We start from the raw sequence: 57671 nt of genomic DNA, 5'->3' as shown, positions 1-57671 counted from the left end.
GAAGGCGAGGGCCGACCCGGGGAGTGGTCGCGGAAGCAGGTACGGGCAAGGCAATCACTGCGTCCCCTCGGTCGCCGGAAGCCGGCGGCGATGCGCGTAGGATGTTGGCAGATCTTCGAGATCGGCGCGATGGGAGTGGAAAGCGCCTGTCCGGCTGATTGGCCTGGATGGTCCGCATTGACGGCGCGCGGCGGAGCGCGAAACTGCTCAAAGGGCGGCATGGAGGGAGCCATGGCGCAGTTCGATTACATCCTGAATTGGAGCCTCAAGGCCGGATCACACCGGTTCCCAGGACCGGACGGCGGCACCTGCATCAATGAAGCCGCGATCGTCGCGGCCGGGTTTCCCTACCAGCCGGTGTGGCGGGTCGGCAGCATGCCGCGCTGCTTCTCGCGACCCATCTGCCGCTTGGCAATGCTGCTCAACGACCAAGCGGATGACGTGCAACGCCAGCGGCTGCTGCCGTTTGTCACCCGGCTGGCCTGTGCAGACACGCCCGAGGTGGAGCGCTTGCGCCAAAAGTACATTGACGCCCACGCATTCGAGGCAGCGCTGAGCTTCGAGGACGGGCTGACGGTGCTCGAAGGGGCCCTGGCCATCGGCCGTCAGGCCAGCCTCCTGGGTGAGGACGAGGTGAGCGAACGGCTGACCCGGGCCAAGCGTGCGCCCGAACAAATGACGCCGGATCGGACCATGATGGGCAAGATCAAGGAATGGCTCGGGATCGAAGCTGAAGTCGCCTGACCGAGCGCAGAGATGCCGTGCCAGTGGCCACACCTGTGCCCAATCCTGATCCTCGGCCCAACCTTATTGTGAGCGAGCGTGCCGCGGGTTAGGACGGCCGCGCCAGCAGGATTGCGGTTCGGACAGCGACCCGCCGCGCAACGGTGACGTCCTTGCGCCGCATCGCCTCTGCCGCTTGGCGAAAATCCGCTACGGCCGCCGCAATGTCGAGGGTCAAGCCCTCGGCGATCCGGCGGGGGCCAGGACAGGGGTCGGCGAGGTAGGCCATTACCGCAGCATCGAGCTGCTCGTCTGTGAGGCGCTTGGTGGTGCGGAGGTCTGCGACAGTTGGCATGGGCGATCACCTACGGCTCCTAGCTAGTGCCGAGCTGTCGCTGGGCAGACACTGCTTTGGTCTCGCGCGTCCCATCGATGCCAGACGCGGCAGGTTGGGACGCAGAGAGACGAGATGCAGGCTCACGGCGTGTGCTCCCGCTCTTCGCCAATCGTACCAACCCGGCGACGGCGCAGGCCGACAGGGACGTCGTTGCGGAAGTCGCGATCGTCGCACACCTCGACAAGGCGGCTGCTCGGCGCGTTGCCCTCCCGCTCCGGCCAGCGGGCGCGCCACGGCCCGGCATCGAGCTCAAGCCGGAGCTTTGGGTTCGCGCTCTCCGCCGCGACCAACATCGCAGCGCCGAGGTTGAGCGCCTTGAGGAGGGTTTCGGCCCGCATCCGCTCTGGCCAGACTATGGACCGCGACGGCAGGCAGGGTTTGCGGCCGAGGAACAGCGGGCGCTCGGGCCACTCCAGGGTGTGGGCGATGGCGTCGAGATCGGGTTTTTCGTCTTCCGGGTCGAGGCGGAGCGCGACAAGGGCGAGCGTGTCGGCATGGTAGTCGCGGAAGCGGCGATGAGGGCTTTTGTACGCCTCCGCTCCCCCGCCTCTCCCCTCGGGGCGGCCGCGCGTCGTCCAGCCGACATCCCCTTTTTCAAGCTTGGCGTTCTGGTTGTCTGTGATCGTAGAACCGCGGCGCAGCACGGCCGCCCCCACCACGAGCCGCTCCTGGAGAGCCTCCAGGCGCTGCCAGTCAGCGCGATCGTAGCCCAAGGCGTTGGCGACGAGACCGCCGACGAGGGTTGCGGCCGGAAACTCATCCACTGGGCCATAGGCATCGACCAGGACGCCGCCCCAGGCCTGAAGCGGTGCCTCGAGCAGGAGGAGCAGGTGCTCGCGCATCACACCTGCCCGGCGGTGATCGCGGTGTTCACGCGGCGTGCGATCTCGGGCAGGGCGATCGTTTCCACCCCATCGAGGCGTCCCTCGCGCCGGGCGGCCAGGAGCCGGGTCTCGTGAGGGCCGTACATCTCGTCCATGTCATCCAGGAACGCCGCGATGGAGCGGCTGGAGACAGAGAGGAGCGAGTTCGCGCCCTTCAGCGGCACCGCGGTACGGAAGGCGTTGGCCAGCGTCCGCGGCTGGCGCTGCCCCATCTCCACCAGCACGAACTCCGCGTGGGCGTAGGGCGCGGTGGAGCCGCGCTTGGCGCCCGGCGAGACCTTGGCGATCAGGTGGATCAGGTTCTCCACCACCCGCCCGGCGAGCCCGCGGTCTGTTCCCGCGGCGAGCCACGCCGTCCGGTCGACCCCCTCTAGGTTCATGACGAGCTGCGGCACGTCCACGACCACGTGGCCGTAGTAGAGGCCGGAAGTGAGCTCGGTATTGAAGACGCCGGCGGCCCCCGCATCCTCGTCCTCGTCGAGCTGCTTGAGGTCGTCGACGACGGTGAAATAATCCTGCTCCAGCTCCTCGTCGTGGACGGTGAAGGCGTGCGCCACATGGATTGCCGCATCCTTGTTCGCGGCAGGGTCGGACGTGACCATGCGGCCGAAGAGGGCCACCTCCAGGCCGAAGGGCACCCGCCCCTGATCACGCAGCGCCGTCAGGTTGGCCTTGCCGTCGCCCTTCGCAAAGAATTCCTTGGCGGCTGCGTCCGCGGCTTTGGCATCGGAGGCGGACCCCGCAACCCGCTCCGCGGCGTCCGCCAGATAGCGCACCTCCGGCCAGCCGAGGACCAAGGCCTGACGCTTCTTCGGGTCGACAGCGTTTTTGCCGTAGAGCGCCTTGGCGAACTCGTCCGCGACGGCCTTGACCACCTCAGGCGCAATGCCCTTCGCCGCGAGACGCTCGCCGATCTCGCGGTCGACGATCTCCTTCGAGCGCACGGCATTGGGCACGCCGAGGGTCGAGAGCGCATGCTCGTCGTCCGCGATGCGCCAGTGGCGCTTGAGACACTGCGACGAGTGGTTGGTCAGTTGCCGTTGCGGCGGTTGGGGGCGGGACCAGATGAGGGAGAAGCCCTTGCCGTCCTCGTCGTGGATGAGGAAGGCGCCTACAGCCCGATCTGGTCGCGGCCTACGGGCAAGTGCGACTGACCGAGGCTCCCGCCGCGCATTGCGGGAGACGCTTCATGGAGTTCCGCTATCGCGGCAGCAGCCGCGGTCATTCCCACGGATCTGGTCGAACGTCCGACAGTGGCGCATCCCTCCCGTATCCGGCGCGCCGAGCCTGCGGCGTCCAGATCGCCGGGTCTACTCAGACAGAGCAGCCATGGCTTTGCGGAACAAGCCAAGCTCAATCTGGCTGAGGCGCTCGACACTGGCCTTCTGCGCCTCCTCCCAGCGAGGCAGCGCCTGCGTCAGCAAGGCCCGGCCCTCGTCCGTGAGCGTGACCCGCCGGGCGCGCCTGTCAGCGTCGTCGACCTGCACCGCAACCAGACCGCGGCGCTCCAGCAGCTTGATGTTTGTCGTCACCGTCGATGCGTCGAGCGCGAGGGCCTCTGCCAGCTCATTGACGGTTGGCGGCGTGGGACGGGCGAGGTTCATCATCAGCGAGAACTGCCAACCCGTGAGACCCAGAGGACGAAACGCGGCGTCGTAGAGTCGGCCCAGGCTGCGCGCGGCGCGCTGGACACTCGTTCCGATGCACGTCTCGCCGATGACCTTGGCGACAGCGGGGGTGAGTTCAAGGGGCTCGGGCATGGCGGTACGGGCAGGGCTACTTCTTGATATCAAACCTCAACCGTCGCGCTGCTTCAGGGTTGCAAACAGCACCTGGCTATGGGCCGGGGCAAGCTCGGCACCCTAACTTGCCTTGATATCAAGCCATGTGCGCAAGCGCACATCGGGTTGGCATTTAGCTTGATATCAAGTCATTGCGGAAGCGCGGAGCCCCTGGATCCCCCAGCCGGTACGCGACCGCCCCTGAACCACGGAGACCAACCATGCGCGTCACCTCCCTCGCCCTGATCCCTCTGACCATCGCCTTCCTCGGCGCCCCGGCTTACGCCCAAGAGACCTTCAAAGCCTGGGGCCATGAGTTCCTCGTTCCCGGGCGGGCCGCCCCTGTCAGCGCTACGGCGGCCCCGCGCCGGTTCGACACCCTGACAACCGGCGGGATTGGCTCGCCGCGCTCGTTCACCTCAAGCGAGCGTGCTGAACCCAAGATCCCGGCTCCGGCTTCGCAGGAAAAGCGGACCCTGAACGTCTGGGGTGCTCGCATCGACGTCCCGTCGCGGTGATCTCTCCAAACGCTGTCCTTCTGCAACGGTGGGGGCGCTTGATCGCCTCTTCGGATGAGGAGGCGCCAGACGGAGGTTCCCATGCTTGACTTGATCGGTGCCATCGTGTTGACCGCTGGCGCAGCCATCACGATTGCGACCCTTACCTTTGCTGTCGCCGCAGCCCCCCGCGCCCGCCTGCAGGTGGCGGCGGGCCTGGGTGCCTGGTTCCTGCTGGTTGTCGTGCTTGGGGCGACCTACGCCCTGCACTATGAGCGCGGCTATGGCACCCCGGCCCTGGGCGCGGCCGTGATCGTGCCGGTCATCGGCTTGGCTCTGGTTTTTCTCACTGTCCCACGCCTGAGGGAGGTCCTGGATCGTATCCCGTTGCCGGCCCTCATCGGCGTCAATGTGCTCCGCGTCATCGGCGTGGTCTTTGTCCTGCTCTACGCCGCCGGGCGTCTGCCGGCTCCCTTTGCCCCCACCGCCGGGTGGGGGGACATCATCGTCGGCCTGACCGCCGTGCCCGTGGCCTGGGCCGCCCGCAAGGGCGAGAACCGCGGGCTGGTTCTGGCCTGGAACACGCTCGGGCTGGCCGATCTGGTGATTGCCGTCGTCCTCGGCGTTGTCTCGTCGCCCGGCCCATTGCAGGTCTTCATGGGGGAGCCGAACGGCTCGATCATGTCGACCCTGCCGTGGATGCTGATCCCGTGCTTCCTGGTGCCCCTGCTCATCCTCACCCACTTGGCCGTGTTCTACCGCCTGGTCTGGAAGCACGATCAGACCCACCATGAGGCTCCGGCGATGGCCTGAGCGGGCAGGTGCGCAACGCTGAGGTATGGCCTAGAATCGGCCCCATGACCCCAGGTGGCAGGACCGCAGCTTCAAGCGATTGGACACGCGAGGCGGAAGAACTCGCAGCGTGGTTGATCGGTCCGGCGCGCCTCTCCGGCGATGCGATCGCGGTGACCTCGGGGCTCGCGCAGCGGTTGACCGCATTGGGTGTCCCGCTGCACCGCCTGCGCATCGCCATGCGCGTCAACAACCCGCTGCTGAGCGCCTGGGGCACCAACTGGACGCCGGAGACCGCGGCCGAGATCTACACCTTCAGCCGAACCCTTCTCGATACCTCCACCTATCTCGGCAGCCCGGTCCAGCATGTCATCGGGACCGGGACCTGGTTCCGGCGGCGGCTCGACCGGCTTGGGCCTGAGGATCACACTATTCTCCATGAGTTGGCGAGTGCCGGATTTACCGACTATCTGGCGGTGCCGGTTGCCTTCGGCGACGGGATTGTCCAAGCGGCGACATTCGCCACGCGCCATGACAGCGGGTTTGCCGAGAGCCACATCGCTCTGATCAAAGGTCTCGCGGTCCCCCTCTCGGCTGCCCTTGAAGCCATCGCCATGCGCCGCTCGACCGCAAGCCTATTGGCCGCCTTCCTGGGCGAGGAGCCAGCAGCGCGCGTGCAAGCCGGCGCGATCCACCGCGGCGACATTGTCGAGACCGAAGCGGCCGTCCTGCTCACCGACCTGCGCGGGTTCACACCCCTGTCGCTCACATCGCCGCCATCCCAACTCCTGACCACCCTGGGGCACTATTTCGAGGGTGTGGTGGATGCCGTGCGGGCGGAGGGAGGCGACGTTCTCAAGTTCCTGGGCGACGGCGTCCTGTCGATCTTCCGGGTGGGGGAGGGGGGCCGTATGGCGGCCTGTGCGGCGGCCGTGCGCGCCGTGTCGCGCGCCGTCGCGACGTCCCGGGCCAATGATCTGCCCCCCTTCGTCGCGGCTTTGCACATGGGACCCGTGATGTACGGCAATATCGGCAGCCTCGACCGCCTGGACTTCACCGTGGTCGGGCCGACGGTCAACATGGTCAGCCGTCTGGAGGGGATCGCCAAGGCGAGCGGCGAGACGGTGGTTTGCTCCGGAACCTTCGCCTCAACCCTGCCACACGCGGTCACCCGCACCATCGGCTGGTTCGAGCTCAAAGGGCTGGAGGGGAAGCACGAGGTCTTCGCTGTTGTTGCAGAACGGGCCTGAGAAACGTGAATGCCCAAACCATGTCCGCCGCGAAGTCAGACTTCAGGCCGGACCACTCCGCCGCCGGGGGTGGATCAACTGTGGCCTTGTTACTGTCGCCTCGATCTGCTCCGAGCGCCCGCGAAGAAGATCCTGCTACTAGACTGGAAGCACGACATTATTCCCCAGACGGACCTTCGCCAACGGCAGATCCGGAGACTGTCCCTGAGGGCTGCACCACTCCCGAAGGCGCCCCTCCGCGATCGCTTCGCAGGTGTGGCGGTAGCCGAGTTCAGAGGCCGTCTCAAGGCTCGACCACGCTCGCAGGTCGATACCGGCCAGCGGCGGCTTCAGCACCACGGTGGCCCGGCTGGCCGCCATCATCGTCTGCGCATCGCCGGAGACCGTCGCCGCGCGCAGAAGCAGAGGGACGATGGCCGGCATCGCCTCGGGCACCCCGAGCCACTGCCGCATCAGGTGGCCGCGCCAGCTCCGCTTCTGGACGCCGTCGAACGCAAGGTCGCTGCCGACATCGGCCGCCAGGACCGTCCCGCGCTCCAGATCCGCCATCACGTTGGCCGGAAGGTTGTTCATCATCCCGCCGTCGACCAGGATGCCCGCATCCGTGCAAACGGGCGGCAACAGGCCGGGGATGGCGATGCTGGCGCGCAAGGCTTCCACCAAAGAACCGTTGCTGTGAACCATGACCTGCCCGGTTGTGAGATTCGACGACACGCAAAAGAAGGGCAGCCACAGATCCTCAATGCGGACGTCTCCGAAGCTGCGGGAGAGCCCGGCATCAACCTTGGTGCCTCGAGCCAGTGCGACGTAGGGCAGCGTGTAATCGTTGAGCGGGTTCCGACCTGCAAAATTCTCCACGGCCCAGGCATGGATCTGGTCGAGCGGTGAGCCGGTCGCGAGGCTCGCCGCAATGATCGCCCCCATGCTGGTGCCGCCGACCAAGTCGATCGGGAAGCCCGCTTCATCCAGCGCCCGCAGCACACCAAGATGGGCAAGCCCCCGGGCGCCGCCGCCACCGAGCACCAAGCCATGTGCGGAGCCGCTCGCGAGTCGTGCGAGCCGGCAATGATCGCGGCTGTCTCCTTCACGAACTTGGATCCGCATGGAGACGGGCAACGCGGCGACCGTGGGATGCACTTGGCACGGCAGCGCTGCGCCGGCTTCCTGCCGGATCACGAGATCCATGCGGATCCACTCGGACGGAACCCGGGCGAGGTGCGCCGCTGCTCCCGGCAGCAGCGCCTCGCCGGGGTCAGCCAGCAGAAGCACGTGGTCGGCGTGATGCAGGCTGAGTCGGCACCAAGGGCAATCCAATTGGTGCGCGACGAAGATGGTTCGGGCGTGGGCCATCTCAAAGGTGTGGAACCAGACCTCGTCCGCCCCTTCCGGCCATTCCGTCAGGCAGCCCGTGGTGCCGGGCAGGATCTCGTCAAACGCTTGGGCGAGGCGACGCCCGAACGCGGCCACGGGCTGCCCCATCGTCACGCCGAGCACGGCAAAGCTCCGCGGCGCGTGGGAGAGCGGGCGCCCCTCGAAGGCCCTCCGCAGACGTTCGGCCAGCAGACCGGCGAAGTAGAGCAGCATCCTGGGGTGGCGCTCAATCACCTCCTTGAAGGCCTGCCGCGTCAACCGGAGCAGGTGGGTGTCGCGCAAGGCGGTGGCCGTGGCCGAGCGCGGGGCCGGAGAGAGGAGAGCCATCTCGCCGACTGTGTCGGGCGGACGCAGGCGCGCGATCCGCCGCAACGCGCCCGTGCGAGGGTCCCGGGTCGAGATGCCGATGCTTCCGGTCACGAGGGTGTAGAGCGCATCGCCCAACTCACCCTCTTCGAACAGGGTCCGCCCGCCGGGGAGGGCCACGGGGATCATGCGCTCGCGGATCGCCGCGGCTGCCTTGGCATCAACTCCGACCAGGAACGGGATGTCGGGCACGCTCATCGCTGACCGCGCAAGGCTGATGGGACGCGGCGAGCATACCTCCCCGCGGTGGCGCCCACCAAGCAACTCTGCCTCGGGACATGCGGGATGCGCTGCAGGGCGTGCACAGCATGGCAGGATAGAGGAGCTTGACGGTCGCGCTTCTGCCGCTTCTTCCGCCGGCGACCGCGACGGGCACGCGCGTCTTTACGCTTAGAGCGCTCCCCGCCGAAGTGGACGCCGGTTCGGCGTCAGGGAGCGCGTCAAATCAACAGCTGAGAGCCGTGATCCGACCCAACGAAGTCGGGCCCGGCTCTCGCTGCCAGCAGGCCGCGCGTCCGGTTCAGCCGACCATGGGCGGCCATGATGGCCGCCGGATCGATCGTCATCTTCGCGCGAACGGGCCTCGAGGCGGCGCGGGAGCGATCGTCGCCTGCGCCACGATCCTCTCTCTTCGGTTGCTCGGGTCGTGCCTATCCGTCCGGCTGTCGAACCGATGGCAGCCAGACCGTGAAGGCCGAGCCGCGGCCTACCTCGCTGTCGACTGTGATCGCGCCACCATAGCGCGCCATCAGCGTGTAGCTGATCGAGAGACCCAGCCCCGTGCCGCCATGGGTGCGGGTGGTGAAGAAGGGGTCGAATATCTTTCGCAGCTGGTCGGTCGGGATGCCGACGCCGGTGTCCACCACCTTGATCGCAACGCCGTCAGTGCCAGAGCGGTCCTCATCCTTCGTCTCGAGGCGGAGCACACCGCCCTCCGGCATGGCGTGGATGGCGTTGACCATGAGGTTGATCACGACCTGCTGCAATTCCGTCCGGCTGACCTCGACCGTGCGGGTTGCCTCGTCTGCGATCTCGACCGTGACGTCTGCGCGTTCGAGGAGATGACGGACGAGCACGAGACAGTCGGCGACGACGCCTGCGGGCGCGACCGCCTCGACATATCCCGCATATTCTTCCGGCCGCGCGAATTGCAGCAGGCGTGTGACGATCATGTTCACCCGGTGGACCTGCTGATCGATCAGGTCGAACTCGGTCTTGACCTCGTTCGCCGCCGATCCGAGCGCCTCGCGGGCAACCTCGAGATTGCCCTGGATGACGGCGATCGGATTGTTGATCTCGTGGGCGACGCCGGCCGTGATCTCGCCGATCGAGGCGAGCTTCTCCGACATGACCAGTTGCCGGCGGGTGTCTTCGAGCTGGCGCGTGCGCTCCTCGACGCGCGCATCGAGTTCGCGCGCAAAGGCGCGCAGCTCCGCGTCGCGCGCTTCAAGGCGGTCGAGCAACTCGTCGAAGCGACGCGCCACGAGCCCGATCTCGTCATGGCAGGGAACGGTTCCCGTGCGCGCACCAAGATCGCCGGCGTCGACGGCTGCGATGGTGCGGTTCATGCGCTCAAGCGGCTGGAAGATCGCGCGGGCGAGCCTGAGCAGGAATGGCACCGTCACGGCGGCCGCGACCGCGAAGGTGGCCAGCACCGCCGCCACCATCGCCCACCGCGCCAGGCGGAACGGGCGTTCGAGGAAGCCGACATAGAGCATGCCGACTCGCCGGCTTGCGCTGTCGACGATCGGCTCATAGGCCGAGATGTAGCGGTCGTTCACCACGAAGGCGCTGTCGAGCCAGGTGCGGCCCTCGCCGAGCACGGCATCGCGCACCTCCCGGGAGACCCGCGTGCCGAGCGCGCGGCGGTCGCCGAACAGGCGCACGTTGGTCGCGATACGCACGTCATCGAGAAACAACGTCGCCGTGCCCTGGCCGCCGGCGGGCAGGTCGGCGTGGGCGTAGATCAGGTCGTTGATGGTGTCGACGAACCCAAGATTGCCATTCAGCAGCGAGCCGCCGACGAGCGCGCCGGCGCGACCATCGGGCAGCGTCGCGGGGCTCGCCGAGTGGATGATGAGGCCCCGCGTCTCGACCTTGCGGTCGGTCTCGGCGGCGGCCGGCGTCGGCACGAGATCGAGGCGCGCCCGCGCTGCCATGTCGGGCGAGAGTGATGCCATCTCGCCGGCGTCGAAGACGTCGATCGCCGTTTCCGGCCTGCCGCCGAGCGCGGCGCCGACGACGCGCCACTCAGCCGAAGGCTTCGCACTGGAAGGCGCCGCGGCCGTAATCTCCCCATCGGGGGTCGTCAGATAGAGAAAGTCGAGGCCGAGCTCATTCCGGCGCGTTTCGAGGAGAGCATTGAGGCCGCCCGCGCGGCCCGCATCGGCGAAAGCCGCCGATTGCCCAAGCGCCGCAATCCGTTCGCCGCTGCGCTCCATGATGCGGCGCAGATACTGGCGGGCGATGATCAGCTCGTCATGGGCCTTCGAGACGAGCAGCGCGTCGAACTGGGCGAGCCACCAGAACAGGGCGAAGCCGAGGACGACCGGAAGCACCGCCACCATCGGCAGCAGCGCGATGGCAAGCAGGCGTGCGCGGACCGAGCGCAGCCGCCAGCCGCGCGGGGGCCGCTCAAGCATTCCATTCCGCGCATTTGCGGTCGAGCGTCTTGCGTGAGACGCCAAGCCGCCGCGCGGCCTCCGCCCGATTGCCGTCGGACGCAGCGAGCACCCGCAGGATATGGCGCTTCTCGACCTCGGCGAGGTCATCGGTCCGGGCTTCGGCCGGCGCGCCGGGGTCGGGCTCGTCGAAGGCGCCGAGGATCAGCGCACGCTCGATCCGGTTGCGGAGCTCGCGGGCGTTGCCCGGCCACGGATAGGCTTCGAAGCGCTGCAGCACGCTCGGGCGGATCGGCAGCGGCGGCAGGCCGAGCTGCGACGAGATCTGCTCCATGAACATCCGCGCGAGGGGCTCGATGTCCTCGACCCGTTCGCGCAACGGCGGCAGATGGATGCGGAACACGTCGAGCCGGTAGTAGAGGTCGGCGCGGAACCGCCCGGCCGCGACCTGCTCGGCGAGGTCGGTGTTGGTGGCGGCGACCAGACGAAGGTCGATCGGGATTTCACGGTCCGAGCCCACCGGGCGCACCTTGCGATCCTCGATCACCCGCAGGAGCTTCGCCTGCAGTGCAAGCGGAAGCTCGGCGATCTCGTCGAGAAACAATGTGCCGCCCTGGGCGTAGAAGAACAACCCCTCCCGAGAGGAGGCGGCGCCCGTGAATGCACCCTTCACATGGCCGAACAGCTCGCTCTCGATGATCTCTGCGGCGATCGCTCCGCAGTTCACCGGCACGAATGGCCTGTCGGCGAAAGGCGATTGCTCGTGGAGCGCGCGCGCCGTGATCTCCTTCGCTGTCCCCGATTCGCCGGTGATCAGCACGGTGCTCGGCGTCGCGGCGGCGCGCGCGACCAGCTCGCGGATTCGCGCCATCTGCGGAGAGGTGCCGACGATGCGGCTGACCGCCTCCGACCTCGGAGCCGTCCCGAGCTGACGGCGCAGCACGAAATTCTCCCGCCGCAGCGCCGCGCGGTCGAGGCAGCGCGCAACGGCGTTGAGGATCTGCTTTGTGCGGAACGGCTTCAGCACGAAATCGGCCGCCCCCGCCCTCAGCGCCTCGATCGCAGTCTCGAGATCCGCGAAAGCGGTGATCAGGATGACTTCCGTGAACAATCCGTCGCGGCGCAACTCCGCGAGCCATGCGAGCCCTGTGCGGCCGCCCAAGATGTTGTCGAGAATGATGAGGTCGAAATGGTTCGAGTCGAGCAGCCGGCCGGCGTCGGCGACGTCGCCCACCGCCTCGACCCTGGCGCAGCGCGGCGCGAGCGTGCGGACCAGAAAGTTTCGCATGCCCGGCTCGTCGTCGACGACGAGGATATGCGCCTGAGCGAGCCACGGGTCGGCGGGAGCAAGGGAGCCGTCTGTCGCGTCTAGGCCGCTGGTCATGGAACCGCCATCGGTCAAGCGGGAAGGTCTGCCGCAAGCATGCTCGGGGCGAAACGTGCTTAGAGGATTACCGCGCCAATGGCGATGCAATGGCCCGCCGGCTTCATGCGCCGGCGGGCCGAACTCGGTTGTCATAGCAACGGCCCGCTGCGTCAGCAGCCTGGGCCGTTGATATCAATGCAACAGGATCGCCACCTTCTGAAGCGTGATCAGCACACCAGCCGCGAGCGGCAGGCCAACCGCCGCCCACGCGAGCGCGACGAGGACCGGTGATGTCGTCGGTTCGGCCGTCGGCGTGTCCGCCAGGGACGCGTGGGCCTCGGGACGCGCCGCCACGAGCGATTCCTTCTCCTCTGCCATATGATGGCGCGACGCGACCGGACGGACCAGAAGGTTGCAGATCATGCCCAGGACCAGCAGTCCGGCCAGGATGTACATGGTCTGGTTGTAGGCTTGCGCATTGGGCAGGCCCGAGGCGAGCTGGTGCTCGCGCAGATAGTTCACCAGCACCGGGCCGAGGATGCCGGCCGTCGCCCAGGCGGTCAGCAGCCGGCCGTGGATCGCACCGACCATCCTGGTCCCGAACATGTCGGCGAGATAGGCAGGCACCGTCGCAAAGCCGCCGCCATACATCGAGATGATGACGCCGATTGCGAGCACGAAGAACAGCGTCGTGCCGTATCCCGCGAGCGTCGGAACCGCGGCGTAGAGCGCGAAGCCGAGCGTGAAGAAGATCGCGAAGGTGAGCTTGCGGCCGAGCCTATCGGATGAGGTTGCCCACAGGAAGCGGCCGCCGATGTTGCAGAGACTGAGCAGTCCCGTGAAGCCCGCTGCGATGGCTGCGATCTGGGCCTTTTGGGTCGCGTCGAGCGATCCGAAGGGAATGTCGAGCCCGATCAGCTTGCCGCCGAACATCTCCTGCAGCATCGGCGAGGCCATGCCGATGACGCCGATGCCGGCGGATACGTTGAGGCAAAGCGCCGCCCAGATCAGCCAGAACTGCGGCGTGCGGCACGCGACGTCGAGATCGACGTTCTTGGACGAGACCATCGCGCTCCTGCTCATCACCGGCGGAGTCCAGCCGGCCGGCTTCCAGCCGTCTCGGGGAACACGGTAGCCGAGCGCACCAGCTACCATGAACACGGAGTAGATGGCAGCCATCGCCACGAAAGTCTGCCAGACCCCGACTGAGGTCGCGGTGGCGAACTGGCGCATCAACCAGTCGGCGAGAGGCGCGCCGATCATCGCGCCGCCGCCGAAGCCCATGATCGCCATGCCGGTTGCCATACCGCGCCGGTCGGGAAACCACTTGATCAGCGTCGAGACCGGCGAGATGTAGCCAAGGCCAAGCCCGATGCCGCCGATGACACCGGAGCCGAGCCACAGCATCCAGAGCTGGTGCAGGTAGACGCCGAGCGCAGAGATCAGCAGGCCGCCGCACCAGCAGAAGGCCGAGACCAAGCCGGCCTTGCGCGGCCCGGCGCGTTCGAGCCAGCCGCCCCAGATCGCCGCGGAACAGCCGAGCAACACGAAGAACAGCGTGTACATCCAGCCGAGCTGGCTGATCTTCCAGTCGCAGCCCGTCGCGACCAGCGAGGCGAGGAAGCCCATATCGGCCGGACAAGTGATCGGCTGCGTGATTCCGATGGCGCGCGAGAGCGGCAGCCAGAACACGCTGAAGCCATAGGCCATACCAATGCAGAGATGAATCGCAAGCGCCGCTGGTGGCACCAGCCAGCGGTTGAAGCTCGGCGCGGCGATCGTGCGCTCGCGACTGAAGAAGCCTGGTTCGGCTGCGATGCTGACGGACATGAATCCTCCTGGTGCGGTTCCTTGAGGCGCGGTCTCCGCCGCGCTTCGACATGTCCGTCAGCAAGGTCCGAGCCAGCCGCCCTTTCGTCTGATTTTTCCTGATTTTCCAATGCGTTGATCGATCGCTGAGGCAGGCCGCAAGTGGACAGAATGTCCACTTGCGGCCTGCCTCAGGGGAACGGAGGTGGACAAGATGACCTTGGCCGCTCAGTACGCAACGTGATTGCTGTCTCCGGACTGAGGTCGCTTGGGCGTCAATCCGAGATAGGCTCCGATCGAGCGCGAGCGCCTCCACCGCAGCCGCGAAGCTTGCCGCAACGACCACCCCCACCCCTGGACAGGTCATCAGGAGCCGGAAGGTTGCATCGCCCTTGGCGGTCTCGATCAGCGTGCGGTCAAGCACGGCGATCGGGTCGCGCCTTGCCCGCCACGCCGTCAGCAACAACTCGGCCACCTCGGGCCTGTCGGCGACCTGCTCCCGCACGCGGGCCTCGAAGGTGCATCAGGGCGCGGTCTTCACGGCTGTCGAAGACCGGTGCCGCGAGGCTGACGGTGCAAACTCCCCCAATCGTGCAGATGTTCAGTGATCTGACCAGCCACCAATCATCGACGTTGGCGGAGTGGATGGCGCCGGATGACGCTCGTGCGGTCGCCCCGCATTCCTTCGCGCCCATGGAGGCGATTCCGGAGGGGCGATTTCGCGTTGCATAAATCGCCTTACGCGCCCGCAAGCCTCGGGTGCGATGGCAAACAGATCAAACAGTTCGGACGGGGCATGTTGTGATTTGTAATCGCGGCGCTTACCTCCGCCAGGAGCCCCGGATGATTCTACCTCGGACCCCTCGATCTCGCATGTTGCTGGCCGCAGGTGTTGCGGGCGGAACGGGCCCGCTCATCCGCATCGCGCTCAACCGGTATCTTGACCCCGGAGTCGAATGGGGGATGGGAACCCAGCTCACCGTGCAGGCCGCGGCCACTGCCGCTGTCATGGCCCTGCTCCTCTGGCTCATCCACCGCATGGCCTCGTGAGGCGCGTCCCTCATTCCGTACCGGCGCTGATGCGAATGGGTCGGCCTCGCGCGCGAGGGACGATCCGGTAGCCCAGGTTAAGGCGTCGCGTCGGCAGCTATGGTCGTCTAGGACCCCTCCCAATGGTGCCTTTCTCAGCTCGCCCGGTCCTGCCGTGGCGAGCTACTCCTTGTCTGGTGCCGCAATTAATACCAATACCGGAGCGAGATAATTCTTGATGGCATCCTTTTCCAAGCCGTGCGAGCCTATGCGTTATGTCTCGGCTGCCTGTGGCGTGACCAGAGTCACCCCCCGATTGCCTTCCGCCACCGCTCAAGAGCAGCTTCGAGTGCCGATTCTGGCTCCGGCCGATTCCGTTCGCCCATAATCAACCCGCTTTCCGGGAAGCATTGCTTATGGGCAAGCTAGTCGGCGCGCCCGCGTGAAGGGTTCAGGATGTCCTTGACGATCGGCGCGTGTAATTCCGTCATCGTGACGGACCTACGTGGAGCCGGCCCGCTTCAGGCGCGCGGCACTACGCACCAGGGCGTGGTTGCGCTCGTCCCAGACCATCAGCATGGATTTACAGTGACTACCAAGAATGCATGATGCAAGCAAAGTCGGTCGTTACTGAAAAGCCGCGCGGCGGGCGAACGGCCTACGGCGCTGCGCTTCGCGTGATGACGCTGAGCCGGGCGGAGCGCGTCCAGCGACAGCGAGCCAACATCCGGCCGGAGAGCCCGCATGTGCCGGTGCGACGACGGGAGCGGACGCAGCAGGGTTTCAAGTCGCCGTGCTCAGCAAAACGGTTCTTGTCGATGCACGCGGCCGCCTACGACACCCTCACGGTCCCCGTCACCTCGTCTCGGCTCGCACGCACCGGCTCCTCCGAGCCGAGGCGTTCGAGACATGGCGCCGCGCGGCTGGCGTGGCGGCCCGATACTGGCGAGCGTTGGTTGTCTTGCGGCTACGTCCGACAACGTGACCAGCCCCTCGTGAAAGCCGGTGAAGGTCGGCGTCAACCATTTCGCGTACCATCTCCTCCAGACTCACCGTCGGCTCCCAGCCCAGCACCCGCCGCGCCTTCGATGCATCGCCGATGAGGACGTCGACTTCGGCAGGTCGGAACAGATCGGGATCGACTACCAGATGATTCGTCAGCGACAGACCCACGTGGTCGAAAGCGATCTCGCACATCTCCCGGACAGTCACCGAGCGCCCCGTTGCCACGATGTAATCATCCGGCACTTCTTGCTGCAGCATCAGCCACATCGCCCGAACGTAATCCCGAGCATGGCCCCAGTCGCGTTTGGCGTCGATATTGCCCAATCTCAGTTCACGCGCCAATCCGAGCTTGATCCGTGCCACACCGTCAGTGACCTTGCGGGTGACGAACTCGATCCCCCGCAGAGGGCTTTCGTGATTAAACAGGATTCCGCTGGAGGCATGAAGGCCGAAGCTCTCACGGTAGTTGATGGTCATCCAGTGGGCATAGAGCTTGGCAACACCATACGGGGAGCGTGGATAGAACGGGGTCGTCTCGCTCTGCACCGGCTGTTGGATTCGACCGAACATCTCAGATGACGACGCTTGGTAGAAGCGAGCGTTCGGCGCCACGAGGCGGACAGCTTCAAGGACATTCGTGCAGCCAAGACCGGTCGTCAAACCGGTCAGCGCGGGCTGCATCCACGAGGTCTGGACGAAGGACTGGGCCGCGAGGTTGTAGACCTCGGTCGGCTGGGTGTCGCGCACGACACGGATCAGACTCGACAGGTCGGAGACGTCGCCGTCAATGCAATGAACACGGTCCGCAATGCCGAGCCATGCAAGGCGCTGGGCGCCCCGATCCTGTGTGCTCGAACGTCGGATCATTCCGTGGACGATATAGCCCTTGCTCAGTAGAAATTGAGCCAAATAGGCGCCGTCCTGGCCGGTGATCCCAGTGATGAGGGCCGATTTCATGGTGGAATTCCTTCTGGCCTTCTGGCCGGTGAGCATGGTCCTTAGGTTTCGGCCCCGCGTCGTGGCGTCACCGGCGCGACGTGATCCAGAAGCCGCATCGCGCGGGGCCGGAGTTCGCATCTGCGTCATGCGCGGGTGCGCAGCGTCGCTGCGAGCGCATCGCTCCCTGCCCTGTGTCCGTCTACCGGCGGCCTACAGTTTAAGAACATTCAATAGAACGATGCTATGCGGTGATCTGTGCGCGAAAATACTCTATGGTGCGAACGAGGCCCTCGCGAAGATCGATGGCTGGTCGCCAGCCGAGGATCCTCGTCGCGCGATCGATGTCCGGCTTCCGCTGGCGCGGGTCGTCCTGCGGGAGTGGCTTGTAGACGATCTCAGAGCGCGATCCTGTCAATTCAACAACGAGCTCGGCAAGTTCCCGAATCGTAAACTCACCCGGATTTCCGAGATTAATTGGCCCTGTCACCCTCGAGTCCGTCTCCATCATCGCGATCAGGCCTTGAACGAGATCGTCAACATAGCAGAAGGATCGGGTTTGCCGGCCGTCACCATACACAGTGATGTCTCTGTTGCTGAGTGCCTGGACAACAAAGTTGGAGACGACACGCCCGTCGTCCGGGTGCATGCGCGGACCATAAGTGTTGAAGATGCGAGCGACCTTGATCTGGAGCGCGTGTTGACGATGATAATCGAAGAATAAGGTCTCAGCGCAGCGCTTCCCCTCATCGTAACAGGAACGGGGACCGATGGGATTGACCCGCCCCCAGTACTCCTCAGCTTGCGGATGCATCTCGGGATCGCCATACACCTCGGAGGTCGAGGCCTGCAGCACCTTCGCTTTCACACGCTTCGCGAGCCCCAGGACATTGATTGTTCCATGCACGCTTGTCTTGGTGGTCTGGACGGGGTCGAACTGATAATGAATTGGAGAGGCTGGACATGCAAGATTGTAGATCTCGTCTACTTCCACATAGAGCGGAAATGTGACATCGTGACGTAGCAGCTCGAAGCTTGGGTTCTTAAGCAGATGTTCGACGTTCCTCCGGGTTCCTGTGAAAAAATTGTCGACACATAGAACCTCATGGCCTTGCCCGAGGAGCTGCTCACAGAGATGAGATCCAAGGAATCCGGCGCCTCCGGTTACCAGGATTCTCTTTGTGCGTCGGCGAGATGTCATTATGTGGATACCCTATTCATTGCACGATCCCGCAGATCCAGTTTCGGGGCGGCTCACGCTGCCACCGACTGATACGGCCTTGATCAATCAAGATGCCGACATCAGGGTGCGATTCATCCGAAGCCAACAGGCATTGTGTCTGCCAGCACGTGCCGGGCGGAGTGCTTTTCAAGCCCCCGTGACCGGTTCGCTGCATCCTCGATTGTCGAGCGACGGAAGCCCCCGTTACTGGCCCTTCCGACTGCTTATGACCGCCTCAAGTTATATGGCTTCCCTGGCTATCTGCAGTGTAGACGATATTAACCACGGCAGACGAAACCGGCTCCACAAACTTTTTTGCACCGGCCGCGCGATCATGCGGTTTTCCAGATGCTCCCAGCGGCCGTAGACGACCACAAGCCCGGCGCGCGGCGATCGCGGCTGCCGAAGGCAGCCGGAATTCAAGTTCGGCGAAGAGCTGAATGGCAGGTGAGATGCCGAGAACAAGCCCGATCGGCGGTTTGCTCGGCCGCGCGCCGTCCAGGGTTCTCATCTGCCGGCGATCGGCAGCCGGTCCTCATGCGCGAGCGCCCTGTGGGAACGTCCTGTTCCCCGCGGTCGGGTCAGGGCCGCCCCCGTCTCAGCCTCGCGGCGCGGGCCGTCAGCGTCGCGCCCGTTCTGCCGGTGTGACCGAACACGAGGTCTGCATCGTCCTGCAGAGTCCGGGGACAGCGACCGCCTTGAGCGTGAGCGAGTTGCGGTCGTCGACCGCCCCGCATTCCGGATGGCCGTCCGGCAGTCCCGGATGAGGCGCCGGTCGTCCGGGCGGCACGCAGCGGAAGGTTCGGCGGGCAACAGGCGCGCGATGCGGCCCCTTCCGAGACCGGCGCCGTCCCGGATCGGGGCCCGGCAGGCGCCGTCCGCGCAGGCACCCGAAGCCGAACCCCGCTCGCTGCCTCACCCTTATTTTAACCCTGCTGGCTGGAGGGCTGCTGATGAGCTGCCCTTGCCGGTCGCGCTCACGCCCAAGGGCGACGGTGATTTCGGGGCCGGCACGGCGGATGCGCGTAGGGGCGCGGCTTCCGGGTTGCCGGAGTACATCTCGGCAACACGACCGAGATCCCCGCTCGGCGCCGGCTCGACAACGACCTGCACGAGATCACGGGGCATCAGTCGCGTATCCGCCTCCGCATGCAGGACCTGCACCGTCCCGCCCAGCTCGCGACGGATCGTGAAGACCGGGACTCGCGCGCGCGCGCTGCGCGAGTCCGAGGCGCCGACAGCCGTGCGCCCCACCTCCGCGCGGCGGCGGACCGGGAGGAGGCTTTCACGCAGGCTGACGAGTTCACGCTCGACCTCGGCAAGCTGGCCGGAGGCCTCAATGACGCGGGAGTTCTGGAGGTTCGCCGAGGTCTGCTCGGTGATCGCGCCTTGGAGCCTCGTTTCCGAGATGCGGCGCTCAATCTCCCGCTGATCGTTCTCGACCTCGACGATCGAACGCTTGAGCGCGAGCAGCCGCGTGACCGGAACGAGGCGGGCATTCTCGGAGTCGCCGCCGATGGCCGTCAGCTCCTGCTGAAGGAGGGCGAGCTGCTGGCTCTTCTTGCCGAGACTCGCTTTGAGAGCGATCTCCTGCTCGCTCAGGATCTGAGACTGTCGTTTCAGGTTCTTGACTTCGCCGGTTATGGCCTCGCGGCGCTTGACGAACAGGTGTTGCTCGCGCGTGAGAAGCTCCTCCGCCTGCGCCGGCTTGAGGCCTTCGGCCCAGCCGTCCGGGACGTCGAAGCTCGGTGCGGCAGCGGCTTCGGCGCTGAGCCGTGCGCGCCGAAGAATCGCCGCGGCCAAGCGGGTCTGCGTCTGCTCCTCCTGCTCAACCGCCCGGTAGGCCTCGAAGACCAGGAGCGGACCGGTACCCTCGAACAGGCGCGGGGCGCCGCCGGCGAGGGCATAGGCCTTGGCCGCCGTCAGGTCGCTCGCCCAAGCGTAGCGGCCCGGATTCTGAACAGCGCCACCGACGAAGATCGGAGCCGTCTCCAGAACCGTAACGGTTACGCGCGGCTCGAGGATGCCGGCCCGCTCGCGGCAGGCCGCGACGAGGCGGGCCTCCACCTCGTCAATCGTCTGGCCGGCCGCGCCGACGCTGCCAACCAGGGGAAGGCGCAGGTTTCCATCGCCATCCACTTTGAGCGCCACGGACATATCCGGCCTGGCGAAGACCCGCACGTCGACCCGGTCCTCCGGGCCGAGCCGGAACGGATCCGCGGTGGCCGGCATGATCAGGAGAGCGGCGAGCGAGAGACCTGCGAGAAGACGCATCATGCTGATATCCGTTGTACGTGTTGCACGCCGTCGAGGACGGAGTCGATCGTTTCGACGAAGCGCGGCCAGGTGAAGGTGGCTGCGCGCGCCGGTCCTTGCGCGCCCAATTGCCGGGCCAAGACCTCGTCCTGCGCGATGCGGCGCAGGCCGGCCGCGAAGGCGGCGGGCTCGGGCTCGACCAGCAGACCAGTCACGCCGTCCAGCACGGTCTCGCGCAAGCCCCCGCGGTTGCAGGCCAGCACGGGCCGCCCATGGGCCATGGCCTCGATCGGCGTGAGCCCGAAATCCTCGTTGAAGGCCGGGGCGAGAACCGCCCAGGCCTGGGCGTAGAGGGCGCGCATGCGGTCGTCCGAGACCATCGTCTCGAATGAGATCCGCTCCTCGCCACCAGCAAGATGCTGCAGCCGTGCGAGGTATGGACGGCTTTTGGCATCGACCATGCCGGCGATGTGCAGGCGAAATCGTTGCAGCGCGGGCGGCGCATGTTTGAGAAACAAGCGGAATCCGCTGATGGCGAGCTCGATGTTCTTCGTCCACATGATGCGACCGGGGAGCAGGAACATCGGCTCTGACAGGTCCCCGGGAGCGGCGTGCCCCGGCTCGACGCCCGGATAGGCGAGGTGGATCTTGGATTCCGGAAAGAGGCGATTGTCTGCGACGCGTCGCCGGACGGTCTCGGCGATACAGATAACCGCGTCGAAGTTGCGCCACGCCATGCGATCGACGAGGCGGAATGCCGTCTCCGCCGCTCGTTTCACAGGACGGGCCGGGCCGCCGTGCGCAAGCAGGCGATCGCGGTAGGCGTCATCATAGGTCGCGCGCAGCGGCGTGAAGCAGAGATTGACCACGGGCTTGCGGCGGTTTGCGAAGGTCAGGAGCGGGCCGAGACCGTCGCAGCAGACGAGAACAGCATCGTGCTCCGCCGAATCGAGGCGGGTGCGGAGGATGGACATGGCCGCGGCCGTAACGGCGGAGTAAGTGCGCTCGACCGAGACCCGAGACAGCTCCGTGACGTTCATCCCCGCGAGTTCCGGGTAGGTTCCCCCCGGATCGAAGTGGTTGGTGTAGATGCGGATATCATGGCGGCTCCGGCGCTTGATCTCGATGAGCGCCCGCTCGATCCCGCTGCGCAGGTAGACCCAGGGATAGTAGACTGCAACTCTCATGGCCGTGCATCCAGGGGCGACTGCTTGTGTGCAAGAAGAGTCCGGTAAAGGCCGAGGACCGCGTCGCCGCTGCGATCCCAATCGTAGTCGCGGGCACGCTCGCGGTTGCGGGCGCCGAGGGCGAGACACAGATCGCGGTCGCCCCAGAGACGCTGCACGGCCGCGACCATGCCGGCCACGTCCCCCGCCTGGACCCGAACGCCTTCCGCGCCCTGCCCGGTGGTCCCGATGACGGCGCAGCCGCTCGCCATCGCTTCGGCGACGACAATCCCGAAGGTCTCCGCATAAGAGGGAAAGAAGAAGATCCGGGCCCGGCCGAGCAGGCGCCGATAGAGATCGCCGCGGCTCTCCTGCACGGTGAGATTCTCCGGTGCCGCCGCCCGCAGCGCCGCGACGCCCTCGCCCCAGCCGACGGCGACGAAGCGGATCTGGGGACAGGCCCGCGCGACCGCGAGCAGTTCGGCGATCCCTTTGCGGGCCTCGAACTTGCCGGCGAACAGAACGAGGTCCTCTTTCTGGGCTGACGTCGCCTCCTCGAAGAAGGCGGAATCGACGCCGGGCGGGGCGAGGACGATGCGATCGCTCGGCGTCACTTTCGCGAGGGTCAGGGATTCCGCGCTGAGGAAGATGCGGCCCTGCGCCGGCAGCGCCAGGAGCAGGCGCTCGACCGCACGACAGCCGAGAGCGACCGGGCCGGAGCGCATGACCGACCACGCATGGCCAAACAACGCCATGTACTCGCAGACGAGCGGCCGACCGGTCAGCCGCGCCGCCACGAAGGCCGGCAGCATCGCGTGGTAGGTGAAGGCATGAACGAGGTCGGCGGTGCGCGCGGCGGCGATCAAAGCCGGAAGACCGAGCGGCAGGGCCCGGCGGCGCAGCGGCAGGCGCCGCGTCGGCACGCCCTCGTGGTCGCCGAGCGCCGGATCGCCCGCGCAGATCACCTGGACCTCGACGCCGCGCGCGCGCAGATGGAGTGCGCGCCGATGGACCAGGATCTCACCGCCACCGCCGGAATCGGGGAGATAGCGCTCATGGGCGAAGAGGATGCGCATCGTCTCACAGCACCAGGCAACGGTGACGGATCGAGCTGTACGCAAGGGCCCCGAAGATCAGGGCCGCGCGGGGTAGTCCGACCACGATCCGCGCGGCGATCGCGAACGGATTTCGGTAGCGTCCGCTCTCGATTGTCCGGACCCAGGGATAGGGCAGCGCGGCCAGCAACAGCATCGGATGCACCAGCGCGGCCCCGGCGATCCCCACGACGGCCAGCGCGAAGGTCGCAGATTGTCGACTGACGAAATAACCACAATAAAGCTCCTGCCGGATCGCCGGCCGAAGCCGCACGAGGAAGGGCCAGACCCGCAGGTTCAGCGCCTCTCGATGCCATGCGAGCAGATTCTGGCGGAAGACCTCGTGGTACACGAGTGCGTCGGACGCGAAGGCGCGCGCCCAGCCGGACTGCACGACCTTCCAGCCAAGGTCCGTGTCTTCGCCCCAGAAACGGTCAAGGAATTCCAGGGAAAATCCGCCAACGCCGAAGAATGCTTCGCGGCGATAGAAGATATTGCAGGTTTCGAAATACGGTGTCGGCGCCGTCACCGTCACGGTCTTCTCGAACAAGTGGCGCGCCTGGTCGGGCTGGGGGAGCGTGCGTCCCTGGACGATGCCGATTCCCGCCGTCATGGCAGAGACACCAGCCCGAAGCCATCCGTGCGTCGCCTCGCAATCGTCATCGATGAAGGCGATGATCTCGCCCCGCCCGGTCTCGGCACCGAACTGACGCGATGGCGTGGGCGACGGGAAAGCCTTGCGGTGGTAGCTCAGCGCCGGAAGGCCGCCCTGATCAACCAGGGCGCGGAGCGCGGCCTCTGTGCCGTCATTGGTAAAATTGTGAACGACGATGATTTCGTATCGATCGACAGGATAGTCCTGGCGAAGCAAGGAGTCGATCAGACGCACGAGCATGTCGCGGCGCCCACGCGTCGGAACGACCACACTGACGAATGGGAATTCAGCGAGACTCATCCAAACAGCACCGCAGGTTCATGCGAAAGGATCGTGACACACGGCAGATCTCCCTCTGGGGAGCCGGCTGTTGCGGCAGGATCAGTGATGCCTCAAGAAAGTAGCATCAGCTTCCTGATCATCTGTACAAAAAAAGATCATTCACACAGCAGATACAGGCAGCGCGCGAACGAAAAAACCGGGCCCTCGCGACACGCTCGCGGGATGGGGCCGCCAGGATGCGACGATCCGGAACACGCCAGGAGCGGCTGGTGCCCGGCATGTCGGGGTCTTTGCGCATCGTCGTACCCGCGGGGGGCATCTCCCCCGACGGTTGACGCGCCGGGGACCCGCCGGTGCTCCCGCAGGATCGCGCGGTCACGGCCCGAGCCTCGGCGCACCCGGTCGGGACGCGGTGCGGCACTCCACTCCGAGAGACAGTGCTCGCCCTGATCCTGAGGCCGGTGGCAGGCGGACATCGCTCGCTGCCTCCGCGTGACGTACCTGTCCTCGTGCGCGATCACGTCAGACGCGGTCGTCCGCGCCGAGGACCGGCGGCGAAGCGAGATCCGCCGGTCGGCGGCGCAGGCCCCCCAGGCGGCGCTCCGGAAACGCGCGGCGGTCCATCAGAGCGCGGATCCTGCGGTCATCGACGCGGCGGCGTGCCTGAACCATCCGGCGCCGCGCGAGGGTGTCGGGCAGATTGCGCAGGTTCCAGAGAAGCGCCCGCAGCTTCGGCCCGCGGGGTGCACGCAAGGCGGCGTCCGCGAGGCTGTAGGCCAAGGCCGAGGGCCCATAGCGCAGCAGGCCGGCCGGCCCCCAGTTCACGAGGACGGAACGAAGCCGGTTCTTGGCGGCATGGAAGATGATGGTCTCAGCGGCACGCCCGATGGCGTGACCGACACGGTGGTACACGGTGGCCTCGGGCACGACGCGGACGCGCCACCCGCTGAGGGTGAGCCGCCACCCGAGATCGGAATCCTCGTAGCCATAGAAGAAGGCCTCGTCGAACCCGTCGATCTGCGCGAGGGCCTGCCGCCGGACGAGCAGCGCCGAGCAGTTCGTCCAGAGCACGTCGCGGGCGCGCCTCGCCGCGATCACGGGCTCCCCCTCGAGTGCGTCCCAGGCGAGCCCGAGGGGCCCGAGGGCGCCCCCATAACCGTTCAGCAGATCTGGCCGGTGAGCGTAAACGACCCTGCCGCCCACGGCACCGACCCTCGGATCGGTGTCCAGGACCGCGCCGCAGGCTGCGAGCCAGCCCGGGTCGAGCGATACATCGCTGTCCACGAACGCGACCGCGGCGGTGTCTGCCTCGCGCCAGCCCAGGTTGCGCGCCGCGGCTGGCCCCTCGGGCGCCTTGCAGCGGTAGCGCAGGGCAATGCCCACGGCCCCGAGGACGGGAACCCAGCTGTCGACCACCGCGCGTGTGTCATCCGTGGAACTGTTGTCGACGACCATCACGGCGCGGGGACGCCGCGTCTGTGCCGCGAGGGCTTCGAGCGTTGCGGGGAGATCCCGGCTGCGATTGAAGGTCGGAACGACGACGGTGACATCCAGTGCCATCACGGCGAACTCTCCTGAGCGGCATTGATCGCGTGCATGAGGCCCATCAGCAGGGTGATGGTGAACAGCAAGGGGTCCCAGAGCAGCGAGTAGTCGATCAGCTGCTGCGCATATTCGGCGAGAAGGCCGCAGAAGAGACCGAGTGCGAACAGACTCGCCACCGAGGGCGGAGCCGCCGACGCCCTCCAAGCCAGCACGAGACCGCGCAGCAGGAACAGCAGGAAGCAGATCAGACCCAGGATGCCGAGCTCGGACAGGACGAACAGATAGACATTGTGGACGGGCGCGGTGCTGCGGAGATGGACCTTGCTGCGGGCCTCATCGGTCGAGAGCGCGTCGAGGGCCATGACCACGTAGAGATCTGGAGAGTAGTGCCGGATCTCTAAACCGAAGTTGTTCGGCCCGACGCCGAGCATGGGGCTGGCCTCCCACATCCGCACCGCGGCATCGTTGTACGCAGCCCGGAAGTCGACCGAGGCGCCGAAATCGCCCGAGAGCCGCTTCTCGATCGCAGGCGCGAGCGGGGCCACCACAGCGACGAGGAGCACCGCACCCGCCACGATCAGGCCGACCGCCCGCAGGGCCGGGAGCGCACGGCGCAGCGTCATCAGAGCGATCAGAACCAGGATCGTGACGAGCAGGAGCGCGATCGGGCCGCGCGACTGGGTCAGGGCGATCGTGAGACTGCCGGACGCGGCCACCAGGGCGGCGGCGGTGCCGATCCAGGAGCCGCGCAGGCCGAGCGCGACGGCGATGAAGGGCGGCGTGATCAGGAGCAGGTAGGGGGCGAGATAGTTCGGGTGCCCGAGGGTTCCGGCCGCACGGCGGGCGAGCTCGCTCGGCTCACTGGTCTGGAAGATCTGTGAGAGGCCGTTCTGGCCCGAGGCGAAGGCCGCCTGGAGGATCGAGATCGGCGTTTGCAGGAGAATGACGCCCGCGAGCGCCGCGACGATGACGCGGAAGCCGCGTGCGTCAAGGTTGTACCGCAGGTAGAGCAAGAGAAGGGCCAGCTTGAGATAGCGGACGATCTCGACGGTGCTCCCAACCGGCTCTGCGCTGCAGGCAGCCGAGAGCAGCCCGACCGCCATGAGCGGCAGCAGCCAGACCACCGGGCCTGCCCGGGGCGGGCGGGGTGCTGGCAGGCGCAGCGCCCGCTCGACGGGCCACAGCAGCAACAATCCCACCAGGCAGACATCTGCCGGGCACCAGTAGAGGCCGCGACCGCCAAGATCTCCGTGCAGCCAATCGAAACTATAGTACTGTCGGTTGTAGGTCAGGGCTACCACGAACAGGGCGAGCAGCACCGGCTTCAGCCGCCCGGCAAGCACGACCGCTGTGACCCCGGCGAGGCCGGCAATGCCGGCGAGCAGGAGACGCGGGCTCACGGGTTCGAATGCGGTGGCGAGCGGTACGGTCGCGATTCCGAGAAGCCCGATCCCCAGGAGCGGAACCAGACGGCCTCCCTCGGCCCCGACCGGCGAGAGACGGAGCATCATCGGGCCGGCACCAGGCGAAGCGCCGCGACCGATACGGGCGGCAGGACGAGGTGCAGGCGTGCGCCTGGTGCGACGGGTTGGGTCGCGAGGGTGATTTCGTCCCGGCCATGAGGGCGGGGGGCGCCGAAACTCGCAGTCGGGGCGAAGGATAGCCCCGGAACCGAGATCATGCCGGTGCCGCGGCTCGCGTCGGGGGAGGGACCGGTCAGGATCTCCACCGATCCCGCGCGGGGCTGGTCGAGCGCGAGGTCGATCTCGGCGGGCGCGTCGAGGCTCGCATTCGAGAGAAGGACCGCGAGATCGCCCGCCTCCGTGAGTGACGCCACCGCGTCGACCGTCGGGGCGGCCTCGACCCGGTCGACGAAGCCGATCGGGCCGCCGGAAAAGGTCGGGCCATCCACGCGCGTGCCGATCAGGCGTCCCGCCAGGTTGGTCGCATAGAGGCGCAGCACCTCAAGGGCGGGGGTTGCCGCATAGCCGCCGCCGACCTTGCGGCCGATCCAGCCCGCATTCAGCAGGTCGCTGAGCTTGAAGAACTCGGCCTCCGTGACGCCGGGCGTCCGCAGCAGGACGTTGAGGACCCGCGCCGCATAGAGGCCGGATCCCAGGGTCTTGACGTGGTCGAAATACCGATTGGCCGGGTCGACGGCGAAGAGCGGTCCCCATTCCGTGACGGCCAGCGTGAGCCGGCGCCCGGTCTGTGCGGCCTGCAGCTGACGCATCGTCGTGACGAGGTTCGCGGCCATGTTGGCCGGCGCTGCCAGCATGGCCCTGTAGACGGACGCGGCGTTGCCTCCCCCCGGGCCCGGCAGCAGGGGCGCGTAGCCGTTGTGGATCGCGAGCCCGTCGATCTCCCCGGCGAGCGAGGTCAGGACCGTGTCGTTCCAGCCCGGATGGGCGTTGAAGCGATAGCGCCCGAAGTTCTCCAGGCCGATGGCATAGAAGCGCGCCGCAGGATCGACCGCACGCACGGCCGCAATGGTCGCGCGCGCGCGCTTCACGTAGGTCTGCGGGTCGGTCTGTGCGCGTGAGATGTCCTCCTCCATGTAGAGCTCGTTGCCGAGCTCCCAGGTGATGTGCGGCCGGGAATCGGCGCTCACGCGCGCACGGATGTAGCGCGCCCACTCGGCCGCGAGCTCGGGCGTGCCGCTGCCGAGGTTCAAGGTGATCAGCAGGTCCGCACCGATCCGCCGTGCGGCCTCGATGATCTCGTCGGTGCCGACAACGTTCGGCGATTCCTCCGGCTCACCCGGGGCGTGCCGGGCCCGCGGCCGGGTCGCCTGGGGGCCGACACCGTTGCGCCAGTCATAGCTGTCCGACCAGCCTCCCCCCGGAAAGCGCAGAACGCTGACGCCCGCCGCCTTGGCGAGCGCCAGCATGTCCGCGTCGAGCGATCCGGTCGCGGTGTTCCACAGCCCCTGCGCATTGCGGATCCACTCGACGTTGGTTCCGAACAGATCTCGGCGCACGGGACCGAGATCCTCGCCCGGAACGAGCGAGACCCGGGCGGCGAAGGGTTGGCTGCGGGTGTCCGACGGCGCCGCGGTCACCTCGGGCACGAGCACGATCTCATCGAAGTAGGCGGTCCCGGTCTGGCCCTCGGCGACAAGGAACACGATCGCCTGCTGGGCCGTCGCCGGTACGGGCTCGCCGGAGCGCAGAGATTGCACGGCCAGCGGCGGCGGGGCGGCGGCGCGCAGAATGAGGGGTGCGCCGATGGCGGCACCGCTCTGGTCGAGGAACGCGACGCCGAGGACCGCGGCCGCGCCGCCCTCGGCGCCGAGGCGGGCCCGCAGGGTGATCGGCCGGCCGCCGAATTCCGTTGCCGAGATGACTTGGCCAAGCCCGAGCGGCTTGTCGCCGCCACGATTGCGGGCGTTCGGAGACAGGGCGAGCGCGTGGCCCTCCGCGCCCGCGACCCTGATCTGCCGGACGCTGCCCTTGTCGGCGGCCTGAATGTCCAGGGTCCAGCCGGGGGGCGGCGATCCGGCCTGTTCGAAGCCGGCATTGGCGAGGTGTGGGCCCGGTGCCGGCTGCGCGGCGACGAGAACGAGACCGAGCAGCGCGGCGCACAGGGCGCCGCCGGCCGCGAGGATTCGGTTGCGCCTCATACTCGACCCTCCGCCCGGAGATCCCGGCCGGCAAAGACGGCGAGGCCGAGCACCTGCCGGGCCGTGAGGGCGAGGCCGAGTCCGGTGAGCGCCATCGTCGCGCAGGTTGCCGCGGCTGCGCCGGTCATCCCGAACCGTGGCACGAGCAGCAGATTGGCCGCCACGTTGGCGAGGATGCCGAGCCCCGTGACATACGCGATGCGGCGTTCGTTGCCCGAGGCGATCAACGCCGTGGAGGCCGCGCCGCCCGCCGCGAGCGCCACGTGGGCGGCCGCCAACAGGCACAGAACCGTCGTGCCGTCTTGGAAGCCCGGCCCGAACAGCCCGAGAAGGGGGCCGGCTGCGGTTGCGAGCATCAGGCCGGCCGCGGCCGCGAGGGCGAAAGCGGCGCGGCTGGCCTGGGCCAATGTCCGGGCGGCGGCGTCCCGCGCGCCCCGCTGGAGTTGCTCGGCGAGCAGTGGAAGCGCACGCACGGTTGCGGCGGCTGTCCCCAGGGAGATGAGGGCGGCGAAGCGGGCCGCGACGCTGTAGATGCCGGCCGCCTCCGGATCGGCGAAGGCCGAGACCACGATGATGTCGAGGCGCTCGGTCAGGGCCGCCCCGCCGACGAGGAACAGGAGCAGCAATCCGGGCGGCACCCAGATGGCAAGACGGGGCCGCCCCCGGGCCGTGAGCTCATGGCGGGCGATCGCGCGGCGCAGGGAGCGTGCGGTCGCAACGAGCGCCGCGGTGCTCGCGAGTCCGACCGCGATCAGGGCCGTGACCGCATTGAGGAGGCCGAATGCCGGCAGCGCGAGCACCGCGCCCACGCCGATGGCCGCGAGGGGGCGCACCACGAGGAATGCCGCTTCGGCGGCGAAGGGACGATGAAGGGCCTGCAGCAGCGCTGTCGCGGTCTGGGCGGCCGCGAGCAGCAGGACGAGCGGACTTGCCGCCGCGAGCGCGCGGGCCTGGTCGACGTCGCTCGCGTCCAGCACCAGGGCAGCGCCGACGAGAAGGCCGCCCCCGAGAAGCCCCCCTCCGACCGTCACCGCGGCGACGGTCTCGAGAAAAGCCCGGGCCTCGGCGCGCGCCCCACTGCTGAGATACACGGGCAGGAAGCGCGAGGCTGTCAACGGCACGCCGCCGGCCGCGAACAGGGCGATCAGGGCCGCCGCATTGAAGGCCGTCGCGAAGGTGCCGTAGGCCGCCGCGCCGAGCAGGCGCGCGAATGCGAGGTGCATCGCCAGGCCGAGCGCGCAGCCGGTGAGCTTGAGGCCGAACAGCAGAACGCCGCTTCCCGCCACGCTGCTTGCGAGCCGCCGCAAGTACGCCAGACGGTCGCTGCGCGCCGCGGGCGCCTCGGCCGGCTGCAGACCGACCGCCCTCATCGGGCCCGCTCCAGGCGAGCGGGAACGAAGCCGCGCACGCGGTTGAGAACGAAGCCAATCGGCTCCGCGCCGAGCCACTTCAGGGACTCGAGAGCCGCGATGTGCCGCGCGGCGGCGTGCCAGCCGGCGCGAACAACGAGGAGGGTTGCATCCGCCCGGCTCGCGCAGAGCGGCGCCTCCGCCTCACCCGACAGGGGCGGCAGGTCGATGAGGATGATGCGGGCGTCTCCTCGCAGGCTTGGACAGGTTGCGTCGCCCTCCCGCAGGAAGGTCGCGGCTGCTTCAGGCTCTGCCCAGGTTCCCACGACCAGATGGTCGCCGACGGCGGTCAGGACGAGGCCGGGGGGCAGATCCGGCGAACCCGGCAGCGGGTGCAGGCTTACGCCGAGGTCCCGGGCGTGTTCCAGCAGGGCCTGGCTCGTCGATCCTGCGATGAGGCGCACCGCCTGACGGCCGCGCCGGGCCATGCCGTAGGCGAGCGCGAGGGCGATGGTGGAGGTGCCCTCATCCGCCTCGGCGGCGGCAATCGCCAGGACGGCGGTCCGGTCGCCGCGCAGGCGTTCGGTGACCGTGACAACGAGCCGGTCGAGGGCGACCCGCGCCTCCGGGGCGGCGCGGTCGCCCCGTGACCACACCTGCAGCAGGCCATCCCGCTCGGGCACCTCGCCGGCGAGCGGCAGGCCGAGCTCGGCGGCGGCCGCTTCGCCCCGGTAGAGGCGTCCGTCGAAGATCTCGCGGACGAGGGCCCAGCCACTGGCGAGCACCCCCGAACACAGCGCGATGATGCCGAGCATCGGGAGTTTGCGAAGTCCGATTGGAACGCCCTCGGCGGCGGCGGGCTGCACGACGACCACGTTGGAGAGCCGCGCGTTCCTGAGGGCGGCGATGTCGCGCGCTTCGCCGAGACGTTTCTCGGCATCGCGGTAGCGCGCCTCGGCGAGCTCGCGACGCCGTTCCAGCGACTTCCAACCGGCCGCCGAATCCTGAAATTCGCGCAACGCCGTCGCGACCTTGTCCACCCGCTCCCGCGCCGTCGCCTCAACGTGGACGAGATCCTGAACCTCTGCCTCGAGCTGCCGGAGCAGAACGACGGTCAGCGCTCCGAGCTTGGCCTCGACCTCCCTCACCTCGGGTGCATTGGCCGTGTTGTTGACGAGAAGACGCTCGCGCTCGCCGAGCAGCGTCACCATCGATGGCGCCATGCTGAGGGCCGGCGAGTTCGGCGGGAAGGTCCCGAGACCCACCGGCTCGCGCTGCTGGTTTGCCGCGCCGCGGCCCAGGACTCGGCCGAGCCGCTCGAAGCGCCGGCGCGCAAAGTCGAGTTCGAGAGTCTGGCGCTCGAGCGAGCGCTGCGCGTCCACGAGGTCGGCCTCGAGCAGGGGCGCACGGCTTGCCGTATTGCGAATGTCATGCTCGCGCTCGTAGACAGCCATCTCCGCATCGACCGCCTCCAGGTCTGCCTTCGCGGCGTCACGCTTGGTGCTGAGGAAGTCGATCTCGCCGCCCCCCTCGAACACGGCCGAGCGAAAATTGGTGTAGATCTGTAGGAACCGGTCGAGGAGCAGCACGGCCTGCGCCTCGTTGGGCCAGCGCAGGCTCACCGAGATGACATCGGAACCCGGCGCATTGTCGAGAATCAGCGACTGGGCGAAGACTTGGCTGACCGCGGCTGAGCGCGACAGCGGCGTCTTCAAGCCAACCATGATCAGGATCGCATCAGCGCCGTCCCGCGCCGCCTGGTAGACGTCGGAGCCGAGCCGCTTCAGGCGACCGTACAGACCCGTCGGCTCCGGCCGCGCCTCCGGCGCGCCGAGGTTCAGGTCCGCGATCAGACGCGAGACCAGCACCTCGTTGCGCAGGAGATCCATCTCCGACTGCACGGCGCCGCGGGTTTGCGCCAGGAACGTGACGTTGCGGTCCGAGCCGAGCAGCGGCGAGGGTGTCTGATCCACGCCGACGCGAACGTAGAGCTTCGCGTTAGCCTGGAACAGATTCCCGCGCACCAGAGTCAGGTAGCCGAGCCCACACAGGATCCCGATCCCGACGACGGCGGCCATCTGCGGCAGCCACTTGAACACCACGAACAAGAGGGTGGCGCCCGTATCCCGGACATTCAGATCCGGGCCCCCCCGCGTCTTGATGGGCGGTAGCCCCATCTCCGGTCCAAGCTTGTTCATCCGATCTCACCGATCCGGCCGATGTAGCTCCGATACCAGGCGACCGTCTCCGCCAGGGCGTCCGCCGTGCTCCACCGCGCCGTCCAGCCGACGATCCGTCGGACTTTCTCGGCGCTGAGGTGCTGGGCGTCGATCTCCGATCGCGCCTCGGCCAAGATCACCGGCTCGAGATCCGGGCGCCTGCAGGCGCGGAGGATCTCGTTGGTGAAGGCCAGCGCGGAGAGCGGCGTCTCGTTCGACAGGTTGAAGGCCTCGCCGGCCACCCCCGGCTCGTGCATCGCCTCGCCGATGGCGAGGTAGCCGGCGACGACGTCCCGGACGTAGATGTAGTCGCGGACCAGCGTGCCGTCCGAGCGCAGCACCGGACGCTCGCCCCGCAGCGCCCAGCGAATCGTCCCGGGCACCAGCCGGTTGAAGTTGAGGTCGCCGCCGCCGTAGAAGTTGCCAGCCCGCGTGATGCAGATCGGCAGGTTGTACGTTTCGAAGTAGCTGCGCGCCAGAAGGTCGGTGCAGCTCTTGGACACATCGTAGGGTGCGCGTCCAATGAGCGGCATGTCCTCCGTATAGGGCAGGACATCGGAATGGCCGTAGCTCTTGTCGCTCGATGCGACAAGGATTCGTTCGACCTTCCCGTACAGCCGGCAGGCGTCGAGCAGGTTCCAGGTTCCGCGGATATTTGCCTCGAAGGTGCCCACCGGATCGCGAAGGGCAGTGCCAACGATGGGCTGAGCGGCGAGGTGGAAGACGGTATCCACCTCGTACTCGTTCACCGCACGGCGCAAGGTCTCGAGATCCTCCAGCCGACCGTGGACCACGAAGTTCGGCTTGGCCAGATCATCCGCCAGCGAATTGCCGTATGCATTCAGGTCGCGCACGTAGCCGACCACCAATGCGCCGCTTTCGCGCAAGGTCCGCACCATCCACGAGCCGAGAAATCCTGTCGACCCGGTGACGAGGACGCGCTTGCCGGACCAGAAGGTGCGCCCGCTCATCGAACGAGCTCCAGCTCTTCCGCCCGAACGAACGACGAGCGCGGCTCAATCCAGTCGAACTCGCGGTTCTCGAACATCGCCTCAAGCTCTTGCTGGTCCTTGAACGTGTCCATCGATTTAAAGAAGCCATCATGCTCGAATGAGAACAATCTTCGGCTCCGCAGCAGAGAGGGGAATACCTCCCGTTCGAGGCTGCTGCCCGCCCAACAGTCGAACACAGCCTTCTTCATGATGCAGTAGCCGGCGTTGATGCGGTGCTCGCGCAAGATCGGCTTCTCGCGGAACGCGCGAACGCGCCCCTCGCGGTCGGTCTCGATCGTTCCGTATTGCGAGCGAAGCGGGACGTTGGTGATGGTGGCGAGGCCTTCATGGCTGCGATGAAAGGCGCGCAGCTTGTCGAGATCGACGTCGCAGAGCCCATCCGAGTAGGTGACGAAGAACTCGTCGCCCAGGTAATCTTGGCAAAGGCGAACGCGGTCGCCCGTGTCAGCCTCGTCGCCGGTGTCGACGAGCTCGACATTCCAGCCGAGAGAACGACCGGCAAAGTAGTCGAGAATGATTTCTTTGCGGTATCCCAGCGACAGAACGAAGTCCGTCACCCCCTGATTCGCGAAAATCTGCATGACCCGCACGATAATCGGCTTTCCGCCGACCGGCATCATCGGCTTGGGCAGGTAATCGGTATAGGGATAGGCGCGCGTACCGCGGCCTCCGGCGAGAATCAGGACTTTCATGTGCGCCATCTCCATTGCGCGTTGCTGTCGATCAATGAAGCCGCCTCGTGGCATCGAGGCTCTTCGCGTGGTCGGACACCCGTGGTGTTGCTTCCGATCGGGGCGCGCCCGGCGAGATTATTCCTGCACCAGCTCGTCAAGCGTCGCCTCGAGAGATTCATCGATAATTCTGAGAAGACTTCAGCGCTCCTGTGCACCTTTGGTGATATCTGATCCTGATCGAGCAATTTGGCGATCAAGACGCCGCGGACCTGTTCAGGCTGTCGGCACAAGACACTCTGGTCGGAGACACGCCGCGACAGGAGAGGATGACCTGGAAGGCCGTGCGCCCGCAGGCGGTGCGTGTCATGCGACGGATACCTCTAGTAGGCGGGCCTGGTGATCCCGCCCGGCGATCTGGTCGCAACCGCCGAGAAGGTCGGTGCAGACAGGGATGCGATTTGCGGCTCTGCGCCGTCAGGCTGCTTCGGCAGGAACCACTGGGTGGGAAAGGTGCTGGCCCCGCGCCCGCCGCGCAGCAGGAACCGCCAACCGGTAAAGCCTATAAGTGCAATATCCAGGTAGGTATTCCGAAACTGGATGTACAGAACATCGTAAGCGAGGCGTGTGCGGGCGTGCTCGAACGAGTCAACGATACCGCAGAATCCCATGACTTGCGCCAATCCGGTCATGCCGGGCTTCACAATGTGACGATGGTGATAATTCGGCACCACATCTTCGTAGGGAACTTCGAGAACGTGAAGACCGACTGGATGGGCGCGCGGGCCAACCAATGACATGTCGCCTGCGAGGACATTGAAAAGCTGCGGAAGCTCGTCGATGCAGTAGCGACGCAAGATGCGGCCCAGCGGGGTAAGGCGCGCTTCGTGGTCGTGAGGATCGCCAATGGCGCTCGGGTGCGGCGAAGGCCCGACCATCGTCCGGAACTTGCAAATCGAGAAGATCCTGCCGCCCTGTCCGTAGCGCGCCTGACGAAACAGGACAGGCCCGGGGCTGCTCATTCGGACAGCGATCGCGACAACCACCAGAAGAGGCGCCAGCAGGAGCAGAATACAGCCGCTTCCGATCACGTCGATCGTGCGCTTGGCCAACGCATCCGTGATGGCTGCCGCTCCCGTCGCCCGATGCTCTCCACCAACGGGCGCATTGAGGCATGCATCAGGATCTCCCGGCTCCGCCAACGGCTCGCGCTGGCACGGGCCTGCGATGAGGTCCATCATCGACTCCCCCTAATCTAGGAGTTAATCTTGGAGTACCTCAGGCCGGGCGGCCCCGCGGGCGGCCCCGGCGCATATGAGGGTTAAAAATACATTAACCACAGCGGTTGAACGGCAGGATACACACTTTTTTGCAGCGATTGCCGGATAAGGCCGTCCCCCTGCAGATCCTAAGTTTGTGATAACTCGCCTTGAACTGCTTATTCTGTGCGATCTTGCACACTCCGCAGAGGCCGCGTCTCTTGTGCGCTGATGTCTAAGAGTCCGTTGGGAAAGGGTCATTTCATAGTGATTGACGCGAGAAGCCGAGTTATAGAGGCGAAAAGCATAGCCGCCGCCGAGATGTGAAGCAGCGTATCGTAATCCAGCTTGAGACGGCGCGACACCGTGAGAGCGCCGATGCTTTGCTCAATCCGCCATCGTTTCGGCAGAAGCACAAAGCCCTTCCCAAATTGCGGCCGTACGACCACTTCCACGACACGGCTCGTGCCAGCCTGAACCGCCTCAATGAAACGGGCCTTGTACCCACCGTCCACCACGATTGTCTTGATCCAGGGACAGAGACGAACCAAGCGCTTGACGAGCGGGATCCCGCCCTCTTGATCCTGAACGTTGGCCGGAGTGATCATCACCGCAAGCAGGCGTCCGTCGCTGTCGACCGCCAGATGCCGCTTGCGCCCCAGCACTTGTTTCGCCGCATCGTACCCGCGCTCGCCTTGCGGGGCGTCACACTTCACCGCCTGGGCATCCACAATCGCCAGCGTTGGACTGGCTTCTTTCCCGGACTTCTCACGATCCCTCATCACGAGATGATGGTTGATCCGGTCCATGTGGCCGCCATCGGTGAGCAACCGCCAGTAATCGTAGCAGAGACTGGCGGGCGGCAGATCCTTTGGCATGGCATCCCAGGGAATGCCGTACCGCTGCACGTAGCGGATGCCGTTCATGATGTCCCGAATAGGATAGGTCCGGGGCCGCCCGATCCCCTCCGCGACAGGAAGCAGTGGCTCCAGGGTGAGCCACTCGTCGTTCGTCATATCACTCGGGTATCTCTGGCTGCGACGATCATAGCGCGGCCGATTTGCAGCGGTCCAGACCAAGGAGGGGCCATTCATCCATTCGAGACGAGCAGACATGCTCTATCATCCCGCATTTTCTCTTGGCCACCCTTTCCCAACGGACTCTAAGAGTGTCGCCTGCCGCATCTGGCGATTGCGCCGCGGTGTAGATTACTACCTTCAGGCGCGGCGGCACTCTGCTGCGAGTTGCGCCTTTCCGATCAAGACTGCTCCGGATCGCTTGGGGATCGGCGCACCCGCACGGTTCTGCGATCCACTGCTGCCGCCGGGGCGCCCTTTTGCGGATCGCGCCGGAGCCTCGACACGGCAGCGGCTCGGACAGCGGGGCGCCGCGGAGCAGCGCCCGGAGATCCTTCTCGGCACCGCGCGAGCGGGGCGCCAGAGCGCTCCCCGCCGAAGTGGGGGCCGGTTCGGCGCAAGGGAGCGCATGACAGAAAGATTCTGAGAGCCGTGATCCGACCCAACCGGGTCGGATCACGGCTCTCAGGGCTGTGAGGCGCCGTCCGTGCGGATCAGCCGGCGACCGTGCGCTCATCCGGCGTCGTCCGATCCACTGTCAGCGCACCGCCACAACCAGCGCCTCCACGACCCTCTCGACGTCGCAGTCGCTCATGGTTGCTCGCAATGGCAGCAGCAGCCCTCGCTCGGAGAGATGGTGTGCTGTCGTGAGCGGGTGTCGGCGCTCCGCATGAAACGCCGAAAGATGCGGGATCGTATCAAGAGAGGGAAAGAATGGACGCGCTCCGATGCCGCAGTCGCGCAGACGGGCGATCACCCGATCAATTGCCGGCGCTTCGTTCGAAAGAACAACGGGGAAAAGCCAGTGAACGGGCTGCGCCCAATCGCGGACCTCCTGCACAGTAATGCAGGGATAATCGGCGAGGCGCTGGCGATACAATCGATTCAACTCGGCATGACGCGCGAGAATCGTGTCTGCCCGCTCCTCTTGTGCGCACAGGATCGCACAGGCGAGGTTGGTCAGCCGGTAATTGTAACCGAGCCGGTGATAGACCGATTGACCATCGAGACCGAGCCCGTGGGCCCGCAATTGCGTTGCACACACGATGAGGTCCGGATCGTTCGTGAGCAGCGCCCCTCCCTCGCCGCAGCTGAAAATCTTGTTCTGGAAGAAGGAGTGCGTGGTGACCGTCGCGGCGGCGGCGAGCGGGCTTCCGCGATATCCGGCAAGCGGCGCGTGCGCCGCATCGGCAACCAGGGCGATGTTCTGCGTGCCTGCAATCTCCCACAGCTCGTCCATTGGACAGGGATGTCCGAACAGGTGAACCGGCATGATTGCACGGGTGCGCGTCGTCACCGCAGCGGCGGTGGCGGCTGGGTCGATACAGAAGGTTCCGGGGTCCACATCGACGAAAACGGGGCGGCCGCCGGCGTGCAGCACGGCATTCGCGCTCGCCACGTAGGTCGTCGCCGGGACGATCACCTCATCACCCGGTCCGATCCCAAGCGCCGCCAGAGCAACATGCAGTGCCGCAGTCCCGGACGAAAGCGTGATCGCATGGGCGGTGCCGTTCCGGGCGGCCCAGACCGCCTCGAAGCGGTCGCGAAAGGGGCCGGCCGGCCCGATGTCCCCGCTCTTCAGCGCCTGAGCCGCGTAAGCGTACTCGAGCTCGGACAAGTCCGGCAGCAAGAGGGGCACGCCGCTCGCGCACCATGGCATCGAGAGAGAAGCGGTCATTGCAAGGGGACCTCAAGCTCGGACAAGTTCGGCCGCAAGAAGGGCGCGCTGCTCGCGCACCGTGGCATCGAGAGAGAAGCGGTCATTGCAAGGGGATGGCAGCGGGAGGACGGGAGAGACGGCTCTCACGTGGCGGGGCATCGCTGCCGAGCAGGCCCTCGTAGCGGAGAGTCAGCGCGTCCCAGGAGAAGACTTGCGCCCGCGCGCGGCACCGCGCGCGAGTCTCGGGTCGTGTGGCCAGGGCCGCAGCCCGCAGGATGGCGTCGCTTAGTCCGGCTGCGTTCGTTGCAGCAAGCCTGGTCGAGCCCGGCTCAAACAGGGCTCCCACGCTCTCGTCCGCGATGATGTCCGGGATCCCGGCGTGCCTTGCGCCGACCACCGGGGTTCCGGCCGCCAGTGCTTCGATCAGGACATTGCCAAGTGCCTCCCAGACGGCCGGGTTCACGCAGACCGTCGCTCGCGCGTAAAGCTGCGGCAGGTCCTCGGCGCGGCCAAGACCGAGAAATTCGACCCGATTGCGCAGGTCGTCCGGAACGGCATCGTACACCGCAGCGCGGGTGGCAGGGCTTGCCCGGCCCGAATAGATGAGACGAAGCGCGGTCAGCCGCTCAGCGACGGCCGGGAAAGCCTGCGCGAGAACGAGTGCGCCTTTGCGCGGCTCGTCGGCATCCCCGCTGAACAGGATATAGGGTTCGCGCGGAGCCTCGTCTGGCAGCATCTCGAAGCGGGCCGTCTCGGTCGGGGATGGCAGCAGCGTCCCGACGATCCCGTAATCTTGCGCGAGCGCCTCGTGAGCGAAGCGGGAGAGGACCGCCACTGCATCCGCGTGCCGCACCGCCGTGCGAAACAGGAGGCCGTCAAAGGGGATGCGGCGGAAGTAACGCCGCACGGGAATGCCCGTACACTGAAAGACAAGGCGGAACCGTGCTCCCGCCCGGCGTGCGGCCAGCGCCCCGACAGCATCGTGGTAGTTCAAGCAGTGCACAGCGTCGAAGCGCTCCGCGCGCAGCCACCCGGCCAGATCCCAGCCGAAGAGATGAAAGCTGTTGAGCCAGCGGCCCGTCATCGCAGCCGGCCCGGTCCTCCGCCGCAGCAGGACGCGCCGGACGGGTCCGTCGAATTCGGTCCGCGTCTCGGACTCCGGAGAACTGGTCAAGACGGTCACGTCGTGCCCGCGGGCCGCCAAGCGATGCGACAGATCATGAAGCATCCGCTCCGATCCTCGCCGAACCTCCGGCAACGCCGTGGGGTGAGTGATTGCGACCCGCACTTTCGCCTCCAGCCGCTTCGCCGCGAGCGATCACACTCCTGCGGCTCTGGCGAGAAATAATGGTGTGTTCAGCAGTACCAACGCTAGTCTCGATCAAAGGCAGGCTCAACTGGAGCAATCATCGTGATTGCGAGCTGCCTTGACCATCACGTCTTAAGACTGCACAGGGCAGCCGGCCGGCGCATGCGCTCATAGGACAAGCGCGCGGTAACGAATACTTCCATATAGCAATGAGGATGTCATGACGAGCATTCGCGGAAGGTGCGCAATGACACGCCCAGCGTGAGCTGCGAGCCGCCGCGGGTCCACGGAGCCGGTTCGATGGATCCCACGCACGATCAAGGCCGACGGCAGCAGGAGGAACAGCAGCGGCTGCCAGATGACAGCGAGTACCGCCACGCATACTGCCGTGTAGAGCAGCCATATCGGAGGATAGAAGAACAGGCGAGCAACCAGGAGGCATCTCCTGAGTTCGGGATGCCGTTTCACCAGGGCAGGAACCAGAAACAATCGGGTTGGCTCAAGAATCCACTGAGCAAGCGATTGCTGTTCGATTTCGTGCCAGATGACAGCTCGCGGCTCGAAGCGGCGAGCATAGCCAGCCTTGATGATACGCCATGCGAGATCGGTATCGGCACACTCTGTTGCGCGATTGAAGGGATCACGAAACGAGAGGGTTTCGTCGAAACCACCGAAGGCATTGAAGACATCCGCCCGCACCATCATGTTGGCGGTCGGGAAAGTTGGATGCTCCTGTGCCGTGATGAACGTGAGTTTCGAGCAGAGCGATGCCGTCTGCTCTGGCTTGGGCAGGACCGGGCCGGTTGAGAACGCGACCGCCGGGTCGGCCAAGGCGGCGAGGCCAAGGGCGAGCCAGTCGGGATGAGGCCGGCAATCACTGTCCGTGAAGGCGATCAGCGGGGCCCGTGCCTCGGACACGCCCCGGTTTCGCGCCGGGGCCGGCCCTTTGTCGCGCTGCATGCGTAGGTAGCGAAGCGGTAGCCCGCGGGCCTGCATCGCTGTGCAAAGACCAGCGATATCGTCCTGGGACACGTTGTCCACGACAATGACCTCGAACCGTGTCACACCGATCGTCTGCTTAAGCAGGGCTTCCAGGCAATCTTCTAGTAATTTGTAGCGATTTTTGACGGAAATTACGACCGATATTTCCGGGATATTTATGTAATGTTCACCTGGAACGAGACTCGCGTGCTCGCCATCCATTGTCACGCCTCCAGCCTGACTCGCGGCAGCTCGCTATCCGATCCGGAAAGACCTGGCGCAGGCCCCGTTGCTAACGGGAGATAAATATGAATGATCGCAGGTTTCTGCTAAAAATGATGAGCCCATCGAGCGTTTTCGACCATCCGCTCACCAATTGCCATTCATGGCATTCATCCGAATTCCATTCCAATCAATTGGTTGATGGCGAATAGAGGCGTCTCGCCTCCTGGCAAAATAGCTATCATCGGTGTGGGCGATCTGTCACTGTTTATAACTTGCTGAAATACAGGATAGCACCAGATTGACGCCAATACTGAACTCCCTGCGCGTGATCGACAGCATCAACCCTCTGCTCCGTTTCTCTCGCGACGCGCAGAGCGAATCACACCGCTACAACCCTGTCACCCACCTTCGAGTCATGACTTTTGGCTAGAGACCCGGTTTCGACTGGCTCGATCATCGCCATGGTAACCATCGTTTCGACGACCTCTGGGTGATGACGCTCAAGACAAGGGTTCACTCGCGTCTACCTGTCCGACCTTCGCCTCGCCCAGGATGCCCAGGATGGCTCCAAGCACTTCTTGGGCTTTACTTCTGGCTTTGCACGAGCCAGTTACTTAGCTTGCACACGGACGTCGGCAACGTAACTGAATACTGTTGCGGACTCATCAGAGCCACTCCTGCCAAGCGACTTTCACGTCGCCCCTGCGCCGCCCAGTAGGGGCATGGTGTGAGCCACCAGACCTGCTTGGCACACTTAGCGCGCGAGGTCGCCTACGCGGTCGAAGTGAGTGAGGATCCGGTGCCGCTGCGCCTTCAGCTCTGGCTCCAGGCTGTGTTCACCCTGGTGGGCCGCGGGTGCAGCGGAAGGTGACGAATGGCTATCGGGCAATGTGGGCGGCCGAGGGCGAGGCGGCGGTGCGCACCGTCGTTGGCGCTGCCCGCCTCTCGGGGGCTGGCGTCTTCGACACCATCCTCAGGACCGTCGGCGCCTGACCGCCGCTGTCACGGGCGTGCGCATTACAAGCCATGCAACCAGTGCGGCACCGCACAGACCTTTGGACTGTTGTGGATCAGTTTGCTCTACCAGTAGCGCAAGAGGCACCTACCAACTCATTTTGAGGCTGACGTGTTCAGCCATCTGACTCTTTAAGGCTATGAAGATTGTTATGGTAGAATTCCCAAAGCCGGCGCACGAGGAGGTTTGCGAGCTTACTGACGACGAGTTCGCGGAAGCGTCGGTGGCTGACACTGAGGCCAGTCTTAATCGAGAATGGGCGAAGAATTTTTGACATTGCCGTTGGTAGATACTTCCGACTAACGTTTATACCGATTCTACTCTCCATAATCGCGCTGTCACAAGATTATTTGAGCAGGCGAGTATATTACATATCGATACATTGAGACGTTCGGTATGGCATATAATGGATGTTTTGGCTCGGAGAGCTTGCGATAGGAGCTTAGACAGTTTGCGAGTTCGCAACCTCCGACCATCGCAAGCGCCGAAGTCCATACGAATTGCACAGAGATCCTAATCCGAGAACAGCGTGCCGGTGCGCGGCCGCCGGTGGGTCGCCCGGCCGCTGAGGGTCGGTCAGCATGGTTGTTCTGACGCGCGGCCAGACAAAGGCGCTGCGAGCAGACGGACCGGCACACGGAAGCCCTATGAGACGATCACACATTCGGGCATCAATCGAGAGCGTGGCAATGCAGAATTGCACAACCGCTAAAATCCGACGCCTCACCGACCTCAGCGGGACGGACCGCGAGGCCTTTAATAAACTCGTGCTGAAGTGGCGGTATGTCGCCGCGCGCGATGATCTTTTCCAGGAGGGCGACTGTCTCGGCCACGTCAGCCTGATCCTTTCGGGCTGGGCTTATCGCTACAAGCAGCTGGAGGATGGCCGGCGACAGATCGCGGGATTCCTTTTGCCTGGCGACCTGACGGAGGCGTTCGTTCCTGAGGGATACGAGATGGACTGCTCCATCGCCGCGCTCACGCCCATCACCTGTGCGGATATTTCGCTCAAGGCATTCGCCGCAGTGTGTGAGCAGCACCCGGCGGTCCAGCAGGCCCTCCTGTGGGAGAGCATTATTGCAGCGTCGATCCAGCGCGAGTGGATGCTGAATGTCGGTCAGCGTGTTGGCACCGAGCGGGTCGGCCATCTTCTGTGCGAGCTGTTCCTGCGCCTGCGCCGGACCGGGCTCACCGAAGACAGCAGCTTCGTTCTCCCGGTCACGCAGTTCGACATGGCCAACGCCTTGGGCCTGTCGCACGTGCACATCAATCGCAAGCTCGCGGAATTGCGCGAACAAGGGTTGGTCGAATTGGTAGGTCGAAGGCTGCGGATCCCCGATATTGCCGCCCTGCAGGCCGCGAGCTTCTTCAACCCGAACTATCTCTACCTCGATAAGTCGGCAATCCGTGCCAAGGCTCCGACGTGGCTCACCCGATCGGAAGTGGACCGGGCATCGTCGGACGCCCTGCCACTCGGCGCGCCGCCGGCATTCTGTGAGCCGTTCTGCGACTCTGGCCAGACCGACGGTTCACCGCAGCTCAAGATCTTGATGCGGCCAGCCGAAGTCCGCGGTCGGGCGGGGCTCAGCCTATCGGGCACGTATCTAAAGTAGCGCCTCGGCGCTCGGGCTGTCAGCCCCAGATTCTTTAAGGGGCCATCGCGCACCCGGGGGTCTGTCTGCTCACAATCGACATGCGGCTGCCTGAGCTTGCCGCCGGCATGCAGGCGACGTGGCAGTCCAAAGGTGATTGCCCAGGCCCTTGCGCGGGGCGGATTTCGCCGATTCCCGCGTGGGATGAGCCGCCGCGAGCGTGAGCGCTTGAGCAAGGCGGAGATGACCGAACTGGTGCTGCGGCTGCAGCGCCCCGAGAAGACCTCGCGCACCTCCTCCAAGCCGCCCTCGCGTGATCGCAAGGAGCGGCGCGCGCAGGCCAAGCCGGGCGGCGCCAAGCCCGGTCACGAAGGCCATAGCCGGCTCATCAGTGAGACGCCCGACGCGGTCGTCGAGCACCGCCCGGATCGCTGCACCGGCTGCGGGGGCGCCCTGCAGTCGGACCTGCCCGCTGAATTCGTCTGCATCGCTGAACGGATCGACCTGCCGGAGGTAGTGCCGGTCGTCACTCGCCACCAGCAACTGGCGGTGCGCTATCCGATATGCGGGACACGAGCTCTGGCCCCGCTCCCGGGCGTCGCGCGCGGCACGCCCCTCATGGTGAGCCTGTCGAGCCATCGACCCTGCGCCTGCACGCGGTGGCAACCTACCTCAAGACCTTCCAGGCGCTTTCCTACGAGCGGCAGCAGGCGGCGCTGTCCCACCTGTTCGGGCTCAGCCTCAGCCAGGGCGGACTGATGAACGGGCTCGCGCCGGGCGCAAGGGGCGATTCCGGTCTGGTCGCGAGGCCGTCGTGCCGCCTTGCGCCGAGATCCGTGGCCGTTTCGGTTGAAACGGCCACGGCTCTAGCGTCAGGAGAGCGGGGACGCCTCTTGTCCGACATGTTAGGTTGGACACAAAATGGCTGACTCGCACGTTCGGCCGGTCCGGGAGGAATGCCGACCCATGGATGGAGCCTTGCAGCTCAAGCTCTCGCTCCTGCGGGGCGAGCCTCCCTGCCCCATGGACCTTGCCGATTTCGGTCGGCTCGCAGCAGTCGATTTGCACACAGATGAAATTGGCGCTCTGCGATCGGTTCGGCCGTGATCCGCTTGCGGCACGACAGTCGTGATCGCCGTCATTACCTCCAGACGCCTTTACAAGATTGCAACTCTTGCGTCATCCCCCGAGGTTTTCATGACAGTCACCAAGTTCGGCATCGGCCAGCCGCTGCGCCGGGTCGAGGACCATCGCCTTCTCACGGGCGGGGGACACTACGGCGACGACCACGCGCCCGAGGGCTGCCTTCACGCGGCCTTGCTGCGCAGCCCGCACGCCCACGCCCGTTTCCGCATCACGGACGTGAGCACCGCCTGCGCCATGCCCGGCGTGCGCCTCGTGCTCACCGCCGCCGATGTCGCGAACCTGGGCGAGATCAAGTGCCAGGCGCCGCTCCCGAACGATGACGGGAGCCAGAACCATCTGGCGCATATCCCCGTGCTCGCGAAGGACACCGCGAAGCACGTCGGCGACGGCATCGCCTTCGTGGTGGCCGACACGCTCGCTCAGGCCCGGGACGCCGTCGAGGCGATCGGCATCGACTACGAGGTCTTGCCCGCCGTCGTCGGCATCCGCAACGCCCTGAAGAGCGGCGTGGCCGCCGTCTGGGACGAGGCGAAGGACAACCTCGCCTATGATGCCAGCATGGGCGACAAAGAGGCCGTCGACGCCGCATTCGCCAAGGCGAACCGGGTGGTGCGCATCGAGGTCGAGAACCAGCGCGTCGTGACGAACTACATGGAGACGCGCAGTGTCGTCGCCGAATACGATGGCGCGACGGACAGCCTGACGCTCACCATCCCGAGCCAAGGCGTGCACGGCCTGCGCGACACCATCGCGGGCGTTCTCGGCGTCGCGAAGGAGAAGCTTCGCGTGGTGACCGGCGACGTCGGGGGCGGCTTCGGGACAAAGGCCTTCACCTACCGCGAATATCCACTCGCCGCTGAAGCTGCGCGTCGGCTCGGAGGGCCGGTGAAGTGGGTCTCAGATCGGGGCGAGCATTTCGTCGCCGACTCGCAAGGGCGGGACAACCTCTCGGTCGGCGAGGTGGCGCTCGACGGCGACGGCCATTTCCTCGCCATGCGCTTTGACGTGGTTGGCGACCTCGGCGCGTACCTGTCGCAGTTCGGCCCCTTCATCCCGTACCTCGGGGCGACCATGCTCACCGGCGTGTATCGCACGCCGGCGCTGCACGTGCGGGTTCGCGGCGTTTACACAAACACGCTTCCGGTCGACGCCTACCGCGGGGCGGGGCGGCCTGAGGCGGCCTACCTCGTCGAGCGGCTCGTGGACCGGGCGGCCCGCGAGACGGGTCTGACGCAGGACGAGATCCGCCGGCGCAACTTCATCCCGGCGAGTGCTATGCCGTACAAGACGCCGATCGGCGATCGGACATACGACACCGGCAATTTCGAGGCGCATATGCGCCGCGCCATGGAAGCATCTGACTGGGCGGGGTTCGAGGCGCGCCATGCCGAGTCCCGCCGTGCCGGCCGCCTGCGCGGCATCGGCCTTGCGACGTATATCGAGTGCACCGCATGGGGCGAGGGCGAGGACGTGAAGATCGCCCTCGATAAGGACGGCGGTGCGACCGTCTACGTCGGCACCCAATCGAACGGGCAGGGACACGCCACGGCGTATGCGCAGTTCGCGGCGGAGCAGCTCGACCTTCCGCCCGAGCGGATCCGGCTGGTGCAGGGCGACACGGCGCGGATCACGACCGGAAACGGCACCGGCGGCTCGCGCTCGATCCCGATCGGCGGCATCTGCGTCAACGCCGCCTCGAAGAACCTCGCCGACAAGCTCAAGGAGCTCGCCGCCGAGGAGCTCGAGACCGCCGTCGGCGATCTTGAGATCGCGGAGGGCGCCGTCCGCGTCGCCGGCACCGACCGGGCCATCGACTTCGCGACGCTCGCCGCTCTCCCGCGCGCCACCGAGGCGATGCTGACGGGCCAAGGCGACTTCGTGCCGCCGAGCGCGACCTATCCCAACGGCACCCATGTCGCCGAAGTCGAGATCGACCCAGAGACGGGCATCACCAGCATCGTGCGCTACGCCGTGTGCGATGACTTCGGCGCGACTGTGAACCCGCTCCTCCTCGCCGGCCAAGTGCACGGCGGGGTGGCACAGGGCATCGGCCAGGCGCTGCACGAGCGCACCGTCTACGATGCGGACGGGCAGCTGCTCACGGCGAGCCTGATGGATTATGCTGTGCCGCGGGCCGAGGACGTCCCGTTCTTCCACTTCGAGACGAAGAACGTGCCCTCGACCACGAACCCCATGGGCATCAAGGGGGCGGGCGAGGCGGGCTCGATCGGCTCGTGCCCTGCTGTCATGAATGCGGTGGTCGATGCCCTCGATCGGAGCGCGGGCGTGCGAGACCTCAACATGCCCGCGACGCCCGCCAGCATCTTCGCGGCGCTGAGGACCACGCGCATCGCTGCGGCCTGAAGCTTCGGCCTCGGGCTGCGATAGGGCCGCTCGGCATCGCCATCATGCCCCTCGACGCAGCCCTCGACTACGCCGTCTCGCGGCCGCACTTCTGGACCAACGCGTAACCGAAAAGGGCCAAACTCGAGCTGAGACCTGGGTCCAACGGATCGAAGAACACGCTGCACATCAGCGCCTCTTGCAGAAGCGCGCTAAGCTGTCGGTTCATCGTGCCCTCTTATCGGCCGACGCCGCTCGCCCGCGCGGAATGGGCCTTGGCCCCGGCCGCGGGGAAGCCCGAGCAGGCTCCAGCTCCGGATGTCAGGCGCCTATGTAAAGCCTGAGGTCAAGCGCGGGACAAGCCGCCGCCGCGGCCATCGCGGAAGCCGTGTGTCGCCCGACGAGGCGCTTCGTCGCCGTCAAGACCCCCGATCAGCAGGCCGTCCTGATGCATTCTCCACACCGATCACTGCGGGCGCTCCGTCCAGGAAAAGTTGCACCTTCATCCGGACGATCGCTGGGATATCGTCCACAGGCATGCTGTAGATGAACTTGCGCACCCCCAGATAAAAAATGCTGGCGTGCAGGCTCCAGATCGCCTCGACCTCAAGAGTTGTGACTGGCTTCTCCTGAAGCGACGGCCGGCCGAACTCGGCCCGCAGCTGCGCAACGATGGTCGAGAAGATCCGCTCGCGTAGGAGCTCCAAGTAGCGGGTGTTGAAGTCGAGCCCCTTCAGCCCGGAGAACATGAACAGGCGGATCCACTCGTAGGTGAGGATCACCTCCGCGTAGTCACTGTAGAAGCCGACCAGCCGGTCGCGCAGCGGGCGGGATCCGTCGCGGATCACCTCCTCCCAGAACGGGTTCCAGCGGCGCAGGAAGACCTCCTGATAGACCCGCTCGACCAGCGCCTCCTTGGTCGGGAAGTAGCGGTAGAGCAGCGGCTGCGTGATGTTGAGCCGCTTGGCAAGTTCCCGGGTCTGGCCCTCGAAGCCGAACTCCGCGAAGAAGCGCACCGCCTCACGGACGATCTCCTCCTCCCGCTGCGCGGGGCTCAGCCGGCGGCGCGCCGGCTCGGCGGGCGTCGTCCCGTCCCGGTGAGGCGGCCGCCGGCGCGGCGCCGTCACGAATTTCGTCGTCGTGTCCACGGGACCAACTTATCACGCCGGAGTGCAGCGGCGCCACAGGGGCCACGGCGCGCCGCTCCGATGCCGCTCGCGGCGCTCACGAGAGGCTTCAGCGCCCATTCCAATGATCGGGCGATCAGTTTACTGGCGGGGCCCGTCGAGCCGGCCGGCGATCTGCAGCACCGTGGCGGCGGCTCCGAAGCCGATGCCGAGGAGAGACACGGCGAGCCAGCCGCCTCGGCTCCAGGCCGCAGTGGATGCGGCGGATCCGAGCGTCCCGCCGACGAACATCGCCCCCATCAGGATCGTGTTGAGCCGCGCCCGCGCCTCGGGCCGCAGAGCGAAGACGAAGTGCTGATTCGACACCAAGGCGCTCTGCATGGCAAGATCGAGCACCACGATGCCAGCCACCAGCCCGATCACGGAGGCCCAGAGGCCGAGGATCAGCCAGGACAGGAGCGTGGCGAGCGCCCCCAGCATCACGATCCGCCGCGGCCCGTGCCGGTCGGCGACGCGCCCGGCCAGCGGCGCCGCCAGGATGCCGACCGCGCCGATGACGCCGAACAGGCCCGCCGCGTCGGGGCCGAGGCCGAACGGTGGAGCCTCGAGCCGGAGGGCCAGGATCGTCCAGAATGCCGAGAAGGCGGCGAAGATCAGCGCCTGGGTCGCGGCGGCGAGGCGCAGGGCCGGAAGATCGCGCCAGAGGTGACCGATCGAGCGCATCAGCGTGCCGTAGGACAGCGTCGCGTCGGGCCGGCTGTGCGGCAGCAGCATCGCCATCAGCCCACCCGCTGTGAGGGCGAGCGGCACGCCGAGCCAGAACATCTCGCGCCAGCCCGCATGCGTGGCGACGAAGCCGGCGAGCGTGCGGCTGAGCAGGATGCCGGTGAGGATGCCCGCCAGCACGGTGCCGACGGCGCTGCCGCGGCGCTCCGGAGGCGCCAGATGGGCGGCGAGCGGCACGATCTGCTGCGCCACCGTGGCGGCGACGCCGAGCAGCAGCGACGCGAGGACGACCAAACCGGCGCTCGGCGCTCCCGCTGCCAGCACCAGGGCGAGAGCGAGGACGCCGAACTGCACGGCGATGAGACGGCGGCGCTCGACGAGGTCGCCGAGCGGCACCAGCAGGAACAGACCGGCCGCGTAGCCGGCCTGCGTCGCGGTCGGGATCAGCCCGGTGAGGCTGCCCGGCAAGTCGCGCTCGATCGCGCCGAGCATCGGCTGGTTGTAATAGATGTTGGCGACCGCGATGCCCGCCGCGGCGGCCATGGCAAAGACTGGGGTGCGGGCGGTCGTGTCCCGCGGCTGCGCGTCAAGGGTCGTGTCGATCATCATGGCTGAACTCCGGCCGCGGTTGAGAGTCCGCAGCGTGGCGTCGCCCACCGGACGGGCTGAGTGCCCCAGGAGTGTTTCCTCTCGCCGCGCTATCGCGCTTCTCTTCGGTTCGTGGGCCTGCCGCCTCGGCGAGATGGCGTCGGGCCGTGGCGGCCGGAACCGAGATACCGAGATCGCGGATCCGGCCGCCGTTGCTCCTTGCGGCGGCTCACGCCCGAGCGCCGCCGAGCGGCAGGGGCGGGTTGGCGCTGTCGAGGAACTCCACCGTCGTGAAGACGAGCTCGGTGTCGCCGATATTTTCCAGGTCGTGGATCATGAAGGCGCCCCGCTCATAGCGGTGGTGCCGGGTGTCGCCGGGCGCGTAACTGACCTCCACGATCCGGCCGTCACCATAGTGCGAGCGGGCCCGTCCCCCGGTCACGGCGGTCCAGAAGTAATCGAGGACGTGGGTGTGGAAGCCGATCCGCTCGCCCGGTTTCAGGGTCAGCAGCCAGACCCGCACGCGCTCGGTCTCCGACACCAGCCGGCTCCCGACCTGCCCGTTGCCGGCGCGGGCGGCGAAGTCCCGGCGCAGGGCCTCGGGCCAGGAAGCCGGCGGGGCTGGCCACTCGAAGGGAACGGATGCGGTCATGGAATCCTCCGTGGTCAGTGGGCGGCGGCCCGGGGCCGGTCGAAGCCGGTCTGGGCGGTGACGTGCTGGGCGCGGAAGGCCGCGCGGACACGCGCCGCGGCAGCGCTGCGGTCGAGGCGCGAGACCGCGACGGCGGTCAGGAAGGCGAGCGGCACCGAGAACAAGGCCGGGTTGTCATAGGGGAGGGGCGCCGGCCCCAGGCCGAGTACCGCCGTCCAGACGCTCGGGCCGAGCGCCATCAGGGCGAGCGCGCAGAGAAGGCCCGCCAGCGAGCCCGCCACCGCCCCGCGCGTGGTCAGCCCCCGCCAGGACACCGAGAGCACGATCACCGGGAAGTTGGCGCTGGCCGCGATCGCGAAGACGAGCCCGACCAGGAAGGCGATGTTCTGGTTCTCGAAGAGCAGGCCCAGCGCCATGGCGGCGAGGCTGATCGCCACCGCGGCAATCTTCGAGACCCGCACCTCTTCCTGCTCGCTCGCCCGCCCGCGCCGCAGGACGCGGGCGTAGAGGTCGTGGCTGGCCGCCGAGGCTCCGGCGATCGTGAGCCCCGAGACGACGGCGAGGATCGTCGCGAAGGCGACCGCCGAGATGAAGCCGAGGAGCGGTGCGCCGCCAAGTCGGTCGGCGAGGTGCAGCGCCACCATGTTGGGGCCGCCGATCAGACGCCCGGCGGTGTCCGTGAAGGCGGGGTTGCCGAGCACGAGGGCGATCGCCCCGAAGCCGAGCACGAAGAGCAGCGTGTAGAACACCGTGATGAAGCCGGTGGCGACCAGCACCGAGAGCCGTGCCTGGCGGGCATCCGCCACCGTGAAGAAGCGCATCAGGATGTGCGGCAGGCCGGCAGTGCCGAAGATCAGCGCGAGGCCGAGGGAGAGCGCCGAGACCGGATCCCGCACGAGGCCGCCCGGAGCCATGATGGCGTGGCTCTTCGGGTGCAGAGCGATCGCCCGCCCGAACAGGGCCTCGAGGCTGAAGCCGAACTGGGCGAGGATGAGCGCGGACATCAGGGCCGTCCCCGAGAGGAGCAGCACCGCCTTGATGATCTGCACCCAGGTTGTCGCCCGCATGCCGCCGAAGGCGACATAGAGCATCATCAGCATGCCCACGAGCGCGACGGCGGTAGCGTAGGGGAGACCGAACAGGAGCTCGACGAGTTTGCCGGCCCCGACCATCTGGGCGATCAGGTAGAGGAGCACGATCACGAGCGTGTTGAGCCCCGCCACCAGCCGCACCGGCACTTCGGACAGGCGGTAGGCAGCGACGTCCGCGAAGGTGTAGCGGCCGAGGTTGCGCAGGGGCTCGGCGATCAGGAACAGGATCATCGGGAAGCCGACCAGGAACCCGACCGCGTAGATCATCCCGTCGTAGCCCGAGCTGTAGACGAGCGCCGTCACTCCGAGGAACGTGGCGGCCGAGGTGTAGTCGCCCGCGATGGCGAGCCCGTTCTGGACGCCGCTCAGGCCCCCGCCCGCGGCGTAGAAGTCGCTCGCCGTGCGGGTGCCGCGCCGGGCCGCCCGCACGGTGATGCCGAGGGTGACCGCGACGAAGACGAGGAAGAGCCCGATCGCGGTTGGGTTCACGGCCTGCCGCTCGGTCGGACCCGACAGCGCGTCGGCGAGCGCCGGCCCCGCCGGGAGGGCCAGGAGCAGGAGAACCGGGAGGAGGGGACGCACGCTCATCGCAGGTCCTCCTCAAGACGCCGGCTCAGCGCGTCGAGCCGGGTGTTGGCGACGAGCACGTAGACCGCCGTCAGCACGAAGCCGAAGCTCAGGAGGGCTGCCCCCGCGATGATGCCCCAGGTGATCACCGAGTCGTCCGTCACGGGAACAGCGAGCAGGGCAGGGCGGAAGGCGATGGTGAGGATGTAGCTGAAATAGGTCCCCGCCATCGCCGCCGCGAGGACGAGGCCGAGGCAGCCCCGCTCGAAGGCGAGCCGGCGGAAGACCGGATGGCCCTCGATCCGCTCGATCTCCATGGTGTCGTTCCTCCCTGTGTGAGGTGGTTCAGGCCGCGAGCCCGGTTGCCACGGCCGTCTCGGCCATGACGGCCTCGGGGACCCGGTGGCGCTCGGCCATGGCCCGTTCTTCGGCGGTGAGGATCTGCGCCTGCATGTAGGCGCCGAGCTCCCGCGCCCGCCGAACCACTGCCCGGCCGACCGGAAGGCGCTGCGCCTCGAACCGTGCGAGGGCGGCCCCGACATCGCCCGGATGCGCCTGGAGCGCCTCCGCGAGAGCCCGCGCGTCCGCGGCGGCCTTGGTCACGCCCATGCCGACATGGGGCCGGGCCACGAAGGCGGCGTCGCCCAGGATCACCGTGCGGCGGCCGAGCGCCATCCTGGGCGTCTCCAGGTCCTGGATCGCCTGGAGGAAGGGCTGCGCCGTCCGCTCCACCACCTCGGCGAATTGCGGAGCGAGGAGGCGGCGTGCGTCCTGCCGCAGGGCGGCGATCACCGAGGGCCGGATCCGGTTCGGCGGGATGGAGAGCGGGTGGGTGACACCATCGACGTCGGTGAGGAGCGCTCGCAACGCCGTCTCGGCCGCCGCCGGCCGATACCAGACGAAATTGAAGCGCCGCCGCCCCGGCTCCATGGCTTCGCCTGCCCCGGCGACCGGGTAGCCGAGCATCTGCTCGCCCGGCGGGAGCGAGAAGGAGAAGTGATTGCAGAGCGCCGCGCGGGTTCCCTCCGACAACTCCGCCTCGTCGACGAGACCGCGCCAGGCGACGTAGCCCGCGTAGAGCGGCGCGGCCTCGGGCGCGAACTGCGCCCGCACCGTCGAACCGATACCGTCGGCTCCGACGAGCAGGTCTCCGCGCATGCAGGTGCCGTCAGCGAAATGTGCGGTGACCGCCTCTGGGTCCTCCGCAATGCGCACGAGGGCGCGCCCGTGATGATAGGACCGGGCCGGAAGTGCCTGCCGGAGCAGGCCGTAGAGGCGGCTCCAGGCGGTGAGCACCTGCGGCAGAGCGCGCTCGCCGACCAGCGTTCCGTCGCGCGCGAAAACGCGGCGTCCCGCGACCGCGACACCGACCTCGGCCGCGTCGCGGTCGATCTCAGCGTGAGCCAGAACGTCGAACAGCTCGGCATGGGTGACGATGCCCGCGCCGCGGCCCGACAGCTCGGCGCCGACGCGCTCGAACACGTCCACACGCCAACCCGCGCGTCGCAGAAGGAGGGCCGCGAACAGGCCGCCCAACGAGCCGCCGACGACGATCGCTCGCGGGGCGCTGCCCGCAGCAGCTGTAGCATGATCTGCCATGACGCTCCTCCATCCCCGGCGGCGAGGGCTCGCGGCCGAGCCGTCGTTTATCGATCGATAAACTGCCAGCGGTGGCGATGCGCGTCAAGGGCTATTTATCATCTGAACATCAAGCGCTCTCGCTCGGCGGGGCGGGCGAGCTGGACTGCATTGCACGTCGAGGCGGTCATGCCACTCCGCGAATCGCAGCCTGAACAGCGAGGCCGCGCCCCGTATTCACGATCTGCTCGTTCGGCTTTGCGCCATGGGCCGACACTCCCTAACTGCCGCGCGGAGAGTGACAGCGCGTCCCGCGCGACAGCGGGCCTTCGTACGCCGTGATCGATCGCAGCCTGCGAGCCCGCACCCGCTTGCTTTAGAGAGCGAGGCATACAAGAGGTGACAGAGGTCACACTGGGCAAGCGGCGTGGACGCAGTTCGCCACAGTTGGAGCCCTCTTTTTAGCTGTGTCTGATCCAGTCAGCCGCTCCATCCGCCGAGCGGAATTCCTCAAGAGCGTGCACCCGTGCCTCGGGGATCGCGTCACGAGCCATGGTCGTGAGGGCGTGTCCCGGACCGAGTTCCAGCACCGTCTGCGCACCATATTCGCGGCAGGCTTCCAGGCAGGCGGCCCAGTCGATCGTGCGCGAGATCTGAAGCGCCAGCTTGTGGAGGCCCGCGCGCATATCGAACACCGGCGCGCCGTCGAGGCCGCTGATGAGCCGCGGTGCTCCGGGTGGCGGATGCCGTAGACCTTCCCGGGCGAGAGCATCCTCGAACCGCCGGCTCGCCACCTCCAGCAGTGGCGTGTGCGAGGGGGTCCGCACCGGCAGCATAACGGCGCGCTGCGCACCGGCCGCGCGGGCCTCCTTGCAGAGTGCGTCGAGAGCACGGCTCGCGCCACCGACGACGGCGCTGTCGGCCGCATTGCGAATGGCGAGGAAGCAGTCGTGTTTCTCAGCCATGACACGGATATCCGCGAGACCGAGCCCTCGGATCCCGGCCAGCCCGAACCCCTCGCCGGACGCCTCGTCCATGGCCTCGGCACGCGCGGCCGCCAGCCGCAGGACCGCCTCTGCGCCGAGGCGGCCCGCGCAGCCCCAGGCCGCTAGGTCGCCGATGCTGTAGCCCGCGACGATCACGCGGGCCGGGCGGGCTGCCTCGACGATCGCCCAACCGGCGAGCGCGGCGACACAGCAGAGGATCTGCCCGGTGCGGTTGTCGTGCAGGGTAGGACCCGCGGCCCGGACGAGCTCGCGCGGGTCGGCGCCGAGAACCCCCTCGGCCGCCGTGAAGACGTGCTGCGCGGCCGGCAGATCGGCGGTGAGATCGAACATGCCGGGATGCTGGCCGCCCTGGCCGGAGAGCAGCACGGCGAGCGTCACGGCGCAGCCTCGATCCGATCCACGAACAGCGTCATCGCGAGGAGGTCTGCGGCGCCGCCGGGGCTCAGGTTGCGTGCCACGAAGGCGTGATGCAACGCCTCTGCGCGAGCGCGCCAATCGGGCTGAGCGACGCCTCCTTGTGCGATGAACCGGGCCGCCTGTTCCCGCGCAAAGGCGTAGCCCTCAGGTCCTCCCCGGTGCAGCAGGTTGGTGTCCTCAAGATGCGCGATCAGGGCGAGGCAGGCTTCCACCCGCGCCGCCTCCGCCTCGCCGGGGCGCACCCGCCGGGCTCGGCGCAGGGCCGGCAGCCCGACCCGGTAGAGGGTCGGGAAGCCTGAAGCCGCCTCGACCGGCGCACCGCCGACGCCATGACGCCGGCGCGCCCGTGCGCCGGGCGCGTGAAGCAGGACAGGCCCGTCAAGGATCGCGGCGGCGTAACGGTCCCGCACGAGGGCGCCCAGCGTTCCGGCGGCGGTGGTCCGGATGGCCCCGGCCGCCGCGCACAGGAGCCCGAGCCCGAAGATGGCACCGCGATGCGTGTTCACGCCGCCCGTCGCGGCCCGCATCGCCGCTTCCGCGTCGATGCCGATGCGGCGCAAGGTTGGCATCGGTGCGCCCGCCGCCCCGGCAAGCGCGAGATCGGCGAAGAAGGGCCGAAGCGCCGCGGCGCTCGCCCGGAAGGTGCCCGCATCCATATCGGCATGGCTGCCGCGATCGACATGGCTGACGAGACCGGGCTTCGGATAGGTCTCGAGCTCGAGCCGCAGAGCCACCGTGGCAAGCTCCGCGATCGTTCGGGCGATTGCCGAGGTCTCGGCATCGTCGGCCGGACGCGGCTGCAGAGCCGGGAGCGCACTCATTCGGGATGTCCCGCCAGAAGAGACGAGGCCTTGCGCAGGGCGAGGCGATCGAGGTGCTTGACCAGTACGGTGTCTTCGGGCGCTGCGGCGTGCAGCTCGCGCCAGTTCACGCCGCCGCCATCGGGCAGCAGGATCTCGCCGTCGAGGCGCATCGGTGCCCGGGCCTCGATCGCCGCGAGGCCGGCGAGAAGATCGCGCGGGAGCGCACCCACGGGCCAGAGCAGGTCGAGGTCCGACGTCTCCGAGAGGTAGGTCAGGCCCGTCAGGCTCTGCCAGAGCAGGCCGCCAAAGAGGCGCGGCACGAGGCCGTGGCGGCGACCGAGCTCGACCACGCCCGCCAGCGTCGGGGACCACGCCGTGGGGCAGCCGCGGATGACCTGGGACAGGGTCACGGGCGGCCGCGGCCGGACGGCGCCGGGCGGGAGGGCGAAGCCGATGCGGCGCTTGCCGTCTGCCGGCGGCAAGGGCAGGCCGACCGGCACGGATCCCGGCTCCTCGTCGGGATGGCGCCTGCGCACGATGACGGGACGCCGGTGCCGCGCCCAGTCGGCCACGTGCGGCACGCCGTCGAGATCCGGACGCTGGGCCAGCATGGCGGCCCAGGCCCCCGGATCCACGTCGAGGAGATCGTGGCGCCGATAGAGCTCAGCCAAGAGCGACGTCCCGCATCACCTGAGCGGCAATCTCCTGCGCCACCGGCCGGCCGCCGCGCTCGCGCCCCACGCGGTCGCGGATGTCCTCGGCGGGCATGCTGTCGAGGACGGCCGCGATCTGCGGGCCCAGGGGGCGGCCCGGGTCCAGCACGGCCTGGACCGCGCCGGTCTGCACCATATTGTCGAGACCGGGCGCGAAGACGGGCGTGTCCCTGGCCATCGCCTCCAGCTTGTCGAGGGGCAGCTTCGTGACCCGGGCGACGGAGGGCAGATCCATCACGCTCGGGTTTGCGCCCGGCAGGCCGACGAGGACGCGGGTGGCAAGCGCCGTGGCGATGAAAGCACCGGCCGCCGTGTGGCCATAGACCAGCCCGATGGTCGGGTGGCCCTCGGCATCGGCGAGGAGCAGCGTCTTCGCGAGATGCGCGAGGTACTCGTTCAGTCCCAGGAGCTCGTCGCGCCGGCTCATGCGCTGGCTATCGGAGTCGATGGCCACCAGGATCGGCGTCGCGCCGCCCGCCCGCACGATGTCGAGGATGCAGCGGGACAGAAGACAGGCGCCCTCGACGCCGAGCGGCGTGTTGCCGTCGACGCCGATCACCGCGAGCCGGCCATCCCGGAACGGGCCGTCGCCGCTGATGAGACCGTCGGCCACCGTGACGGCGTGGCCCTCGGGAAAGAGCGAGGACAAAATCTCAGCGAGCGTCATGGGTGGTCTCTCCGAGGCTGGCAACCAGGGCGTCGAAGTCGCCCGTCGTCATCGCCGGGACCGCAGCCGGGTCGTTCACCCCGAGCCGGGCCCAGATGTCGGTGGCGTCCCGGCAGTCGCCGAAACGCGCGAGGCGCTCCTCCAGCCGCGCCTGCTCGGCGTCCAGCGTCGCGAGGTCGAAGGCCGGCGCACGCCCGATGAGCGCGAGGGCTGCTTGCCGGAACGCCGCGATGGTGTCGTCCACGAAGGCGTCCGCGCTCCCCGTGAGGCGGCGGTGCTTGCCGCCCATCGTGCGCCAGACGAGGGCACGGTCGCGGGAGTCGAATTCCTCGGCCCCCTTGTTGGTCTCGATCACCTCCGGCCCCGAGACGCTGATGCGGCCGCCCTCGGAGACGGCGAGCCGCGAGCAGGTGCCCGCGATGAGGCCGCCGCCGCCATAGGCTCCCGCGCGCCCGCCGATTAGGCCGATCACCGGCACGCCGCTCGCGCGGACCTGCGTGATGGCCCGCATCACCTCCGCGATGGCGGTCTCGCCGGCATTGGCCTCCTGCAGGCGCACGCCGCCGGAGTCGAACAGGATCAGCACCGCGGCCAGCTTGCGCTCCCGGGCTGCGCGCAGCAGGCCGATGAGCTTGGCGCCGTGCACCTCGCCGAAGGCGCCGCCCATGAAGCGGCCCTCCTGGGCGGCGACGAGAACGGGCCGGCCATCGAGGCGGCCCTCTCCCACGATCATGCCGTCGTCGAAGGCGCGCGGCAGGTCGAACAGCGGCAGGTGCGGGCTCATCCGGCGCTGCTCGGGGCCGATGAACTCCCGGAAGCTGCCCGCGTCCAGGAGGCCGTCGATGCGGGTGCGGGCGCTCGCCTCGTACCAGCTCGTGACGGCGGGGTCGGTGATCCGGTCGCTCACGTCAGACCTCCATCAGCCGGGCGCCCTGAAGGAGGCGCAGGGACACGGTGTCGGGGCGCGCGCCCCCATCGTTGATGGTGATGCGAAGACCGCCGGGCTGGGCGCGAGCGACGAAGTCGGCCACCACGGCCTCCCAGACATCGCCGAAGCCGTGGATCGAGGTCTCGATCTCGACCGTGCAGGCGGTGGGCGGGAGCACGCGCTCCAGCAGCACTTCGAGGTTGCCGGACGCCACCACGCCGGTGATGGCCTGCGCTCTCGCTCCCGGCAGGGATTTGCGGGTGGTATGTTGGAAGCTCAG

At 67.2% G+C, this 57671-nt stretch carries 46 protein-coding genes and 4 pseudogenes (1 of these 50 only partly in view); 10 read left to right on the top strand and 40 right to left on the bottom strand.

The window, feature by feature from the left end; all coding sequences use genetic code 11:
- Positions 1-231 precede the first annotated feature (231 nt).
- Positions 232-744 carry a hypothetical protein gene (locus MNOD_RS15160; protein ID WP_015929798.1) on the top strand — a complete coding sequence of 171 codons (513 nt, stop codon included), beginning with the start codon at positions 232-234 and terminating at the stop codon, positions 742-744.
- Positions 745-832: 88 nt separating this feature from the next.
- On the opposite strand, the gene MNOD_RS15155 is transcribed toward MNOD_RS15160, so the two are convergent.
- From MNOD_RS15155 to MNOD_RS15140, 4 genes are all read right to left on the bottom strand, one after another.
- Positions 833-1078 (bottom strand): hypothetical protein, encoded by a 246-nt coding sequence (locus MNOD_RS15155; RefSeq protein ID WP_015929797.1) that lies wholly within the window; start codon positions 1076-1078, stop codon positions 833-835.
- A 122-nt stretch (positions 1079-1200) separates the two neighbouring features.
- Positions 1201-1962, bottom strand: a complete 762-nt coding sequence (cas5e, locus tag MNOD_RS15150; protein ID WP_015929796.1) for a type I-E CRISPR-associated protein Cas5/CasD — start codon at positions 1960-1962, stop codon at positions 1201-1203.
- A complete protein-coding gene (gene cas7e, locus MNOD_RS15145; RefSeq protein ID WP_244424793.1) occupies positions 1962-2996 on the bottom strand; it encodes a type I-E CRISPR-associated protein Cas7/Cse4/CasC in 1035 nt (344 codons plus the stop codon). Before cas7e ends, cas5e begins: the two co-directional genes overlap by 1 nt.
- Before the next feature lie 318 nt (positions 2997-3314).
- Positions 3315-3764, bottom strand: a complete 450-nt coding sequence (locus MNOD_RS15140; RefSeq protein WP_015929795.1) for a MarR family winged helix-turn-helix transcriptional regulator — start codon at positions 3762-3764, stop codon at positions 3315-3317.
- 242 nt (positions 3765-4006) lie between these two features.
- Between MNOD_RS15140 and MNOD_RS15135 the strand changes: the two genes are divergently transcribed.
- The 3 genes from MNOD_RS15135 (at position 4007) to MNOD_RS15125 (ending at position 6324) form a co-directional block, all read left to right on the top strand.
- A complete protein-coding gene (locus MNOD_RS15135) occupies positions 4007-4303 on the top strand; it encodes a hypothetical protein (RefSeq protein ID WP_015929794.1) in 297 nt (98 codons plus the stop codon).
- Between the two features lie 81 nt (positions 4304-4384).
- A complete protein-coding gene (locus MNOD_RS15130) occupies positions 4385-5095 on the top strand; it encodes a hypothetical protein (protein WP_015929793.1) in 711 nt (236 codons plus the stop codon).
- A gap of 44 nt (positions 5096-5139) precedes the next feature.
- On the top strand, positions 5140-6324 hold the full coding sequence (locus tag MNOD_RS15125; RefSeq protein WP_050783344.1) for an adenylate/guanylate cyclase domain-containing protein: 1185 nt from the start codon (positions 5140-5142) through the stop codon (positions 6322-6324).
- Positions 6325-6462: 138 nt separating this feature from the next.
- Here MNOD_RS15125 and MNOD_RS15120 read toward each other — a convergent pair whose 3' ends face one another.
- The 5 genes and pseudogenes from MNOD_RS15120 to MNOD_RS45700 all read right to left on the bottom strand — a co-directional run.
- Positions 6463-8259, bottom strand: a complete 1797-nt coding sequence (locus tag MNOD_RS15120) for a patatin-like phospholipase family protein (RefSeq protein WP_015929791.1) — start codon at positions 8257-8259, stop codon at positions 6463-6465.
- A gap of 452 nt (positions 8260-8711) precedes the next feature.
- A complete protein-coding gene (locus MNOD_RS15115; RefSeq protein WP_015929790.1) occupies positions 8712-10703 on the bottom strand; it encodes a sensor histidine kinase in 1992 nt (663 codons plus the stop codon).
- A complete protein-coding gene (locus MNOD_RS15110) occupies positions 10696-12066 on the bottom strand; it encodes a sigma-54-dependent transcriptional regulator (RefSeq protein WP_015929789.1) in 1371 nt (456 codons plus the stop codon). Before MNOD_RS15110 ends, MNOD_RS15115 begins: the two co-directional genes overlap by 8 nt.
- 174 nt (positions 12067-12240) lie before the next feature.
- Complete coding sequence (locus tag MNOD_RS15105) at positions 12241-13878, bottom strand: OFA family MFS transporter (RefSeq protein WP_015929787.1); 1638 nt, start codon at positions 13876-13878, stop codon at positions 12241-12243.
- 219 nt (positions 13879-14097) lie between these two features.
- A pseudogene (locus MNOD_RS45700) lies at positions 14098-14374 on the bottom strand (transposase); the annotation flags it as partial.
- Positions 14375-14730: 356 nt separating this feature from the next.
- Between MNOD_RS45700 and MNOD_RS48055 the strand changes: the two are divergent.
- Positions 14731-14907 (top strand): hypothetical protein, encoded by a 177-nt coding sequence (locus tag MNOD_RS48055; RefSeq protein WP_198157607.1) that lies wholly within the window; start codon positions 14731-14733, stop codon positions 14905-14907.
- Positions 14908-15542: 635 nt separating this feature from the next.
- Positions 15543-15823 (top strand): annotated as a pseudogene (locus MNOD_RS43285) (IS6 family transposase); the annotation flags it as partial.
- On the opposite strand, the gene gmd reads toward MNOD_RS43285, so the two are convergent.
- The 19 genes from gmd to MNOD_RS15010 form a co-directional block, all read right to left on the bottom strand.
- Positions 15742-16848, bottom strand: coding sequence for a GDP-mannose 4,6-dehydratase (gene gmd, locus MNOD_RS15095; protein WP_015929785.1), 1107 nt, complete (start codon positions 16846-16848; stop codon positions 15742-15744). The pseudogene MNOD_RS43285 and the gene gmd sit on opposite strands and share 82 nt — an antisense overlap.
- Before the next feature lie 223 nt (positions 16849-17071).
- Positions 17072-18028 carry a UDP-glucuronic acid decarboxylase family protein gene (locus MNOD_RS15090; protein ID WP_015929784.1) on the bottom strand — a complete coding sequence of 319 codons (957 nt, stop codon included), beginning with the start codon at positions 18026-18028 and terminating at the stop codon, positions 17072-17074.
- Positions 18029-18284: 256 nt separating this feature from the next.
- On the bottom strand, positions 18285-18560 hold the full coding sequence (locus MNOD_RS46605) for a hypothetical protein (RefSeq protein WP_157091471.1): 276 nt from the start codon (positions 18558-18560) through the stop codon (positions 18285-18287).
- 410 nt (positions 18561-18970) lie between these two features.
- Positions 18971-20281 (bottom strand): polysaccharide biosynthesis/export family protein, encoded by a 1311-nt coding sequence (locus tag MNOD_RS15085; RefSeq protein WP_280113480.1) that lies wholly within the window; start codon positions 20279-20281, stop codon positions 18971-18973.
- A gap of 41 nt (positions 20282-20322) precedes the next feature.
- A complete protein-coding gene (locus MNOD_RS15080; protein ID WP_244424741.1) occupies positions 20323-21345 on the bottom strand; it encodes a glycosyltransferase family 4 protein in 1023 nt (340 codons plus the stop codon).
- Between the two features lie 143 nt (positions 21346-21488).
- Complete coding sequence (locus tag MNOD_RS15075) at positions 21489-22547, bottom strand: glycosyltransferase family 4 protein (protein WP_015929781.1); 1059 nt, start codon at positions 22545-22547, stop codon at positions 21489-21491.
- A 4-nt stretch (positions 22548-22551) separates the two neighbouring features.
- Positions 22552-23460, bottom strand: a complete 909-nt coding sequence (locus MNOD_RS15070; RefSeq protein ID WP_244424740.1) for a glycosyltransferase family 2 protein — start codon at positions 23458-23460, stop codon at positions 22552-22554.
- Between the two features lie 564 nt (positions 23461-24024).
- The gene (locus tag MNOD_RS15065; protein ID WP_015929779.1) at positions 24025-25062 is read right to left on the bottom strand and encodes a glycosyltransferase family 2 protein; all 1038 of its coding nucleotides are present in this window, start codon (positions 25060-25062) and stop codon (positions 24025-24027) included.
- Positions 25062-26558: an O-antigen ligase family protein gene (locus MNOD_RS15060; protein ID WP_015929778.1), complete on the bottom strand. Its 1497-nt coding sequence runs from the start codon at positions 26556-26558 to the stop codon at positions 25062-25064. The genes MNOD_RS15065 and MNOD_RS15060 overlap by 1 nt, the downstream gene beginning before the upstream one ends.
- Positions 26555-28669 carry an alpha-L-arabinofuranosidase gene (locus MNOD_RS15055; protein ID WP_015929777.1) on the bottom strand — a complete coding sequence of 705 codons (2115 nt, stop codon included), beginning with the start codon at positions 28667-28669 and terminating at the stop codon, positions 26555-26557. Before MNOD_RS15055 ends, MNOD_RS15060 begins: the two co-directional genes overlap by 4 nt.
- Positions 28666-30039, bottom strand: a complete 1374-nt coding sequence (locus MNOD_RS15050) for a lipopolysaccharide biosynthesis protein (RefSeq protein WP_015929776.1) — start codon at positions 30037-30039, stop codon at positions 28666-28668. Before MNOD_RS15050 ends, MNOD_RS15055 begins: the two co-directional genes overlap by 4 nt.
- A complete protein-coding gene (locus MNOD_RS15045; protein WP_015929775.1) occupies positions 30036-32216 on the bottom strand; it encodes a GumC family protein in 2181 nt (726 codons plus the stop codon). The genes MNOD_RS15050 and MNOD_RS15045 overlap by 4 nt, the downstream gene beginning before the upstream one ends.
- Positions 32213-33208, bottom strand: coding sequence for an NAD-dependent epimerase/dehydratase family protein (locus tag MNOD_RS15040; RefSeq protein ID WP_015929774.1), 996 nt, complete (start codon positions 33206-33208; stop codon positions 32213-32215). Before MNOD_RS15040 ends, MNOD_RS15045 begins: the two co-directional genes overlap by 4 nt.
- On the bottom strand, positions 33205-33942 hold the full coding sequence (locus MNOD_RS15035; RefSeq protein WP_015929773.1) for a nucleotidyltransferase family protein: 738 nt from the start codon (positions 33940-33942) through the stop codon (positions 33205-33207). The genes MNOD_RS15040 and MNOD_RS15035 overlap by 4 nt, the downstream gene beginning before the upstream one ends.
- Positions 33943-34304: 362 nt before the next feature.
- Positions 34305-35162, bottom strand: a complete 858-nt coding sequence (locus MNOD_RS15030) for a sugar transferase (protein WP_043748768.1) — start codon at positions 35160-35162, stop codon at positions 34305-34307.
- 275 nt (positions 35163-35437) lie between these two features.
- Complete coding sequence (locus tag MNOD_RS15025; RefSeq protein WP_015927380.1) at positions 35438-36295, bottom strand: IS5-like element ISMno12 family transposase; 858 nt, start codon at positions 36293-36295, stop codon at positions 35438-35440.
- Between the two features lie 499 nt (positions 36296-36794).
- Complete coding sequence (locus tag MNOD_RS15020; protein ID WP_015929770.1) at positions 36795-37934, bottom strand: DegT/DnrJ/EryC1/StrS family aminotransferase; 1140 nt, start codon at positions 37932-37934, stop codon at positions 36795-36797.
- 82 nt (positions 37935-38016) lie between these two features.
- Positions 38017-39144 (bottom strand): glycosyltransferase family 4 protein, encoded by a 1128-nt coding sequence (locus MNOD_RS15015; protein WP_015929769.1) that lies wholly within the window; start codon positions 39142-39144, stop codon positions 38017-38019.
- A 249-nt stretch (positions 39145-39393) separates the two neighbouring features.
- On the bottom strand, positions 39394-40428 hold the full coding sequence (locus MNOD_RS15010) for a glycosyltransferase family 2 protein (protein ID WP_015929768.1): 1035 nt from the start codon (positions 40426-40428) through the stop codon (positions 39394-39396).
- A gap of 721 nt (positions 40429-41149) precedes the next feature.
- Between MNOD_RS15010 and MNOD_RS46600 the strand changes: the two are divergent.
- The 4 genes and pseudogenes from MNOD_RS46600 to MNOD_RS14995 all read left to right on the top strand — a co-directional run.
- Positions 41150-41424, top strand: a pseudogene (locus MNOD_RS46600) (IS66 family transposase); the annotation flags it as partial.
- A 711-nt stretch (positions 41425-42135) separates the two neighbouring features.
- Positions 42136-43059 carry a Crp/Fnr family transcriptional regulator gene (locus MNOD_RS15005; RefSeq protein WP_015929767.1) on the top strand — a complete coding sequence of 308 codons (924 nt, stop codon included), beginning with the start codon at positions 42136-42138 and terminating at the stop codon, positions 43057-43059.
- 183 nt (positions 43060-43242) lie between these two features.
- Positions 43243-43855 (top strand): annotated as a pseudogene (locus tag MNOD_RS15000) (IS66 family transposase zinc-finger binding domain-containing protein); the annotation flags it as partial.
- 380 nt (positions 43856-44235) lie between these two features.
- Positions 44236-46548 (top strand): xanthine dehydrogenase family protein molybdopterin-binding subunit, encoded by a 2313-nt coding sequence (locus MNOD_RS14995; RefSeq protein WP_015929765.1) that lies wholly within the window; start codon positions 44236-44238, stop codon positions 46546-46548.
- 398 nt (positions 46549-46946) lie between these two features.
- On the opposite strand, the gene MNOD_RS14990 is transcribed toward MNOD_RS14995, so the two are convergent.
- The 12 genes from MNOD_RS14990 to mdcC all read right to left on the bottom strand — a co-directional run.
- Positions 46947-47675: a TetR/AcrR family transcriptional regulator gene (locus tag MNOD_RS14990; RefSeq protein ID WP_015929763.1), complete on the bottom strand. Its 729-nt coding sequence runs from the start codon at positions 47673-47675 to the stop codon at positions 46947-46949.
- Between the two features lie 120 nt (positions 47676-47795).
- Positions 47796-48989 (bottom strand): MFS transporter, encoded by a 1194-nt coding sequence (locus MNOD_RS14985; RefSeq protein WP_015929762.1) that lies wholly within the window; start codon positions 48987-48989, stop codon positions 47796-47798.
- Between the two features lie 208 nt (positions 48990-49197).
- The gene (locus MNOD_RS14980; protein WP_015929761.1) at positions 49198-49620 is read right to left on the bottom strand and encodes a cupin domain-containing protein; all 423 of its coding nucleotides are present in this window, start codon (positions 49618-49620) and stop codon (positions 49198-49200) included.
- Positions 49621-49634: 14 nt separating this feature from the next.
- Entirely contained in the window at positions 49635-51299 is a 1665-nt protein-coding gene (actP, locus tag MNOD_RS14975; RefSeq protein ID WP_015929760.1) for a cation/acetate symporter ActP, read from the bottom strand.
- Complete coding sequence (locus MNOD_RS14970; protein ID WP_015929759.1) at positions 51296-51595, bottom strand: DUF485 domain-containing protein; 300 nt, start codon at positions 51593-51595, stop codon at positions 51296-51298. The genes actP and MNOD_RS14970 overlap by 4 nt, the downstream gene beginning before the upstream one ends.
- A gap of 28 nt (positions 51596-51623) precedes the next feature.
- The gene (locus MNOD_RS14965) at positions 51624-52877 is read right to left on the bottom strand and encodes an FAD binding domain-containing protein (RefSeq protein WP_015929758.1); all 1254 of its coding nucleotides are present in this window, start codon (positions 52875-52877) and stop codon (positions 51624-51626) included.
- Between the two features lie 440 nt (positions 52878-53317).
- Positions 53318-54241: an acyltransferase domain-containing protein gene (locus tag MNOD_RS14960; RefSeq protein WP_015929757.1), complete on the bottom strand. Its 924-nt coding sequence runs from the start codon at positions 54239-54241 to the stop codon at positions 53318-53320.
- Complete coding sequence (gene mdcB, locus MNOD_RS14955; protein WP_015929756.1) at positions 54238-55101, bottom strand: triphosphoribosyl-dephospho-CoA synthase MdcB; 864 nt, start codon at positions 55099-55101, stop codon at positions 54238-54240. The genes MNOD_RS14960 and mdcB overlap by 4 nt, the downstream gene beginning before the upstream one ends.
- Positions 55098-55754, bottom strand: coding sequence for a malonate decarboxylase holo-[acyl-carrier-protein] synthase (gene mdcG, locus MNOD_RS14950; RefSeq protein WP_015929755.1), 657 nt, complete (start codon positions 55752-55754; stop codon positions 55098-55100). The genes mdcB and mdcG overlap by 4 nt, the downstream gene beginning before the upstream one ends.
- Positions 55747-56463 carry a biotin-independent malonate decarboxylase subunit gamma gene (mdcE, locus tag MNOD_RS14945; protein ID WP_015929754.1) on the bottom strand — a complete coding sequence of 239 codons (717 nt, stop codon included), beginning with the start codon at positions 56461-56463 and terminating at the stop codon, positions 55747-55749. Before mdcE ends, mdcG begins: the two co-directional genes overlap by 8 nt.
- Complete coding sequence (locus MNOD_RS14940; RefSeq protein ID WP_015929753.1) at positions 56450-57370, bottom strand: biotin-independent malonate decarboxylase subunit beta; 921 nt, start codon at positions 57368-57370, stop codon at positions 56450-56452. The genes mdcE and MNOD_RS14940 overlap by 14 nt, the downstream gene beginning before the upstream one ends.
- A 1-nt stretch (position 57371) precedes the next feature.
- Positions 57372-57671, bottom strand: partial view of a malonate decarboxylase acyl carrier protein gene (gene mdcC, locus MNOD_RS14935; protein ID WP_015929752.1) — the 3' portion only. It continues 9 nt past the right edge of the window; 300 of the gene's 309 nt are visible here — the last part of the coding sequence; the start codon falls outside the window, past its right edge; the stop codon is at positions 57372-57374.

This window comes from Methylobacterium nodulans ORS 2060 (assembly GCF_000022085.1).
Classification (GTDB): domain Bacteria; phylum Pseudomonadota; class Alphaproteobacteria; order Rhizobiales; family Beijerinckiaceae; genus Methylobacterium; species Methylobacterium nodulans.
Note: the sequence above shows the minus strand (reverse complement) of the source record. Positions and strands in the feature narration are given on the sequence as shown.

Coding starts and splice junctions, on each gene's coding strand:
- MNOD_RS15060 (WP_015929778.1), bottom strand. CDS start 26,558: ATGATGCTCCGTCTCTCGCCGGTCGGGGCCGAGGGAGGCCGTCTGGTT.
- MNOD_RS14970 (WP_015929759.1), bottom strand. CDS start 51,595: ATGGAGATCGAGCGGATCGAGGGCCATCCGGTCTTCCGCCGGCTCGCC.
- MNOD_RS15010 (WP_015929768.1), bottom strand. CDS start 40,428: ATGGATGGCGAGCACGCGAGTCTCGTTCCAGGTGAACATTACATAAAT.
- mdcB (WP_015929756.1), bottom strand. CDS start 55,101: ATGAGTGCGCTCCCGGCTCTGCAGCCGCGTCCGGCCGACGATGCCGAG.
- MNOD_RS15135 (WP_015929794.1), top strand. CDS start 4,007: ATGCGCGTCACCTCCCTCGCCCTGATCCCTCTGACCATCGCCTTCCTC.
- MNOD_RS15055 (WP_015929777.1), bottom strand. CDS start 28,669: ATGAGGCGCAACCGAATCCTCGCGGCCGGCGGCGCCCTGTGCGCCGCG.
- MNOD_RS15070 (WP_244424740.1), bottom strand. CDS start 23,460: ATGCTCGTGCGTCTGATCGACTCCTTGCTTCGCCAGGACTATCCTGTC.
- MNOD_RS15035 (WP_015929773.1), bottom strand. CDS start 33,942: ATGAAAGTCCTGATTCTCGCCGGAGGCCGCGGTACGCGCGCCTATCCC.
- MNOD_RS14995 (WP_015929765.1), top strand. CDS start 44,236: ATGACAGTCACCAAGTTCGGCATCGGCCAGCCGCTGCGCCGGGTCGAG.
- MNOD_RS15120 (WP_015929791.1), bottom strand. CDS start 8,259: ATGAGCGTGCCCGACATCCCGTTCCTGGTCGGAGTTGATGCCAAGGCA.
- MNOD_RS15090 (WP_015929784.1), bottom strand. CDS start 18,028: ATGACATCTCGCCGACGCACAAAGAGAATCCTGGTAACCGGAGGCGCC.
- MNOD_RS15155 (WP_015929797.1), bottom strand. CDS start 1,078: ATGCCAACTGTCGCAGACCTCCGCACCACCAAGCGCCTCACAGACGAG.
- MNOD_RS15015 (WP_015929769.1), bottom strand. CDS start 39,144: ATGCTTCATGATCTGTCGCATCGCTTGGCGGCCCGCGGGCACGACGTG.
- MNOD_RS15065 (WP_015929779.1), bottom strand. CDS start 25,062: ATGGCACTGGATGTCACCGTCGTCGTTCCGACCTTCAATCGCAGCCGG.
- MNOD_RS15080 (WP_244424741.1), bottom strand. CDS start 21,345: ATGAACGTCACGGAGCTGTCTCGGGTCTCGGTCGAGCGCACTTACTCC.
- MNOD_RS14965 (WP_015929758.1), bottom strand. CDS start 52,877: ATGGCAGATCATGCTACAGCTGCTGCGGGCAGCGCCCCGCGAGCGATC.
- MNOD_RS46605 (WP_157091471.1), bottom strand. CDS start 18,560: ATGAGAACCCTGGACGGCGCGCGGCCGAGCAAACCGCCGATCGGGCTT.
- MNOD_RS14980 (WP_015929761.1), bottom strand. CDS start 49,620: ATGACCGCATCCGTTCCCTTCGAGTGGCCAGCCCCGCCGGCTTCCTGG.
- MNOD_RS15075 (WP_015929781.1), bottom strand. CDS start 22,547: ATGCGCATCCTCTTCGCCCATGAGCGCTATCTCCCCGATTCCGGCGGT.
- MNOD_RS15045 (WP_015929775.1), bottom strand. CDS start 32,216: ATGAACAAGCTTGGACCGGAGATGGGGCTACCGCCCATCAAGACGCGG.
- MNOD_RS15125 (WP_050783344.1), top strand. CDS start 5,140: ATGACCCCAGGTGGCAGGACCGCAGCTTCAAGCGATTGGACACGCGAG.
- MNOD_RS15020 (WP_015929770.1), bottom strand. CDS start 37,934: ATGACCGCTTCTCTCTCGATGCCATGGTGCGCGAGCGGCGTGCCCCTC.
- MNOD_RS15050 (WP_015929776.1), bottom strand. CDS start 30,039: ATGAGGGCGGTCGGTCTGCAGCCGGCCGAGGCGCCCGCGGCGCGCAGC.
- MNOD_RS15040 (WP_015929774.1), bottom strand. CDS start 33,208: ATGAGCGGGCGCACCTTCTGGTCCGGCAAGCGCGTCCTCGTCACCGGG.
- gmd (WP_015929785.1), bottom strand. CDS start 16,848: ATGAAATCGGCCCTCATCACTGGGATCACCGGCCAGGACGGCGCCTAT.
- MNOD_RS15160 (WP_015929798.1), top strand. CDS start 232: ATGGCGCAGTTCGATTACATCCTGAATTGGAGCCTCAAGGCCGGATCA.
- MNOD_RS15130 (WP_015929793.1), top strand. CDS start 4,385: ATGCTTGACTTGATCGGTGCCATCGTGTTGACCGCTGGCGCAGCCATC.
- MNOD_RS15105 (WP_015929787.1), bottom strand. CDS start 13,878: ATGTCCGTCAGCATCGCAGCCGAACCAGGCTTCTTCAGTCGCGAGCGC.
- MNOD_RS15030 (WP_043748768.1), bottom strand. CDS start 35,162: ATGATGGACCTCATCGCAGGCCCGTGCCAGCGCGAGCCGTTGGCGGAG.
- MNOD_RS15140 (WP_015929795.1), bottom strand. CDS start 3,764: ATGCCCGAGCCCCTTGAACTCACCCCCGCTGTCGCCAAGGTCATCGGC.
- MNOD_RS48055 (WP_198157607.1), top strand. CDS start 14,731: ATGTTGCTGGCCGCAGGTGTTGCGGGCGGAACGGGCCCGCTCATCCGC.
- MNOD_RS15025 (WP_015927380.1), bottom strand. CDS start 36,295: ATGTCTGCTCGTCTCGAATGGATGAATGGCCCCTCCTTGGTCTGGACC.
- actP (WP_015929760.1), bottom strand. CDS start 51,299: ATGAGCGTGCGTCCCCTCCTCCCGGTTCTCCTGCTCCTGGCCCTCCCG.
- mdcE (WP_015929754.1), bottom strand. CDS start 56,463: ATGACGCTCGCTGAGATTTTGTCCTCGCTCTTTCCCGAGGGCCACGCC.
- cas5e (WP_015929796.1), bottom strand. CDS start 1,962: ATGCGCGAGCACCTGCTCCTCCTGCTCGAGGCACCGCTTCAGGCCTGG.
- MNOD_RS15110 (WP_015929789.1), bottom strand. CDS start 12,066: ATGACCAGCGGCCTAGACGCGACAGACGGCTCCCTTGCTCCCGCCGAC.
- MNOD_RS14985 (WP_015929762.1), bottom strand. CDS start 48,989: ATGATGATCGACACGACCCTTGACGCGCAGCCGCGGGACACGACCGCC.
- MNOD_RS15085 (WP_280113480.1), bottom strand. CDS start 20,281: ATGCCGGCCACCGCGGATCCGTTCCGGCTCGGCCCGGAGGACCGGGTC.
- MNOD_RS15005 (WP_015929767.1), top strand. CDS start 42,136: ATGCAGAATTGCACAACCGCTAAAATCCGACGCCTCACCGACCTCAGC.
- MNOD_RS15115 (WP_015929790.1), bottom strand. CDS start 10,703: ATGCTTGAGCGGCCCCCGCGCGGCTGGCGGCTGCGCTCGGTCCGCGCA.